Genomic DNA, 56153 nt, shown 5'->3' on the forward strand with positions numbered 1-56153 from the left:
AGATACAAACTCGCTACAAATCTCCCGCCAGCCCACTTGACCTGGCTACGGCCACGGCTACGCCAGCGCCCGCACCTGCTCCTGCTCCTGAAATGAAACAAGCCGGGCGAAGCCGGCTTGGGGGTGTCAGATATGGCAGAATAAAGCTAAATAAGGCCAAATAAGACCTGGCAAAATCGTCGCCTGCGCAGACGCTTTGCTCAGGCCTTATTTGCCGCCCAGGGGCACCTCGCACAGGCAATGCGTGAGGGCCATGAACGGCTTGTGCTCGCGCGTGATGCCCGACAGCCAGGAGAGGTCCTGCGCCATGCCCAGCGCCGCGTCGGCCGGCAAGCCGGTCGTGGCCAGGCCCAGCTTCACGTGCTCGCCCAGCCCCAGGGTGGCCATGGCTTTGGAGCCGAACATGCCGATCAGGCGGTCCACGTTCGACGTTTCCTGCTCCAGGTAGGTCACGCGGTAGTCGCTGCCCAGCTTGGCCCGCTTGGCCGCCGATGCCAGTGCATCGCCATAGCTGCCGATACGGTCGACCAGGTTGCGCTCTTTCGCCTGCAAGCCCGTCCAGACGCGGCCCTGCGCCACTTCATTGATCTTTTCCGGCGTGCTCTTGCGCGCCTTGGCGGCCAGGTTCAGGAAGTCGCCATACACGTGGTTGATCGAACCCTGGATCACTTGTGCAAAACGCGGATCGAGCGGACGCAAAGGGTTGCCTGCATCGGCCAGCCAGGTGGTAGGCGAACCGGCTGTGTGGATGCCCAGCTTTTCCACTACCTTGTCGGCCGTCGGCAAAATCGCGAACACGCCGATGGAACCGGTGATGGTGGCCGCGTCGGCGATCACTTCATCGGACGAGGTGCTGATCCAGTAGCCGCCCGAAGCGGCCACGTTACCCATCGAGACGACCACCGGTTTACCGGCGGCGCGCGTCAGTTCCAGTTCGCGACGGATCAGTTCCGAGCCGAAGGCGCTGCCACCCGGCGAATCGACGCGCAGCACGATGGCCTTGATCGATTTGTCTTCGCGTGCCTGGCGGATCAGGCGCGAGGTGGACAGGCCGCCGATGGCGCCCGGTGGCGCGATGCCGTCGCCGATTTCACCGGAAGCGATGACCACGCCGACAGCGTCGCCGATATGCACGGGGCGCAATCGCGCCAGGTAATCGGTGTAATTGATCTGGCGAAAGCTCGTGCCTTCGGTATTCTTCGCACCGCGCGCCATCATGAACTGGCGCAGTTCATCGCGCGTTTTCAGGCCGTCAACCAGCTTGGCGTTGAGCGACAGCTTGCCCAGGTCGCCGCCGGCCGCCGTCATCAAGGCAGGCAGATTGTCGATCGACTGCATGATGGCGCCGGCCGGCAGCTTGCGCGCCTTTTCCACGTCCGCCGTGTAGGTCGTCCACAAGCCATTGTTCAGGTAGCGGTCCGCTTCGGCGGCCGCTTCGGACGGGCCGTTGGCGATGAAAGGCTCGGCCGCACTCTTGTAGGTGCCCACTTTCAGCAGGTTGACCGTCACGCCAACCTTGTCGAGCGCATCGCGGTAGTAATTGCGATAGCGACCAAAGCCTTCCAGCAAGACGCCGCCCATCGGATGCAGATACACCTCGTCGGCCTTGGCCGCCACCAGGTACTGGCGCTGGTTGTAGCTCGAACCCCAGGCCGTGACTTTCTTGCCCGTGGCGCGGAAACGCTCCACGCCGGCCGCCACTTCGCGCAGCGACGCCAGGCCACCGCCCTGCAGCTCGTCGAGCAGGATCACCATGGAACCGATGTGCTTGTCCTTCGATGCTGTGTCAAGCACCGCCAGCACGTCGCGCAGCTGCACGCTTTTCTTGGCTTCGCCACTGACATTGGCCAGCACCGCTTCGCGCACACCGCCCGGCGTTTCTTCGACCAGCGGGCCTTGCAAGTCCAGCACCAGGGTGGTCTTTTCTGCCAGCGGCTTGGCGCCGCCGCCAAAGATGGCGATCAGGATGGCGATGACGATCAGCAGGAAAATCAGGTTGATGACCGTGCGGCGGGTGGCGTCGAGCGCGCGCCAGAATGCGCCAAAGCCGCGACGCAGCGGCGGGAAGGGATTGAGTGACATTGATACTCCGTGGGGTTAGGTACCGAAAGGAAATCAATATAGCTGAAAATAGCCGCGATCGTCTTGGGATTCGTCTTATTTTGACAAGTCTGCCGCACCCGGACCCGCTGGCGATGGCGGCGTGGAAATGAGGAACAGGGCGCACAGTACCAGGGCGCCATTCAGGATCAGCAATTCCAGGCCGATACGGTAATGTTCAAACAGGCGCGCCTGCCCCCCTTCGAGCAGCGCGCACAGCAACGGCCCCGCCAAGACCGCCAGCGGCACCCAGCGCTCACGCACGCCGCGTTTGCACAGCAGGCCGAAGGCGAACAAGCCCAGCAGCGGGCCATAGGTATAGCTGGCCAGCTTCAGGATGACGACGATCATGCTGGGGCTGTCGATCCACTTGAAGGCCATGATGAGGGTCAAGAACAGTGCGGAAAACCCCAGGTGAACGCGGCGGCGCCAGCGCATCTGCGCCGCCGCACTCAACTCCGGCCTGCGCTGCACGCCCAGGATATCGATGCAGAAGGTGGAGGTGAGCGCCGTCAGCGCCCCATCCACGCTGGGAAACAGGGCGGAAATGAGGGCGATAAAGAAAATCAGCTGCACCACGGCGGGGAAATGCCCGAGCACCACGGCCGGGAACAATTTATCGCCCGTGGCCGTCACGCCGGCCAGCGGCGCGTACAGATGTAAAAGCCCGCCGAGGAACAGGAATAGCAGCAGTACGCCAGTGAGCACCACGGTCAGGCTGAGCATATTTTTTTGCGAGTCGCGCAAGCTGCGCACGGAAATGTTCTTTTGCATCATTTCCTGGTCCATGCCCGTCATGGCGATGGTGATGAACATGCCGGCCACGATGTGCTTCCACACATAGGCGGGGCTGTCCGGGTCGACGTTGAAGATGCGCGTCAGGCCTTGCGCGCGCATCTGTTCGAGACTGTCGATGAGGGACAGGTGCATTTCACGCAGCAAAAACACGCTGCAAATCACCAGCCCTGCCAGCATGCAGGCCGTTTGCAGGGTATCGGTCCAGACGATGGTTTTGACACCGCCCTCAAGCGTATAGAGCACGATCAGCAGCAGCACGACGCACGCAGTCAGCCAGAACGGCACGCCGAAGCTGTCGAGGATGCTTACCTGCAAAATATTGACCACCAGATACAAGCGCGCCGTAGCACCCAGCAGACGCGAGAGGATGAAAAATGCCGCCCCGCTCTGGTAGGAACGGCGGCCCAGGCGCAATTCCAGGTAGCGGTAAATGGAAGTGAGCTGCAGCCGGTAGTACAGCGGCAGCAAAATGACAGTGATGGCCAGGTAGCCGAGCACATAGCCTATCATCAGCTGCACGTAGCCAAAACCGTTGCTCCCCACGGCGCCCGGCACGCTGATGAAGGTGACGCCCGTGAGCGTGGTGCCGACCATGCCAAAGGCAACCAGCATCCAGTGGCTATCCTTGTTGCCGATGAAAAAACTCTCGTTGGTGGCGTGGCGCGAAGTGCGCCATGCTACGCCCAGCAAGATCAGAAAATACGCGAGGACGACGGCAAACAGGATGACTGGGGACATGGGCGTTGCGCTGGCGGTAAAGATGAACAGGGGCAGAAATATACAGCAAAGCGCACAGCCATGCCCCCAGTCAATCCGGTATCAACAGCCGCCCGCTTTCACGCGCTCCACTTCCAGCCCGAACCACGGACGCAAGCGCGTGCCGACGACGTTGCCCAGAAAAGCGCACACCAGCCACAGCCAGCCGTGCAAGCTGCCCGAGACGATGCCGCTGAAATACGCGCCGATATTGCAGCCGTAGGCCAGGCGCGCGCCATAGCCGAGCAGCAAGCCGCCGACGACGGCAGCGACGATCGAGCGCAGCGCGATGCGCCACACGGGTGCATAGCGACCGGCCAGCGCCGCCGCCAGCATGGCGCCCAGCACGATGCCGATATCCATCACGGAAGTCTTGTCTTGCATCAAAGGCGCGGCCAGGGCGGCGGCGTTGGCCTTGGTGGACCAGTAGGCCCAACTGGCCGTGTCGATGCCGACCACGGCTGCCGCTTTCGCGCCCAACAGGGCAAACGCAGACGTCACGCCCCACGGCTTGCCCGACAGCGCCAGGGTGGCGAAGTTCAGCACCACGAGCGCGATGGCGCCCGCCACCAAAGGCCAGGGGCCATGCAGCCAGGGCGACGCTTGCGCAGGCCGCACGGGTGTCGCGACGAGCTTGCCATGGCGACGTTTTTCAACCAGCACCGTAATGCCGGCGATCAGCGCGAAAACGATCCAGTTCAGCGCCAGCGCGGGCAGCAGGCCCAGGGTCGTCACCAGGGAAATGGGCTTGAGCTGGGGCAGCGAGGTCCAAAATGGCATGTGCGCCGTACCGATCACGGAGCCGACGATGAAGGCGGCCAGCGTGATGAGCATGCGCGTGCTGCCACCACCGACCGTGTAGAGGGTGCCGGAGGCGCAACCACCGCCCAGTTGCATGCCGATGCCGAAGATGAAGGCGCCGACGATCACCGAAGTGCCGGCCGGCGCGACGAGGCCCGCGACGGGCGTGCCGAACAGGCTACCGGCCGACAGCGCAGGAAAAAACAACGCCACGCCCACGGCCAGCATCAGCATTTGCGCGCGCAAGCCATCGCCGCGGCCATCGGCAATAAAGACGCGCCAGGCCGAGGTAAAGCCGAAGGCCGCGTGATACAGCGTCATGCCGAGCAAGGCACCCACCACATACAGCGCGCATTGGGTGGCGCCTACCGTCTGCGCCAGATACCACGCGCCCAGCACGATGAGCAGCAGGGCAAGGCCCAGTGGTTTCGGATTGATATCGGCGCGCAGGCGCAGGGGGGAAGTTGCAGTATCGGACATGGGAGAATGAGGACGAGAGGAAGGTAAGCCCTATTTTCGCCCTTTTTGCTGCTTTCTGCCAGCCGGCACGCTGCGGCACGCGCGGGGCCTGAGATTGCCCGTTGGCACGCTGGACTTTTCAAGCTAGGCGATGTTGCTTAACCATTCCTCAATTGCCTCTCCAGTGATCGGCCGGCTATACAGATAGCCCTGGCCCTTGTCGCATCCCTGGGCGTACACCACGGCTGCTTGCTGTTGCGTCTCGATTCCTTCCGCGACGGTATTCATGCCCAGGCTACGCGCCACTTTCACCGTCGCTTCTATTAACACTTCATGATGGCGGCTGGTACCGGCCAAGGTAACAAATGAACGGTCAATCTTGACGGTATCGACGGGTAACAAGTGCAAGCTTGATAGCGAGGAATAACCGGTTCCAAAATCATCGAGGGCCAGCTTGACTCCCAGCGCTTTCAGGCGAAGCAACTGTTCTTGGATGTCTTTTCCCTGCGCCGCCAAACTCTCGGTAATTTCCAACTGCAATTTATCTGGCTCCATGCCGCTGGCCGCAAGAATGGCGCTCACCTTGTCGCACAAATCGTCTTGGCTCAGTTGCGCGCGCGATAAATTGACTGCCAGCAAGCGCGGCGCGCGCGCTCCCAAGCGCTGCTTCCAGCGTACAAAATCGCGGCATGCCCTTTCCAACACTTTTTCACCGATGGCGCCAATCAAGCCACAGTCCTCGGCGATACCGATGAATTCCACGGGACCGACTACTCCGCGCACCGGATGTTGCCACCTTACCAGGGCTTCGACGCCTGCTGTCGGGTCAACTTTACCGTCCGCCAAGAGTCGGACCACAGGCTGATACAAATTGTATAATTCACCGCGCTCTATGGCATACCGGAGATCGCTTTCCAAGCCGCCGCGCAACAGCGCATCCTCGCGCATCTGCTGGCGAAATATCGCAAAACGGTCGCCTCCTCCAGCCTTGGCGATGGCCATCGCTATCGCAGCGTCACGCAGCAGATCATCGGCATCATGCGCTTCTGAGTTCAGCACCACGATGCCGGCGCTGAAGGTGCATGTGATCTCATGACTGCCTATCATGTACGGTTTGCTCAGGCGCTCAAGCAAGCGTGCGGCAATGGCTGACACGACGCCACGCTCAGTGACGCCATCCAATAGCACAGCGAACTCGTCGCCGCCGACTCTGGCTATCAGCTCAGTCGAAGTGCGGCTTCCAGGTGGCCGGCTGCTCGATCTCAGATTAGTGCTCAGGCGTTCCGCCACAAGGACAATGACCTGATCTCCGACCTCGTTGCCCAAGGTGTCATTAATCTGCTTGAAGCGATCAAAGTTAATGAACAATACAGCGCAATAATCGCCGCTCGGCGCACGTGCGCGCTGCGTCATCGTGGATAACAATTCGAGCGCACCTGCGCGGTTCGGCAACTGTGTCAAGGTATCGAGCTTTGCGGCACTTGCCAGACGACTAGCCAGCAGTCGTTGCTCTCGCACCACCTCATGCGTAGCGTCCATCACTATGGCCATCAAGCGATTGCCATCGACTTTCAGCAAGCCCAGTGACAATACTGCAGGACTTTCCGGATGCTGTCGCTGATGCTCATTGACCGCGATCCTCATCCCCTCGCAGATCAATCCTTGCTCGGGCTTGAAGTTAGCGCACAGGCGCAGCAGGCCCGGCGCATACGGCTGTAGTACCTGAAATAAATTGACCAGATCGCCATCGGCAGACAGCGGCATTAACAATTGCGCGGCCATTGGGTTGAGCATCTCGATACTGCCATCTTTTTGCAGCTGTATGAGCGCAACAGGAGCACGATACAAAAACTGTACTAAAGACTCATAGGCACTATCCTGCTCACCACTCATGACCCACTCCTGTCTGCTGTGCGGGAAAATGCGCTGCCTCAGCGTCCAGGCATACGACGCGGTTTCGACCTGCGCGTTTCGCCGCATACAAGGCTTGATCGGCGCGTTTCATCAGTGCGTCGAATCCGCTCACACTATCGTCCATTACCGCAACGCCGATGCTGATAGTGTATGCGATGACATGCTGTTCATACATGGCGGGAATGAGTTGAACTTGCTTCCTTAAGCGCTCCGCTACCGCCATGACATCGGCCAAATTCACAGACGGTAAAATCACCGCAAATTCCTCGCCTCCGATGCGCGCCAGTATGTCAATCTGGCGGCATACGCTCTTCATCGTGGCCGCCAGATGGCACAGTACCGCATCGCCCGCCGGATGACCGTATTGGTCGTTGATCGCCTTAAAATGGTCGGCATCGAGCATGATCAGCGACAACGGCCGCAATGCGTTATTGCGGCGCAGCAACTCCAGATCGGCAGCCTCGAAAAAAGCCCGGCGATTTGACAGGCCGGTAAGATGGTCGCAATAAGCTGCCTTGCGCAGATTCTCGCTGACATCACGCTTATCTGAAATGTCCCGGATGATCATGCAATAAGCAGGTTCTTCATCGCTCAGCTCGCAAGGCTCTGCGTTCTCTTCGATACGGGCAGGCAATGGTGAAATCATCGAACTACCCCAGAATTCGTGGCCATCGGCACGTAGCCGCGCGCCTTCATGCAGCGTCCAGCCGTTCTCGTCTGCCTCCCGCAAACGCTCCATTTGCTGCTCTTGCGTGGTCGCTCCGGCGGGGTAAAAAATTGCATAGGGCTCCCCTTTGACGCCAGGCGCATGGCCAGTGACACGCGCAATGCTTTCATTCCAGGACTCGATGCGGCCTTGCTTGTCCAGGCTAACCAAGGCGTAGTCGGCAATATTGGTCATGATCGCGTTAAGCCAAGCGTCGGTCTTGCGCAGCTGTCGTTCGCGCCTGTCTTGCAAGGTGATGTCGTTGAGCACTGCCATCAACCGCTCCTCATCGAGCTTGAGCATACTCAGCGATAGCACCTGCGGCCCGTTGGCGGCATCGTCCGCGTGCAGGTATAGCCGAGTTGCGTCACAGATTTGGCCATAGCTTGCAGCAAACTGACTGCACTGCAACTGCAGGTCTGGCGCAACCGGTGCGAGCGCATCGAACAGGTTGGTCAACTCGCCATCCTGGCTCAGCGGCATCAACAGCTGGGCCGATAGCGGATTGAGCATGATGATGGTACCGTCTGAAGAAATTTGAACCAGGCCAACCGGCGCCATGTACAGAAACTGCAGCAGTGCCTCGTACTCCTCGGACTCCGTCGAATTGATGACGCTACTCATAAGCGATGCACCAGGACGTAGGATAGATCGGCCGCTGGATCCGACAGCAAGCGCAGCTTGACCCTCGTGGGCCGCATGCGCAGTGTCAGCACGTAGCTGATCGTATCGTCCAGCACTTGCCCGCTTTCATACGCGTCCGCAAAGCGCTGCGCGACCAGGAAATTGTTCATGCATGGCGCGACCACCATGAACAGATCCTGCTGCAGCACGCGCTCGACGCTGAGTCCCGCCGCCTTCGATTCGAAGGTGTTATAGCGCTGTACCCGGCCATCGCGCCCAAAGCCGATGACACCGAAGCCGAACGCATTGAGCGCCGCTTCCTCTGCCGTTTCCAGCAGCATGATGATGCCAGGCTGGTCAAACTGTATTTCTGTATGCATATTCATTGTTAGCAACTCCTGTACGGATCGCAAGAGGATCTCTGTTGTCGTGTTAATCAAGCTACTGCGGGTCTCCAAGCCTCACCCGGCAGCGCGTCCGTACAAGCATTGCGAGTCCATCACACTTGTCCATCACGCATATCCATCTCTCTACGGTTCGCCTACCCCAGGGCCATCGCTGATGATCCAGTCGATGAGCTTGCCCTGCCGGTTCATCGGCAGAGCGGCGCCGATGGTGAACGATACCGGACGCGCCGCAGGCGGCAAGCGCTGCCTGACCCAGGCCGCCAGCTGATCCGGCAGGCACTCGGCACCGCCGAGGTGCGCGGCCACCACGAAGGCCTTCAGCCGCTGCCCTTCGTCCGCGCGCATCAGCCGCACATGGGCCTCGCTGACGCCAGGATGACGCTTGAGCACCTGTGCCACCTGCGCCGGATAAACGTTCGTACCACCGACCTGCACTGCCTGGTCATGCCGGCCCGCTGGGACGAAACTATGCTCGCCGTGCCAGTCGATCTGGTCCTGGCAGTCGCAGCGCAGCTCGCTGCCGTTCGACGCCTGGCGCAGCAAAGTATCGCCAGCCTCGCCGCGACGCCAGTAGGGCAGCAAAACATAAGGCTGGCGCGCATCGCTGCGCCAGCCTACCCCTGCGCTTTCGCTGCTACCGTATATTTCGGCCAGCAACAAGCCGGACGCAGCCAGTTGCAGCGCCACGTCGCGCGGGCATGGCGCAGTCGACGTCACGCCCGTCACACCAGCAGGCCAGCTTGGGGCTTGTCGCGCAACGGCGGCCCACAGCTCAGGATAGCCGATAATCACGTCCCCGTCTGCGGCCTGCGCGATCAACTGCATCGGCAGCATGTTTCTGGCATCGACAAGCGCGGCGCGCGCGGGGGCCAATGCCAGTGGCAGCAGCACACTGAACAGGAAGCCGTAAATATGATGCGCAGGAACGGCATACACGATGCGCCGCGCATGGCCGAATTGCGCTGCAAAAAAGCACGCCTCTTGCCATAGCATGTCGAGTGTGTGGGGGCAGCTTTTGGGCACGCCGCTGCTGCCTGAGGTTTTAAAGCTCAACTCGGCGCTGTAATGGTCGAGGCCCTTGCGCGCGCAGGCGATCCACTGTTCCAGCGTCACGCACTCGAGCAACGCCTGGTCAGCATCACTCTGGTGCAGATGCAAGCAGGCGGACAGCGCCGTCGCCAGGGCATGACGCTCAAGTGAATCGACACCCAAATCAGCTTCCAGTTGCCAGCTTTGCGGCCACGGCAACGACGGCAAACCTGCGCGCCCACGGCGCATCATGCTCAATTCAGCATGCATGAAGTCCGACACAAAACGGCGCAGCAACGCGCCGTCGTGCCACCAGTTGACGCAGGGCGGGTATGGTGTTTGAGTCTGATTCACGCCAAGCCTTCAAGCGCTACTTTGAGCATATGGCGCACAATATCATCAGGCGCCATCTTGCTGTATTTCTGCAAGTACTCGACCGCAGGGTCACAGGTGCGAGCGTAATAGCTGAACAATATAACGTCGGTAGGTAGTTCCGGGTTCAATTGCCCCGCCTGCTGCGCCAGCTTGACCAAAGCCTCCAGCTGCCGGTTCAGTTTCATGACTCGCAGCATGTACTTCACATTGCGGATCAACATATCGCGCACATGCGGGCTGCTCGATGGCAAGAACGGCAAGCCGCCGCCCAGGCGCACCCGCAGCGCCCACTCGAGCAGGGACGACAATTTCTGCACGGCACTAAGTGAGCTATCTAGCGCGGCGACATAATCGAGGGCGCCATCGAGCAGGCGTATCAGCGCCTCACCGACCAGCTCTTCCTTGGACTTAAAGTGCTTGTAAAGGCTCGGTTTGGAGATGCCTACCGTGCCGGCGACGTCATCCATGGTCATCAAGTCATAGCCTTTTTGGCTCAGCACCGCCGTCGCGGCATCGAGGATTGCGTTCTCACGCAGCTTAAATGCTTGATTTTTAAAGCTTAGTCTTGGGAGGATACTCATTGATAAATTTAGATACTAATTAGTAGCTTTTGTTGTTTGATGGTAGTAATATTAGCATACCAGTACAAAACGGTCAGTATACCAAGCAAAACTACATGAATCCGCCACGCAAACGTATCGCCATCATCGGCTCCGGCATTTCAGGCCTGGCCAGCGCCTATTTTCTCAACCGCAAGCACGACGTCGTGCTGTTCGAAGCCGCCGACTATCTTGGCGGCCACACCAACACCGTGGACGTGACACTGGAAGGACGCTGCCATGGCGTCGACACGGGCTTCCTGGTCTTTAACGAGCATACCTATCCCAACCTTGTGTTGCTGTTTGAGGAACTCGGCGTCGACAGCATCGCCAGCGACATGTCGTTCGGCGTATCTGTCGACGGCGGAACGCTGGAATGGGCAGGCACCAGCCTCGACAGCGTGTTCGCACAGCGCACCAACGCGGGCTCGCCGAGCTTCCTGCGCATGCTATGGGACATCCTGCATTTCAACCGCAACGCGGAGCGCTTTTTACAAAGCGCAATCCAGACCGCGCTGACGCTGGGACAGCTTCTGCAGCAGGAGAGCTATGGCGCGCGCTTCCGCGATGCCTACTTGCTGCCGATGGCGGCGGCAATCTGGTCCAGTTCGCCACGCGATATCCTGCAATTTCCGGCAGCGACTTTTTTGCGTTTCTGTCTCAACCACGGCCTGTTGCAGGTCAACGGCCGCCCGCAGTGGCGCACGGTCGCAGGCGGAGCGCGCAACTATGTCGACAAGATCGCCGCCACGCTGCCTGACGTGCGCCTGAACACGCCCGTACTGGGCGTGCGGCGCAGCGCGGGCAGCATGCAGGTGTGCAGCAGCAGCGCGGACGCCGAGCCATTCGACGCTGTCGTGTTCGCCACCCACGCGCCGACCACGCTGGCCATGTTGCAAGACGCCAGCCAGACAGAGCGCGCCATCCTCGGCGGCGTGCGCTACCAGCCCAATACGGCCTACCTGCACACGGACGCAAATCTGATGCCACGGCGACGCAAGGTCTGGTCGGCCTGGAACTACCTGGCAGGCGCGCAGGCGGACGGACAGCGCCCCGTGTGCGTGAGCTACTGGCTGAACCAGCTGCAGGCACTGCCGTTCGAGACACCGGTGATCGTGACGCTCAATCCGCACACCTTGCCGGCCGAGAACACACTGCTGGCCAAGTTCAACTACGCCCACCCGGTGATGGACCTCGCTACTGTGCGCGCGCAGCAGCAGTTGGCGCAGATCCAGGGCAAGGACGGCGCCTGGTTCGCCGGTGCCTGGACCGGTTATGGCTTCCACGAAGACGGCTTGAAATCGGCACTGCGCATCGCTGCAGCCTTCGACACGGCACCGACATGGAATGTGCTGCCATGAAGCAGCCTGCCGCCCAGCTGTTGCACGGCCATGTGACGCATGCGCGCCTGCGTCCGGTGCCGCACCGCTTCGTCTATCCGCTGTTTTATGTACGTTTGAACCTGGCCCGGCTGGACGAATGCCAGTCGCGCTGGTTCGGCGTGGACCGCTGGCGGCCGCTGTCGATACGCCGGCGCGACCATGGCCCGCGCGATGGCTCCAGCCTGGAACAATGGATGCGCACACTGCTACGCGAGCACCACATCGATGCCGACGGTGAAATCTGGCTGCAAACCTTTCCCCGCGTTGCTGGCTATGTGTTCAATCCCGTCAGTTTCTGGCATTGCTACGACACGGCTGGCCGGCTGCGCGCGGTGCTGGCTGAGGTTAACAACACCTTCGGCGAAAGCCACCGCTACCTGCTGCGCATCGCCGATACGGCCGGTGGCCCGGCCACCGCCACTGCCGACAAGCAGATGCACGTGTCACCGTTCTGCGAGGTGAGCGGACACTACCGCTTTCGCTTCCGCCTGGGCGGTGCCAGCCATTGCACCGAGCTCGACTATCACGACGATGATGGCGTGCTGCTGCGCACCGCACTGAGCGGCCGTGCCATGCCGATGAGCGACAGCGCATTGGCTGGCGCCCTGCTGCGCTATCCACTATTGGGGCTGGGCATCATGTTGCGCATACACTGGCAAGCGTTGCGGCTCTGGCTCAAGCACGTGCCATTTTTCAGCAAGCCACCTGCCCCCATCCATCAAACCACCGTGCACCAGGAGACTGCCCGATGAATCGCACCTTATCCACCGTCAAGCTGTCCGCGCCGGCCGGCGCCCGGCTATTTCTTAGCCTACTGAACAATATCAGCCACGGACACCTGGAACTGATCACCCCCTGCAATACACGCGTGGTGTTCGGCGATGCCCATGCATCGCCGGGCGCGACGCTGCGACTGCACGACTGGCGTGCCTGCCAGCGCATCCTGCGCGCCGGCGACATCGGCTTTGCCGAAGCGTATGCTGCTGGCTGGGCCAGCACGCCCGACCTGACAGCGCTGCTGCGCCTGGCGCTGCGCAACGAAGCGGCGCTCGACCATTTGGTGTTCGGCGGTGCGCTGGCGCGCTGCTGGTACCGGCTGCGGCACTGGCTGCGCCCCAACACGCGCAAGGGCAGCGAGCGCAATATCCACGCGCATTACGACATCGGCAACGACTTCTACCAGCTCTGGCTCGATCCCAGCTGGACGTACTCGAGCGCGCTGTTCGACGGCGACTACCAGCTGACGCTGCAGGAAGCGCAGCGGCGCAAGTACCAGCGCATCATCGACGTACTCCAACTAAAGCCAGGCCAGAGCGTGCTGGAAATCGGCTGCGGCTGGGGCGGCTTTGCTGAGCATGCCGGGCAGCAAGGCATCGACGTGCATGGCGTGACGATTTCACCGTCGCAGCTCGAGGTGGCGCAGCGCCGCATACAAGCGCTGGGACTGAGCGAGCGGGTACAGCTTGAGCTGTGCGACTACCGCGACCTGCGTGGCGAGTACGACGCCGTGGTGTCGATTGAAATGTTCGAGGCCGTGGGCGAGCAGTACTGGCCGCAGTATTTCCACACCGTCACGGCACGGCTCAAGCCCGGCGCGCAGGCGTTGATACAGTCCATCACCATCGGCGAACAGCATTTTGCGCGCTACCGCAGCAGCACCGATTTCATTCAGCAGTACATTTTTCCTGGGGGAATGCTGCCCAGCGTGGAACGCTTTGAACGCCAGGCAGCACTTTGCGGCCTGCGCCCGGTCGAACGCCACGCCTTCGGCCGCGACTACGCCGAAACGCTGCGCCGCTGGGATGCCCGCTGCCGCTTGCACCATCCGCAAATCACAGGCCTGGGCTTCGATGAACACTTTCTGCGCATCTGGCATATGTACTTCGCCTATTGCGAAGCTGCCTTTGACGAGGGACGAACCGATGTTATCCAATTCCTGCTCCAGAAGACCTAGTCCCGCCCGGCCATGCTCGGTCGGCCCGGTTTTCGCGCGGCGGCCCATTGTGACCGTGCTGATATCGGGGAGGCGCACGTGCGTCCCTTGAACCGGCCCATCAGTACATGGGCGGGCCGGCGCGTCTGGCTCGTTGGCGCATCGAGCGGCATCGGCGCAGCGCTGGCAGAGCAATTGCTGCAGGCAGGCGCACGCGTGGCTGTGTCAGCACGCCGTGCCGAGCTGCTGCAAGAGGTGGCCAACGGACACCCGCAAGCCATCGTCGCGCCCTTCGATATCCTGGACCAGGATGCCTGGCGCGAACGCCACCAGGAACTGTGCGAACAGATGGGTGGCGTGGACTTGATCGTGTTCTGCGCCGCAGCCTATCAGCCGGAACGCAGCTGGGAAGTCAGGCCAGAGGGCGCCGCCCACACGCTGGCCGTGAACCTGGGCAGCGTCTACACGGGTCTGGCGGTGGTGCTGCCGGCGATGCTGATGCGCGGCAGCGGCGGCATCGCCATCATCGCCAGCGTCGCCGGTTACATCGGTCTGCCCAATGCCAGCGTGTACGGCCCCAGCAAGGCCGCGCTGATCAACCTGGCGGAACTGCTTTACCTTGACCTGCAGCCGCGCGGGCTCGACGTCTACCTGATTAATCCCGGCTTCGTGCAGACACCCCTGACAGCGCAGAACACCTTCGCCATGCCTGCGCTGCAAACACCGCAGGCGGCCGCCAAGGCGATCCGGCAAGGGCTGGCGGCCGGGCAGTTCGAGATTCATTTTCCGAAGCGCTTCACGCTGGTGCTCAAGCTGCTGCGCTGGCTGCCTTACCGTTGGCGCTTCGCCGTAATCTCCCGTATCTTGCCGGCGCAATGAATGCTACCGAACCGCCGCAGGCGTGGCATGCCACGCCTGCCCCATACACGGTGGGACAGGCAGCCAGCATGCTGCACGGCCGCCACGCTGCGGTGCTACTATAGGCCCACCTGAAGTGGGCAAGCTTTGCCGCAGTGCTGTGTTTCAGCGTCTGGCAGCACAAGCCCGCTCTACTCGAATAAACGATACCGCGCACACTACCGCGCATTACTAACAACAAGGACTTCTATCATGGATAATCAACAAATTAGCTACCGTGTCGCCGGTACGCCAGCGTCAGAACGCATACGCGCCCGCTTGATGAATAACGGTGTGCGCTTCCACGCCAACGACAATATCGCCGACTACATCGAAGCGGGCGAAATGGATGAACTGCTCGACGAAGTCAGTCTGCGCATGCAGGGCGTACTGGAAAGTCTGGTAATCGACACCGCCAACGACCATAACTCGCAAGATACGGCGCGCCGCGTCGCCAAGATGTATTTGCTCGAAGTGTTCGGCGGACGTTACATTGCACCGCCTGCCGTCACGGAATTCCCCAATGCCGCCAACCTGAACGAGCTGATGATTATCGGTCCGATCACCGTGCGCAGTGCCTGCTCGCACCATTTGTGCCCCGTCATGGGCAAGGTGTGGATCGGCGTGATGCCCAACCAGCACTCCAACCTGATCGGCCTGTCCAAATATGCACGGCTGGCGGGATGGATCATGAGCCGCCCGCAGATCCAGGAAGAAGCCGTGGTCCAGTTGGCAGAACTGCTGCAGGAAAAGGTCAAGCCGGACGGTTTGGCCATCATCATGGAAGCCGATCACTTTTGCATGCAGTGGCGTGGCGTGAAAGACAATGATGCGCGTATGATCAATAGTGTCATGCACGGTTCTTTTCTCAAGGACGCCGCACTGCGGCGCGAGTTCCTCTCACTGATCAAACGCTGATATACCATCCAAAGGAGTTACCATGCTCGTCCGCTTACTCTATGCCAGCCACGCCGCAGACACTATCGATGCTGCAACCATTGGCGCCATACTGCAGCAATCTCGTCGCCACAATACACCGAGCGGCATCACCGGCGTGCTATGCCACAGCGAACGGTTCTACCTGCAGCTGATCGAAGGCGGACGCGAACAGGTCAACGTCTTGTATGCCCGCATACTCAGCGATACGCGACACCGCGGCGTAACACTGCTGCGCTACGAAGAAATTAGCCAGCGCCGCTACGCTGGCTGGGCCATGGGCCAGACCAACCTCGACAAGCTCAACCCGGGCACGGTGCTGCGCTACTCGATGCTGCCCGAGTTCGATCCGTTCGCGCTAGGCGGGGAAAGTTCGCTCTCGCTGATCGACGAGCTGATGGCTGGCGCCGCCGTCCTGGGTCGGGCATAAGGACGACGCTGCAGCGGCGCCCCCGCAAGCAGCGCAGTTGCGTCACCGCCGGTCTGTGCAGTCCGGACCTGGTGCGCCTGCGTGCAGGGCATCAACGCAGCGCTCGCGCACTGGGGCCTGAGCATCAGATGCGTCTCGGTGTGACTTCTCAGGCCCAGACGCTACTCGTGCCGGGCTTGCACTAGCCCCTGGCGCAATCAGACGCGGTGGCGATTGCGTCGATGGTGCAGTGGTGGCAATGTGCCACCTGCCATACAAGGACTCTGGCGAGCAATCAGCCGCTTGCGGCGGCTGATTGCCCACTTCTGTTGCATTTGACACCACTGCATGTGAGTCTACCCCCACCTCGCTCGGCACTCGAACCGCGATGAACCGGATTTGTATCGCTTTCTTCGAGATGCCACCTCAATTAACAGCCAATTGCGCGATATAATTGGACATTATAGGTTCAGTATCGGTTCGTTTTATGGTGCAATCTTTACTCCCTCCTCCTGCCGGCAATAGCCCGCCTGTGCTATACCGCAGCGGGGTCGCTGCCAGACTTGCTGGCTTGCCCGTTGAAACCTTGCGCGTATGGGAGCGTCGTTACGGCATCTCCGACACCGGCCGCAGCGCGCATGGCCAGCGTTTATATTCCGAGGCTCAGGTTCGTCGGCTGCGGCTGATGAAGCAACTGGTCGACCAGGGCCATCCGATAGGCGCGCTTGCGAAGCTGCAGTTGGAACAGTTGGACCAGTTTGCATTGGCACCGGAGCCTGGCGCGCCGGTACAGCCACTGCGCGTGGCACTGATGGGCGCGGATTTGGCGCGACGCCTGGCCGTCGGCGGGCGAGAGTTACTTGCGCTCGATATCGTCGCCAGCTTTCAACATCTGGACGATGTGGCAGCAACATGGCCTGCCACCGGCGCGCAACTGCTGCTGATGGAAATGTCGGAACTCGATGAGCGCGTGGTGCCGACGATTTGCGCACTGCGTCAAGCACTGGGAATGGCGGTGGTGGTGTTGTACCGCTTCGGTGCCAGCGCGACCATACGACAGTTGCGCACCCAGGGCTGCCTGGTTGCGCGCGCACCCAGCGATGTTGCGGAAATAGTGTTGTTGTGCCAAGCGGCACTGCCGGCATTGCCCTTGGCGCAAGCTCAGCTTGCGCAGCGGTGCCCGGCAGCGCCTGCCCCGCGCCGCTTCGACGATCAGGCTTTGGCGCAACTGGCGGCGGCCAGCAGTACCGTCCACTGTGAATGCCCGCGCCATATGTCGGAAATCCTGTTGATGATCAACAGCTTCGAGCGCTACAGCGCGCAATGCGCGGTACGCAATGTGGACGACGCGCTATTGCATGAGCAGTTGGGGCAGGCCGCCGCCGCCGCCCGCATGGTCCTGGAAGACGCGCTATTGCAGCTTGCCCGGGCGGAGGGCCTGCCTTTGCCGGCGGGCCTATGAGCGAAAAATCGTCCACTATCAGGAGCGCAAGCAGAAGCACTATGCCGCACGACAGCAGCGTGAAAGCCCAGTGTGCACAGCTTCGGCTTGCGCTCGCCTTCACGTAATGGTGCCGCAAATCGCACTGAGCGGGCGCAGTTGGCGCTGACGCGAGCGCAATAACACCACTCCATGGCTGCAAGGCTGACGCTGAGCAGCATGATCAAACCACTACCAAAAATCCCATGACTAACGCTTCTCATATCGCCATCATTGGCGCCGGCATCGCCGGCCTGGCCTGTGCCACGACCTTGCGCCAGGCAGGCTTGCAGGTCAGTCTGTTTGAAAAAAGTCGCGGCGCAGGCGGTCGCATGAGCACACGACGCGGTGACGGTTGGCAATGCGACCATGGCGCGCAGTACTTCACCGCGCGCAACCCTGCGTTCCGCGCCGAAGTGACGCGCTGGGAACAGGCCGGCGTGGCTGGGCAATGGCAGCTGCAATTGCCCAGCACCGCTGCCGACGGCGCCAGCGGCAGCGACGACACTCCTGCGCAACGCTTTGTCGGCATGCCGCGCATGTCATCCATCGCCAGCTGGCTGGCTGCAGATCTGCCATTGCACACCGGGGTTGCGATCAGTGCCTTGCAACGTGAAGACAGCGCTTGGCGCTTGCAGGCGCAAGATGCACAGCCTCTGGCGGATCGCTATGACGCGGTAGTGCTTGCGGTGCCAGCGCCGCAAGCGGTGCCACTGCTGCGCCAGGTGGCCCCAGAGCAGGCCGCGCTGGCGGCCGGGACAACGATGGCAGGCTGCTGGGCAATGATGCTGGAGTATGCGCAGCCGTTAGCGCTGGGCTTCAATGCCGCTTTCATCAACGCCGGTCCACTGCGCTGGGTGGCACGCGACAGCACCAAGCCTGGCCGTAACGGTCACGAAAGCTGGTTGTTGCATGCCAGCGCGGAATGGAGCGAGGCGCACATGGAACTCGATGGCGACAGCATTGCCGCACAACTGCTTGCCTCTTTCATCAGTATGGGCGGGCAAGTACCGCAACGCTGGAGCGTGCACCGTTGGCGCTATGCCAGTACGCCGCAGGCGCGTAACGATGTCTGCGTGTGGGAGGCAGCGCAAAGGCTGGGGATGTGCGGCGATTGGCTCAATGGCGGCACAGTGGAGGCAGCCTGGCTTAGCGGCCAGGCACTGGCGCAACGCATCGTCGCCCGCCCCGCTTGAGCGGGGCGCGCGTGGCGGCGCGCTGTGTCCTACCAGGGCAGGCGCGTACCGTCGTATGCCAAGAATGTACCGCTGTCAGACGGGCTGAGGGAGTTTAGTACAGCGAGCATGTCGCTGGCGGCGGCCTGCGCCGGACGTCCGATAAGCTCACCGCGAAATGGCTGCGACAAGCGCGAGCTGACCGTGCCCGGATGCAGCGCCACGAGCACGCTGTGCTTCTGGCTGCGCGCCAGTTCGATGGCTGCCGTCTTGACCAACATGTTAAGCGCGGCCTTTGAAGCGCGGTAGCTATACCAGCCGCCGAGCTGGTTGTCGCCAATGCTGCCCACTTTCGCCGATAACATGGCCATGATGGCGCGCTCACCGTCGAGCAGCGGCAAGAAATGACGCATGAGCAATGCCGGCCCCATGGTGTTGGTTTGGAAAATTGTTTGCATCTGCTGATAATTGAGGTCAGCCAGGCGTTTCTCAGGCATGACAGTGCCATCGTGCAGCATGCCAGCGGCGTTGATGATCAGGTGAAAATTCCGCCTGGAAGAAAGCTCTCTTGCGGCCTCGGCAATACTATTTTCATCGGCAAAGTCGATGCGCGGTGTCGAATGACGATGCAGGCCGCACACAGATGCGCAGCGTGGCATGGCAGCGAGCAGGTCGACGAATGCGGCGCCGATGCCGCCCGAGGCTCCGATCACCAAGGCGTGAAACTGATCAGGAAGACTAGACATCATGGCAAGTTGCTCCATTCAAGGGTGGTGGGGGTGTTGCTGTCTGGCTTGTGCCACACCGTCGCGCCTTAGCTTAGCGGCCGGCGCCAGGGGTGTCCAGCGCGTTTTGCGCCCTCCTCGCACAAAAAGCGGTTCATTATCGGTTCTAAATATCGGCATGTTGAACTACCAGCATGACCTTCTGCCATGCTGATGACCATCCCACCCAAGCTGCGCCGCGCCCAATATGAGCAACCGTGCTGACACTAGCGCGCCTTGTCATTGGCGAATTTCCTGACTAGCCACTGGATGCCGGGACGCAGGCGCAAGAAGCCGCGATACAGCAACTCCAGCACCACTGGCATACCGGGCAATGAGCCCAATTTTCCCAACCAGCGCCAGCTCGGGTATAACAACCATAGCGCAACGAAGGCCGCCGCGCCGCTGAGCATCACGCCCTCTTTCGTCCGCACATGAAAGCGGGCCATCAACTCGCTGCAACTACACCCCGCCATTGCGGCTTGCTTGTTATTGCTGACATCGACAAAGTCGATGGCACTGACCGGCACAGCAGCTTGATAGTGGCTGATTTCCCATCGACACAGAGGGCAGGAGCCATCAAAAAAAACCGTCGTCGCGACACCGTTTTCAGCAGGTTTGGGCATGACATGACCTCTTAAAATATATAGCACTTGTTGCGATGAACCTACATTGAACCATTTTACATTAGACTATGCGGTTCATTATAGCTACAATCTGACCATGGTTGCTCGCGCAACGAAACATGCCGCATGGCATTAACAAGCAAAGAGGGCTGCATGAACAAGCGAGAATTGAAAGCCGGTGTGAGCGGTGCGCCAATGTCGGCATGTGCGCGCGTTGCCGGCGCCAGCTCAAGGCGGGAAAAGGTCAGCCGCATGATCTGCCGCGAGGGTGCCAGCGGCGGCACCGCTAACGACATGGTACGCGCAAAATGAGCCCGGCCCGCACGCCGCGCATCGTTGCCTGCCTCGCTTACGCCGGCCTGATACCGTTCCTTGCCTTATTGGCGGCGACCTGGCTCGATACGCCACGCAGCGGCATCTGGCAGCATTTATCACTGCAATACGGCGCTGTGATCCTCAGTTTTGTCGGTGCGCTACATTGGGGTTTCGCCATGAGCACACAGTTCATCAGTGATCGCAAGCGCAACGTCTGCTATGCCTGGAGCGTGATTCCCGCCTTGCTCGCTTGGCTGGCCTTGGCGCTTGATCCGCTTGCTGGCAGTGCCTTGCTGGCCACCGGCTTTGGCGTCCATTACTTGCAGGACTGGCGACTCTTCAGGCACGCCGGGCTGCCCGCCTGGTATCTGCCGATGCGACTGCAGTTGTCTATCGTCGCTGCAGCGAGCTTGCTGGGCACCAGCTTCGCCGGGCATCTACGCAGCATGCTGTGACGCACCATCAGAGCACTGGCGAGCCAGCTTTCATCCTCGACAAGCAGTCACGCCCCACGGCCAACGCTTAGCCCCCCAGGCAAGTCGCTTAGCGACTGAAGCAATCAACAATTTTTAGAATATCCGGTCTTTGCGCGCTGCGCCTGCATGACAAGAAGTTCGATATAGCTCAATCTTAGTTCGCCGCCCTGCCTGCTCGCTACAGGCGTCGCAGCAAAGAATCACCATTTATCGGACAATAGCTGCCTTATCGCCCCATCCGGCAACCTACATGGACACTTGCATGAACAATTCCACTCAAAGCGTCGGCACCCGGCTGGCAATCGGCTTCGGCATCACTTTTGCGCTGACCATCACACTCACCGGCCTGGCCATGAATCGGGTCGGCAGTATCGACCAGACGCTCAGCCGCGTCAACGATGTCAATAACGTTAAACAACGCCACGCGATCAACTTTCGCGGTAGCGTCCACGACCGCGCGATTGCCGTGCGCGACGTGGTGCTGGCCACTGACGACACGGCCGTGCAGGCGCAGGTAAAGAAAATCAAGGCGCTTGACGAAAAATACCAGCAATCTGCCGCTCCCCTCGATGCCTTGTTTGCCGGTGATGTGACTGCCGATGAAAAAGCGGCCTTGGCTACCATCAAGGAAACCGAGCGCCGCGTGCAACCGTTGATCGCCAAGGTGATTGAGTTGCGTAACGCCGAGCAGTTGCCGCAGGCTTCCAGCCTGCTGGCACAGCAGGTCAGTCCGGCCTTCGTCGACTGGTTGGCGTCGGTGAACACGCTGATCGACTTGGAAGAAAAAATGAGCCAGGAGGCTACCGCTGGCGCGCGGGAGCTGAGCAGCAGCTTTTTCACCTGGATGCTGGTGCTGTGTTCAATTGCCATTGCCGCTGGCGTAAGCAGTGCCTGGTATATCGGTCGCGGACTGCTGCTGCAACTCGGCGGACAACCCGATTACGCCGTCAGTATCGTCACCCGCATCGCTGCTGGCGACTTGTCCGTCGATATACACACCGCGAAAGACGACCACAGCAGCCTGTTGTTCGCGATGAAAAAAATGCGCGACAATCTGGTCGACATTGTTGCCCAGGTGCGCACCGGCACCGAAACGATTTTCAACGCCTCGACCGAGATCGCGGCGGGCAACTTCGATCTCTCATCGCGCACCGAGCGCCAGGCAGGAACGCTTGAAGAGACCGCCTCGTCGATGCAGGAATTAACCGGCACCGTGCGCCAGAATACCGAGCATGCGCAGCAGGCCAATGTACTGGCCGAGTCGGCATCCGCAGTGGCGGTACGTGGCGGGATCGTGGTCGCGCAAGTGGTCGAAACGATGGCGGCAATCAATGAATCATCGAAAAAAATTGTCGACATCATCGGCGTGATCGACTCGATTGCATTCCAGACCAATATCCTGGCGCTCAATGCCGCCGTGGAAGCGGCGCGCGCCGGCGAGCAGGGCCGTGGCTTTGCTGTCGTGGCAACCGAGGTGCGTAACCTGGCTCAGCGGTCGGCTTCAGCCGCCAGCGAAATCAAGACCCTGATTGGCAGCTCGGTGCAGCGCGTTGAAATCGGCGCGCGCCTGGTTGACGATGCCGGCGCGACGATGGAAGAGATTGTGAGCAGCGTAAAACGCGTCACTGCCATCATGGCGGAGATCAGCCTGGCCAGCCAGGAACAAAACACCGGCATCGAATCGGTCAACCAGGCCGTGGGCGAGATGGATGAAGCGACGCAACAAAATGCCGCCATGGTCGAACAAGCCAGCAGCGCAGCGGCAGCGTTGCAGAAAGAAGCGCAGATGCTAGCCGAAGTGGTCGGCGTATTCCAGCTTACCGCCAATGCGGCAGATAGCGCCAGCATCACGCATGCCGGCCTCAAGACGCATGCCTTGCTGACTGCCGGCCGCGTGACCATACCGCGATAGACGCGTGCATGAGCGCATGTTTCAATGTTGGCATCGGGGTCTGCCGCACCAGCGACAGACCCCGTGACACTGGCATTTTTCGTGCTGACTGGGCGTTTTTTGTACAGTAGCAGCTACGCCGTGCATGCAGCCGCCGCAGCACCTGGAACTAGGCAGCGCCCTTGCACTAAAATCCGTCATCTGGGCATCTGCTACACTGGTCCGATCACATCCGGGGCCCTTGCATGAATTCAGAAAAACTGGCGCTGCTAGTCGCGCGCGAAATGCCATATGGGAAATATCAGGGACGGCTGCTGGCCGACTTGCCGGGGCACTACCTGGGCTGGTTCGCGCGCGAGGGATTTCCCTCGGGCGAACTGGGCAGTTTAATCGCGCTGATGTACGAGCTCGACCACAACGATTTGCGCAGCCTGCTCGATCCCTTGCGCACGCGCAAGTCGCCGTGGCGGCCGGGTGAGTAAGGAGCGTAAGACCAGCCTTAAAACTAGCGCATTTTCTTCGCCAGCATGGCGCTGAACGCGCCATTTTCCACCAGCTTTTGCAGCTCGCTGGCGCCACCGATGAGAATGCCGTTGACAAAAATCATGGGGAACGTGGGCCAGCCCGTCCACATTTTTAAAGCATTGCGCCGGTGCCACTGATTCAAATAGCTGCCGTATTGCAGGTATTGATAAGGTGTGCCCAACACGTCGAGCATCTTGCGCGCTTTGCGCGGAAACGGATTGAACGCCATGCCGACCACCACCACCTGGTGTGTGGCGATGGCAGCCTGCACCTCGCGCACGATGTCCGTGTGCTTGCTGCCGATCAAAGCGCGGGCGGCGGGATGGATCTGGTCTTCGTCAAGGATGGCGCGGGTCATGAAAGTCCTGGGGTTGGTGGCACGTAGCGTGCGAATGACGTATTGTGCCATGCGCACAGGCTGGCGTGGGCATGCGGGAACACAGGCACGCCATCTTCGCGAGGGCGGGCCTGCGAATGCCGGCCCACCGGTGCTTGCAAGCGCGTGATGCACGATGACCTGCTGGCAAAAGTGCAGCTCGGCATCGCTTAAGCGCTCACCGTTTCCAGGCGCAGTTGCCGCCCCTCGCGCAGCATCGCCTCGAATTGCGCCGCCGGCACGGCCGGACTGAATAGATAGCCTTGCAGCTGATCGCAGCCCAGTTCGCGCAAGAAGCGCATTTGCTCCGCCGTTTCCACCCCTTCCGCGACGATTTCCTGGCGCAACTGTTGCGCCATGGTCACGATGGCGCGGGCGATGGCGCAATCGTTTTCCTCGAAGGGCAAGCCGATCACAAACGAGCGGTCAATTTTTAATGTGCTGATGGGGAATTTTTTCAAATACGCCAGGCTGGAATAACCGGTACCAAAATCGTCCAGCGCCAGCGCCAGGCCCATGGCCACCAGCTGGTTCATGATGTCGATCACCTTGTCGGCACCGCGCATCAGCAGGCTTTCCGTGATTTCCAGCATGATTTGGTCGGGCCGCACCTGGTAGCGCTCCAGCACGGCAGCTATGCGCGCCGGCAACTGCTCATCGAACTGGCGCGCCGACAGGTTGACGGCGATAGCCGGCATATGCAAGCCACGGTCTTCCCAGCTGCGGATCTGGCGGCAGGCCTCGTCCAGCACCCAGGTGCCCAGCTCCAGAATCAAACTGGTTTCCTCGGCAACAGGAATGAAGAGGCCGGGCGAGACCATGCCGCGCATCGGATGCTTCCAGCGCAGCAAGGCTTCCGCGCCCACGATGCGGCCGCTGGCCAGGCTCACTTTCGGCTGGTAATGTAATTCCAGCTCCTTGTCGCCCAGCGCCAATCGCATTTCGCTTTCCAGACGCAAATGCTCCTTGGCCCGCCTGTTCATGTCTTCACGATAAAACAGGAAGGTCGATTCGATGGCCTGCCCCGCCTTGGCCACGGCCACGTCGGCAAAGCGGAACAGGGCGGGCGCTTCCAGGCCGTCTTCCGGATACACGGTAATGCCGATGCTCGCGCCCACGTGCAGGGCGTGCGCATCAATATTGATCGGTGCTTCAAGCAAGCTGAGCAGTTTTTGCGCCACATTCGCCGCGTGTTCGCGCTTTTCGATGTGCAACAACGCCACGACAAATTTGCTGTTATCGACGCGCGCCAGAATGTCGGCATCGCGCAGCGCGCCCAGGAACAGCCGGCCGATGGCGATCACCAGCTGGTCGCCCACTTCATGGCCCAAGGTATCGCTGATGGAACCGATACGACTGATGTCGACAACCATCAGCGCGCCATGCGTGCCCTGCCGTTTCGCTTCGGCCAGGCCCTGATCCACCAGCTGGTTCAGCAGGCAGCGGTTAGGCAAGCCCGTCAGGCTGTCGTAGTTGGCCATGCGCTGCATGCGCGCCTCGGCATCCTTGTGCACTGAGATATCGGAAAACAGGGAAAACACATGGCTGATTTCGCCAAATTCATCGCGCACGACGCTGATCGTGACATCTTGCGGGAATAGCTGGCCATTCTTGCGCTTACCGATGATTTCGCCGCGCCAGGAACCGTGGCCCCGCATGGCGGCGCGCACCTTGGCGCGGAAGTCGGGGTCGTGCACGCCCGAGCGCAGCAAATCGGGGGTGCGGCCGATAGCCTCGGCCGGCGAATAGCCGGTGATGCGGCTAAAGGAACTGTTGATGGAGACGATGCGCTCCTCCGCATCCGTGATCAGCACGGCTTGCTCGCTATCTTCGATGATGCGTGCGTGCAACTTCACCTTATCCACGTCGGACAGCGGTTCGCTCATGGCCGACAGGCGCACGGCCATGCCGCAAGCCTTGCCCGACTGATCGTAGATCAGGTGGCGGTGCATGCGCAGCCACGTCACCATGCCCGACTTCTTGCGCCGGCGCACATCGGTCGCCACGTCGCCCTGCATGAAATGCAGTTCCAGCACGCTCGCTTCCGCATCGTCTTCGGGATACAAAAACAGGATGTGCTGGCCCAGCGCCTCGAGTTCGGAATAGCCGAACATCTGTTCGGCACCATGGTTCCAGCCGATCAGGAAGCCATCGGGGTCGATTTCCAGCAAGGCATCGGCCGGCGCCACGCGCACCACGGGCCGGCCGGCGACGCGCAGCCGCTGCAGCTCTTGCTCCAGCCGCAACAGGGTGGCCCCCTGCTGCGGCCCGGCCTGTTCACGGGCATCCTGCGCCAGGCGCAGGCACAGCGCGACCTTCGCTTCAAGCATGGCAACCTCGCGCGTGTGCCAAGTCAGGGAAACATATCAGAGGCGCTGCGGTGTGTGTAATCATCAAAATCCCACTCAGGGGCATGGAGGTCAGGACAGAAAGACGGTGGAAATACTATGAATATGGTAACTTAAAAATGTTGACGTATGTCAACATTTTAAGACCTCAGCAGAAGCATATCGCACCGCGTCACGGTCTTGGCTCAGGCGCGGCCCGGCAGATGCTGTGCCAGGCGGGCAAATACATCGGGTTCGCGCATGCGCGCCATCCACCAGCGCAGCGCGGCGCCATCCTCGCCCACGCGCCACGCCAGGTAAAACGTTTCCGACGGTTTTGGCTCTTCCACGGCCTTTTCCACCAACAAGCCGCTGGCGATAGCGGCGCGCGCACACGGCCCCGGCAAGAAGCCAAAGCCCAGCCCCAACACCTGATAATCGAACTTGACCTGCATGTTCGGCACGCTCAAGACATCTTGCCCCAACAGCACACCCACGGTGCGCGGCGCCAAATGGCGCGCCGAATCAGCCACCACCACTGCCCGGTACTGCTGCAAGTGAGCGCGCGACAAGGGTTGCGCCACCTGTGCCAGCGGGTGCGTGGGGGCGACGGCAAACACAAAGTCAAGCATGCCGATCGGCTGCGCAATGTAGCCGCCACCGGCCGGCCCGTCGCCGGGCGCGCCCAGCAGCAGGTCGACCCGCCGCTCCAGCAGCGATTCCCAGGTGCCCGACAGGGTGTCTTGCGACAGGCGCAAGCGCGTCTGCTCGGCTACCGCATAAAAAGCGCGCACGTCGTCGGCCAGCGCCACGGCGGAAAACATGGAATCGATGCCGATGGACAATTCCGTCTCCCAGCCGCAAGCCACCCGGCGCACGCGATGCTCGAGGTCCTGCGCTGCCTTCAGCAGGTAGCGGCCCTCTTTCAGCAATTCCTGGCCAGCCGTCGTCAGCATGACTTTCGGACCGTTGCGCTGGAATACCTGTACACCCAAGTCGTCTTCCAGCTTCGCCACCGTGTAGGAAATGGTGGACGGCACTTTATGCAACTCCTTGCCGGCCGCTGAAAACGATCCACGGCGGTCGATGGCGTCGACGATTTGCAAAGCTTCCAGGCTCAGTCTTAACATTCGATTTTTTCGATCATAGCATGATAGATTTTCCGTTTTTCTTTCCAGCCTGGCCGGCCTATACTTGCTACATCGCGCAGAAAAGGCGAGAAAAGACGCCAAAGCAACTGCCAGGCAACGGTCCTTCGAAATTATCGCACATTCACTTATAGAAACGGAGTCCAGCATGTTACAGATTCGTCATAGCGAGCAACGCGGTGCCGCCAACCACGGCTGGCTCAATTCCCATCACAGCTTTTCTTTTGGCAGCTACCACGATCCGCTGCACATGGGTTTTGGCCCCCTGCTGGTCATCAATGAAGACCGCGTCACGCCAGGCCAGGGTTTCGGCACGCACGGCCACCGCGATATGGAAATCATTTCGTATGTGCTCGACGGCGCGCTTGAACACAAGGACAGCATGGGCACCGGTTCGGTCCTGCATTACGGCGATGTGCAGCGCATGAGCGCCGGCAGCGGCGTGCGTCACAGCGAGTTCAACCATTCCGCCACGGATGGCTTGCACTTCCTGCAGATCTGGATCCAGCCGAACGTGACAGGCATTGCGCCCAGCTATGAAGAAAAACATTTCACGCCGCAAAGCAAACGCGGCAAGCTGCGCCTGATCGCCTCCAGCGATGGACGCCAGGGTTCCGTACTGATCCACCAGGATGCGGCCATCTACGCCAGCATCCTGCACGAAGGCGAGCAAGCCGAACATGCGCTGGACGAAGGCCGCAACGCTTATGTGCACCTGATCCGCGGTAGCCTGGTCGTCAATGGCACAGCGCTCAAAGCGGGCGATGCGCTAAAATTGACGCAGGAAGCGGCCGTGACGTTGACCCAGGCGCACGAGGCGGAAGTGCTGGTCTTCGATTTGCCCGGGTAGAGAGCCGTCTTGCAAAAGCCGGATCCGGCCGCAAATAAAGGAACAACACCAGACATTCCAGCATTCAAATCTCAGCCAGGGGAAATGGTTTCCCCTGCTTTTTGGTATGATGGCAGGGCGCGTCGGCACCGCAGTGGTACGGCGCGCCTTTATTTTTGACAATTACCTATATGAGCACAACCATGCAAAGCGGCGCAGACCTCCTGGCGACAGGCGAATTGGATTACACGACTTCCTGCGCACTGCCGACGCCGTGGGCCCAGTTCACGCTGCACGCCTTTGTCGAACACGCCACGGGCAAGGAACACCTGGCCATGGTGCTGGGCGATGTCGGCAACGGCGAACCGGTACTGGCGCGCGTGCATTCCGAGTGCCTGACAGGCGACGTGCTGTTTTCCCAGCGCTGCGACTGCGGCGCCCAGCTCGAAGGCGCCTTGAAACGCATCGCCGAGGAAGGCCGCGGTATTTTGCTGTACCTGCGCCAGGAAGGCCGCGGCATTGGCCTGATCAACAAGATCCGCGCCTATCGCCTGCAGGAAGCGGGCGCCGACACGGTACAGGCGAATGAACAGCTGGGCTTCAAGGCCGACGCGCGCAATTACACCTTGTGCAAGCCCATGTTTGCGCAATTCGGCATCCACAGCCTGCGCTTGATGACGAACAACCCGCGCAAGATCGCCGCCATGGAAGCGCTGGGCATCACGGTGACCGAACGGGTGCCGCTGCTGGTCAACCGCAACGCCTTCAACCAGCACTACCTCAATACCAAGCAAAACAAACTGGGTCACATGATGACGCCGGAAACGGCGCCGGCGCTGGAAGACGGCGCCCTGTAATGGCCGGCGGGCGCAGCCTGGGCGCCGGCCCGCGCCAGCGTCGCTGCGGCTTACGCACAAAGGATGCATGAAATTATCTCACTACGCCTTCTTGCTGGCCGGCCTGTGCGCTGCCGCAGGCCTGCACGCGGCCTCCGCTGCCGCAGGCACCGCCACCGCAGCGGCGACCAGTACGTCGACTCCAAGCGCCAAGCCGCCAGCGGCCACCACTACGTCCGTCGCCACCGAACATGCGGCCTTGCCACCGCCCTCGTCGGCCGCGCAAAAGCTGTACACGGCCGCGCGTGCCGACATCCTGCAAGTGCGCGTGCTGCTGAAGAACGGCCGCACGCAATCGTCGGTCGGTTCAGGCTTTTTGATCGGCACGGGCAACTTGGTGGTGAGTAACTATCATGTCGTGTCGCAATTCGCGCTCGACCCCGATACCTATGTCGGCGAATGGGTCGACACCAGCGGCCAGCGCGGCAATGTGGAATTGCTGGCCGTCGATGTGCTGCACGACCTGGCCGTCTTGCGCGTGAACCGCCACGGCACCGGTTTTTTCAAGATGCCGGAACCACTGGCACCCTTGATTCAGGGCCAATATCTTTATTCGATGGGCAATCCGCTGGACCTGGGCTTCGCCATCTCGGAAGGCGCGTACAACGGCATCGTCACGCGCAGCTTCTACGACCAGCTGATGTTTACGGGACCGATCAATGCCGGCATGAGCGGCGGCCCCAGCGTCACCGCGACGGGCGACGTGGCCGGCGTGAATGTATCGAAACGCCTCGATGGCGAACTCGTCAGTTTTCTGGTGCCAGCCCGCTATGCCCAGCAATTGCTGGCCAAGGTGGCCCTGCAAGGCAAACCGCCGAAAGACTTCAAGCCGCTAGTGACGGCGCAGCTGCTCGCGCACCAGGATGCCATGCTGGCGCGCCTGCTCGACACGCCCTTGAGCCTGAAAGCCATGGGCCCATATCGCGTGCCCGTGCGCGAGTCGGACCAGATGCGCTGCTGGGGCCGCTCCAACGTCAAAGCCGACAAGCCCTACATGCTCGACAACACCAGCTGCGCCATGGAATCGGCGATTTTCATTTCTGGCGCCCTGCAGACGGGGCAAGTGTCGATGCGCCACGAATTCTTGCGCAGCAGCGAACTGGGCGCGCTGCGCTTTTCCGAGCTGGCCAGCACCTCGTTCAAGAATGAAAGTTTCGGCAGCTACAAGAGCGCGCACCTGACGGGTCCCCATTGCACCGAACAGTTCGTTAAGAACAGCACCCTGCCGCTGCGCGCCGTGCTGTGCGTGCGCGCCTACCGCAAGTTTACCGGCCTGTACGATTTTGCCCTGCTGGCCGCCAGCACCGATGCGCCACTCATGAGCTTGCAAAGCCGCATCGATGCGCGCGGCGTGTCCTACGCCAACGGTATGCGCGTCACGCGCACCTTCCTCGAAGCACTATCGCGGGCACCGGCCACCGGCGGGACAGGCCAGCCATGAAAGCACCGTACTTCATCGAAATACTCGCCGACAATGGCGAGGTGCGGCAACGCCAGCAAATGGTATCGCTGCCGATTCGCATCGGCCGTGGCTACGACAATGACGTCATCCTCGATGACGCGCACACGGCAGCCGAGCACGCCATCGTCGAAGATGATGGCACCGGCGGCCTGCTGTTGCGCGATCTGGGCAGCCAGAATGGCGTGATCCACCGGGGACAGCGGCAACTGCGCGTGGCCTTGAACGGCAACAGCATCGTGCGCCTGGGCCACACGCTCCTGCGCGTGCGCGCCAGCGACCACCCTGTTGCGCCCGAACTGAGCGACACCAGCAGGCACGAATGGGAAGGCTTGCGCCCCGCCATCGCCGGCCTGGCCATGATAGGCGCTTCGGCCGCCTTCAGTAACTGGCTCGGTGACGCGGAAGCCTTTGACCCGATTGCCAGCCTGATGATCATCGCTTACGCGCTCGCCGGCGGCCTCGTATGGGCGTCGATCTGGACCGCGGCAAATCGCCTGTTTGGGCATGTGGCGCGCTTCGGCCGCCACCTGTTAATCATCGGCTGCGGCTTGTTGTGCATGGAGGTGTGGGAACTGGGCAGCAGCGTCGCGGCGTATGCGCTGTCGCTGGAAGTGCTGACGCGCTACGGGCGGCATCTATTCATTGTCATTGCCTGCGCCATGATCTACTACCACTTGTGCACGATCAAACCGCGACACCGGCGCCGCTTCGGCCTCGTTGCCGTGGTGCTGGCCATCATCGGCTCGACCCTGATCCTGCTGAGCAACCTGCAAATCAACGGCCGCCTGGCCGACGAGGCCTACATGTCGGCGATTTATCCGCCTGCATTGCGCCTGAGTCCGGATCACACGACCGCGGCTTTTTGGCGCGATGCGGCCGCCTTGCAGCGCACCGTGGACGCCGAGCGCGGCAAAGCGGCCAAGGGTAGCGATGGCGACGATGACAGCGCAGAATAAGCTTCCATCAGACAAAAAGCCCGCCAGGTCTTGACAGACCGGCGGGCTTTTTTACATGCGCCGCGAAGCGCGCAGGCTAGTTGCTTAGAACTTGATGTTCTGCTTGCGGCGTGCGGTAAAACCCAACAAGCCCAGGCCGATCAACAGCATGGCGTAGGTGCTTGGTTCCGGCACGGCCGAGACCAGGCCGTCGGTGCTGGAAAAGCTGGTGAAATTGCCTTTGCCAGCCTTGAACTGGACTTGCTGGCCGCCATCGCAGCAGCCTTCCAGGCCGAAGATGCTCAAGGTATGGTTACCTGCCGACAAGGTGCTCGAACCGGCGAGGAACTGATTGGCATTGTTGTAATTACCAGCCCACCACAGGTCGTTGCTCTTCATATTCAGCGCCACGCCGTCGAGGAACAGGGCGCCGCCCTTGCCGAAGTCGACGCCACTACGGAAACTCCAGGCGCCCGCATCGGCTGCGCTGACACCGAAATTGATCACCGCCTTGAAGGCGATGTTCGAACCGCTGCCGAACAGGCCGCGATTCGTGACGTTGTTGTAGCTGGCAATCGTCGTCGTACCATAGCCGGCGCCCGGCGTGGCTACGGCAGCATTGACCACGGACTGGTAAGCGCCAGCGGAAGTTTGCGCACCGGCAGTCGAGTAGCCAGTGGAGAGTGTGATGGTGCTAGCGTTCGCTTGGGCAAACGCAGCAACAGCGATCAGGGACAGGGCGATTTTAGGCAAGTTTTTCATATAAGTATCCAGTCAGTAAAATTTAACGGGCACAGCAGGTTTGAAGGCGCTTGCGCTAAATACACGCTGCATTGAGGCGTGTGCGCGTCGCACGGAAATTGCAGGCTGATCAGTCAGGAGCGCAGCCTCCACACAAAACACGGTCTTGTGGCAGCGCCATGGCAACACTGAGCGCATCCTGGAAAGGGTTCGGGTTCCCGGGATAAAGCCTGCCAATTGACGGTTCAGGTAATACGATGAATCTATTCTAACTTAAATTTCATGGAAGAAAAGTATTTTTCTTTTTGCCATGTAAGATAATTTTATGACAACATCACTTTTGGCAGAAAAAACGGCCAGAAACCACAGGATGCGCGCCTGTCGCAGTCCTGTGCTGTCTTCTGACATGTCGCGCAGACACCACAAAGTCACCGGCCAGTGTCGCATCGTGCGCATTTCTTTTCGCATGCGGCTGCACCACGCGGCGAAACAGCGTGGCAAAATACATGCATGCCGCTATCTGTTCGTTGAGGGAGTAAGAGGAAATGGTCGACCTGGAAGAACTACGCTATCTGGCACTGTCGTTTCCCGACACCACCGAGGAAGAACACCACGAGCGTCCAGCCTTTCGCGTGGGCGGGAAGATCTTTGCCACCCTGCCCGACGACGAGCATATCAACGTGCTGCTCGATGCGGAAGCGGCGCATATTGCCACCGTCATCTCGCCGTCCGGCTGCGAAAAACTATGGTGGGGCGAACGGCTGACCGGCATCACGGTGCGCCTGGCCGATGCTGAGCTGGACATGCTGGCCGCCGCCCTGACTGCCGCCTGGCGGCGCAAGGCGCCTAGCGAGCTGGCCAAGACCATCTCGCCGGCAGGGTAGTTACAGCGGCCAATTGCGCAGCAGCAATCCCACCATCTGCTGCAATTGCTCGCGCGAGACACCCGCCGCCGCCTGGATCGCCATGCCCTGCGACAGGGTCACGACAAAGCGCGCCTGCTGCTCAGGACAGGAATTGGGCGGCAAATCGCCCTCCTCCTTGGCGCGCCGCAAGCGTTCGCGCAATTTGATTTCACTGCGCAACCGGCGCGCAAACAATTCATCGCGGATCGGCAAGGCATCGTCGCTGCAGGCGAGCGCCGCATTCACGCCCATGCAGCCGTGCGGGCCATCGGGCATGGTTTGCGCGTCGACATACTGCGTCAGCAAGGCTTCCACCACCTGGCGCGCGCTCGGCTGCTCGAGCGCCGCATCGAAAAACTGCATGCGCGTGTCGCTATAGCGCTCCAGCGCCTTGTGGAATAGTTGTTCCTTATTGCCGAAGACGGCATACAGGCTGGGCCGGTTCATGCCCATGGCTTTCGTCAATTCCGGCAAAGAACTGCCTTCATAGCCTTTTTCCCAGAACACCTTCATGGCGCAATCGAGCGCCTCATCCGCGTCGAAGGTGCGCGGACGGCCCATTTTCGCCTTGGGGGCTTGCACTTCTTTGTCTTGTTTCATGCCGTTCGGTAAAAAATATTGACTACCATGTCTGCCCGGACTGATGCTATGCCGATCAGTTAAAAACCGCTCGGCGTGTCAGCACTTGTGCATACAAACACCACCGGCGCGGCCTGCATGGCATAGCAAGAAAGCCGCCTCAGATACGCCCGCGGCGAAACTCGCCTAGGAATTTGCTCACTTCGGCCGGCGTCATCACGACGTCTGCGTCGCCATGATAGGCATACAGGAAGGGCGTGCCGCCCAGGCGGTCCGTCAGCTTGGCCAATAATAAGAACCGGCTACCCAGCGGGTAGCGCAGCAGATCGACCAGACGACGCGAGCACTGCACGGCTAGTTCCGGCGAAAAAGCCTGGCCCGGTACGGGGCGAATTTCCACGTGGCCATTGATCGCGCGCGATTCGACGGCAACGTGCCGGTATGCATAGGTATCTCGGGCCATCAGCGCCACCTTCACTGGAAGAAAGGCGCCATCTTAAGCGAAGATGGCGCCTGGCGTGCGACTGCGCCACGACGCCCGGCGGCGAAGCTGTCGATATCCGCGCCAGGAAGTCGCAAGCACGATCTCTGTCCTGCCGGCGGACAATGCGAAGGCGCTGGCTCAGGCGCGCAGCAGCAAGGCCACGGCTTCGGCCGCGATGCCTTCTTCACGTCCGAGGTAGCCCAGCTTTTCATTCGTCTTGGCCTTGATGTTGACCTGCCCCACCGCGACGCCCAGGTCTTCGGCCACGTTGGCGCACATGGCGGCGATATGCGGCGCCATCTTCGGGCGCTGGGCGATGATGGTGGCGTCGATATTGCCAATGCTATAACCGCTCGCTTGCACGCGGCGCGCGGCTTCGCGCAGCAGCGTGCGCGAATCGGCGCCCTTGAATTGCGCGTCCGTATCGGGGAAATGGCGGCCGATGTCGCCCAGCGCGGCGGCGCCGAAGATGGCATCCGTGATGGCGTGCAGCAACACGTCGGCGTCGGAGTGTCCAAGCAAGCCCAAGTGGTGCGGGATGTTCACGCCGCCAATGATGAGGTCGCGGTTTTCCACCAGCGCGTGGCAGTCATAGCCCTGGCCGATACGGAAAGGCAGTACGGGAGTCGTTGTGTGCATGCAAGTCTCTTTAGAATTCAGGAATGGGCAAAGAATGGGCCAAATACAGCTCGGCCGTGTGTATGTCGCGCGGCAAGGTCACCTTCAGGTTGCGCGGGTGGCCCTCGACGAGCATGGGTGCCAGGCCCAGCGCTTCGACGGCGCTGGCGTCGTCCGTGATGGCGTGCGGATCGGGCGCTTGCGACAGCGCTTGGTGCAGCAAGGCATAGGAAAACATTTGCGGCGTCTGCGCCAGCCACAGACCGTCGCGCGGCACCGTCTGGGCCGACGTGCTGGCGCCACCGTTGGCCACCGCCCCCCCCACCCCCGCCCGCTTGACGGTATCGACCACGGACAAGGCCAGCAAGCCGCCTGCCGGATGCGCGCCCACCTCGTTGATGAGCTTTGCGATCAGCGCCGGCGTCAGGCCGGGCCGCGCTGCGTCGTGCACCAGCACCTGGTCGTGGGCATCGATGCAGGCGTGCAGTGCCTGCAAGGCATTCAAGATCGTGTCCATGCGCGTGGCACCGCCACAGCGCAACACGGTGACGCCGTGCTCCGCGCCTTGATCTGGCACTAGGGCATCGATCTGCCCATCGTCCGCGCTGACGACAATATACGTGTGCGCAATCAGCGCGCTGGCGAGAAAGGCGTCCACGGCGTGGCGCAGCATGGGCTTGCCCGCGATAGGCAGGTATTGCTTGGGACTGCCCGCTTGCATGCGCGCGCCCACGCCAGCGGCGGGGATCAGCGCAAAATAACGGGGGCGATTCGGTACTGCTGTCATGCGTTTCCTTGTCGTGTCAGTGCTGGGCGGCTTGTGTCTTGCCGGCCAATATAGTCTGGATTTCGCCATTGCACGCCTTGCTCAGGCGCGCATATTCTTGCGGTGTATCGATGGCCGCCTGCAAGACTTCCACCTTGCGCATCTCGGCCTTGACGTACGGCAACCAGCCCGTGTCGATCTCGCGCGCCAACGCCGCCTTGGCCGTGCCGCTGGGCGCGTACAAGGGCCGGGCCTCGAAGCGCTTGGCCAGTGCCGCGCGCACGGTCTTTTCCACGCGCGGCAAATGTTCCATATAGGTTTTCATGTGCCGCAGCTCGTGCGTGAGTATTTCATCATACGCGCAAGTGCCGGGGGCGAACTCGCGGCCGATGTAAATGACCACGGGAGCATAATTGAGCTTGACGGAAATCTGTGGCGCCACACATTCGTAGCCGCTGGCAGGGTCTTGCAACATCGGTCCGGCCAGGCCAATCTGCACTTGCGACTCGGTCTTCGTCAAGCCCAGCACCCAGGTATTGGCGCGTGCCATGCCCTTCATCACCGTCAAGGCCTTGTACGGCAGATGCGTGTCGATGCTGTAGCCGTTCTGCTGCGCCGTCAGTACCGACACCGTCTTGCTGATCGTGTCTTCGCAGCGCACCTGGAACGGCGTGCGCGCCTGCGCCTGGGCACCGAAGGTGACACCGGCAAGCAGCAGGAAAATCGCCTTACGCATGCGCAGGATCAAGCCGTTTGCCAGGCGCCGCTGGTGATCTTGTCGAGCCAGAAGATGCCGATGACGGTTTTGACATCCGTAATCGTGCCATCCTTGACCCAGTCGAGCAGCTGCGGCACGGTGGCCGTAAACGTTTCAAGGAATTCGCCGTCGTCGAGCTGGCGCTCACCGGCCACCAGGCCACGCGCCAAAAACAGTTCCAGGTGTTCGTCGGAATAGGCGATGGCGTTATGAATGGTGGACACGAATTGCCAGTCGCTGGCCGTATAACCAGTCTCTTCCAGCAACTCGCGCTGGGCGCACGCCAGGTGCGACTCTCCCGCATCGATCTTGCCGGCCGGGAATTCGATAAACACGCGGTCCAGCGGATAGCGGTACTGGCGTTCCATCAGTACGCTGCCATCGTCGAGCAGCGGCAGGATGACGACGGCGCCCGGATGCAGGATGAATTCGCGCGCCGTGATCTTGCCGTCAGGCAGGGCGACACGGTCGCGCTGCACGCGCAGGAAGCCGCCTTGGTAGACGAGCTCGCCGTCCACTTTGGTTTCAATCAATTGCGTATCGGTGGATTGGGTATCCATGCATTTCCTTATGTTCAATAAAAAACGGCGCCAGAGGCGCCGCTTTCGGTAGATGCTGCTAACGGCGTTTACGCAAGTAGCGTCCGACAAAGCCTGGGAACGCCAGCACCATGAACAGACAGCCGGTAATGGCATAGAACTCCCACGTCTGCGGGAATGCGTTACCGATGCGCGCTTCGAGACCGAACGCCACGGCGCCGACGATGAAGTACAGAATTACCATCTCCAGCAAGCGCAGTGCCAGCGGCTTGCGCCAGCTTTTGCCGCCCTCTGCCAGCTGCGCCCTTTTCAAGGGCACGGCGGCAAACAGTTTCTCGTTCAAGAATGGCAGGTTGGCGCCCAGGATACCCAGGGCGATCACCAGCGAGCTTGAGGCGGTGACATCCATCGATCAGGACGCCAGGGTCTTGGTGATGGCAGTGGCGCAGGCAGCAAGGATGCTGTTAGGCATCACGCCGAGCGCCAGGACGAACACGCCATTCAGGGCCAGCACGACGCGCATGTCGCCATGCACGACCAATGCGTTGCTGTCGGTCGGTTCGTCGAACCACATCATTTTCACGACGCGCAGATAGTAGAAGGCACCGATCAGCGAGAACAGCACGGCAGCGATGGTCAGCCACAACTGGCCCGTGGCCAGCACGGAAGCGAGCACCGAGTACTTGGCCATGAAGCCCATCAGCGGCGGCACGCCGGCCAGCGAGAACATGAACAGCGTCATCACCAGCGCGAAGATCGGGCTGCGTTTGCCCAGGCCCTTGAAGTCAGCCAGTTCTTCCGCTTCAAAACCGTTACGTGCCAGCAACATAATCACGCCAAAGGTACCCAGGGTGGTAAACACATAGGTAATGACGTAATACATCGCGGCGCCGTAGGCGGTCGCTGCGCCAGCCGCGTTCAGGGTGTTGTTGGCTGCGTCCACGGTACCGGACAGCAGACCCAGCAGCACGAAGCCCATTTGCGCGATGGTCGAATACGCGAGCATGCGCTTCAAATTGGTTTGCGCGATGGCGGTGAAGTTACCGATCGCCAGCGACATCACGGCCAGCACCAGCAGCATTTGCTGCCAGTCATGCGCCATCGGCAGCAAACCCTCGCCCAGCAGACGCAGGGTGATGGCAAACGCAGCCAGTTTCGGTGCCGCGCCCAGCAGCAACGTCACGGCCGTCGGCGAACCTTGATACACGTCAGGCACCCACATGTGGAATGGCACGACGCCCAGTTTGAAGGCCAGGCCGGCGACCAGGAAGACCAGGCCGAAGACCATGATGGTACCGTTGGTCTTGCCGTTTTCCAGCGCCACGCGCAGTTCGCCCAGGTCCAGCGTGCCGGAGGCACCGTACAGCATCGAGATACCGTACAACATGAAACCGGAAGCCAGTGCGCCCAGGATGAAGTATTTCATGGCCGCTTCCGTGGCCTTGGCATTGTCACGGCGCAAGGCGATCAGCGCGTACAGCGACAGCGACATCAGTTCCAGACCCAGGTAGATGATCAGGAAGTTGTTGGCCGAGATCATGATCATCTGGCCCAGCAGTGCAAACAGGGCCAGCACGTAGAACTCGCCGCCCAGGTTGCCCGACAGCATGCTGCGGTCGGTGGCATAGGCACGCGAGTAGATCAGGGTCAGCGCCACGGCGGCGTACGAGAACAGTTTGAGCAACTGCGACATCGGGTCCGACACGAACATATTGTGGAACGTGTAGACGGTGGTGCCCGCGTTGAAGTCGCCCACGGTCAGCAAGGCGCAGCCGGCCAAGGTCAGCAGCGACAGCGCATAGGTGATCGAACGCTTCGCCGCAGGCAAGAACATATCGATCAGCAAGATCGCCGAGGTGGCGATCAGCAGAAAGATTTCCGCGTACAGCGGTACCAGATTAGGTGCATTAGTCATGTTATCGGTCTTCTATTTAAGGCAACTTGCTGATGGCGACATGCTGCAGCAGGTCGGCAACCGAAGTTTGCATCGTGTCGGTGAACGGGGCTGGGTACAGACCCATCACGAGCACGGCGATGGCCAGCACAGCAAGCATGAAGAATTCACGTTTGTTGATGTCGGTCAGTTCAGCCACATGCTTGTTCTTGATCTTGCCGAACACCACGCGCTTGGCCATCCACAGCGAGTACGCCGCGCCCCAGATCAGTGCCGTTGCAGCCAGCAAGCCGATCCAGAAGTTGAATTGCACCGCGCCCAGGATCACCATGAACTCGCCGACAAAGCCGGACGTGGCTGGCAAACCGCAGTTAGCCATCGAGAACAGCACGAAGAAGGCAGCAAATTTCGGCATGCGGTTCACGACGCCGCCGTAGTCGGCGATGTTGCGGGTATGCATGCGGTCATACAGCACGCCGATGCACAGGAACATCGCGCCGGAGATGAAGCCGTGCGAGACCATCTGCACAATACCGCCCTGCACCGAAATGTCGTTGAACATGAAAAAGCCCAGGGTAACGAAACCCATGTGCGCGATCGACGAATAGGCGACCAGTTTTTTCATGTCGGTTTGCACCAAGGCAACCAGACCGATGTAGATCACGGCGATCAGCGACAAGGCGATCATGAAGCCGGACAGGTAGTGGCTGGCGTCTGGCGTGATCGGCAGCGAAAAACGCAGGAAACCGTAGGCGCCCAGTTTCAGCATGATGGCGGCCAGTACGGCCGAACCGCCGGTAGGCGCTTCCACGTGGACGTCCGGCAGCCACGTGTGGACCGGGAACATCGGCACTTTGACGGCAAACGCCATCAGGAAGGCCAAGAAGATGAAGATCTGTTCGTGCATCGTCAACTTGAACGCGTGCCAGGCCAGGATGTCGAAAGTGCCCGACACATTGCGCAGGTAGATGATGGCAACCAAGGTCAGCAAGGACCCAAAGAAGGTGTACAGGAAGAACTTGAACGACGCGTACACGCGGTTTGAACCGCCCCAGATACCGATGATGATGAACATCGGGATCAGGGTTGCTTCAAAGAAGAAGTAGAACAGCAAGCCGTCGAGCGCGCAGAACACGCCGATCATCAAGCCCGACAGGATCAGGAAGGCACCCATGTACTGGGCGACGCGCTTCTCGATCACTTGCCAAGCGGAAATGACGACGATGACCGTGATGAAGGCCGTCAGTGGCACGAACCACAGCGACAGACCGTCGATACCCAGCGAGTACCAGATATTGAAGGTCGCTATCCACGGTGCTTTTTCGACGAATTGCATGCCGTGCGCGGCGTTATCGAAATGCTGGATCAGCGGCAAGGTGCACAGCATGCTGAGCACGGCGCCAGCGAGCGACAGCCAGCGGGTAAAGCCCGCTTTGCTGTCACGGCCGAGAGCCAGGACCAGGACGCCGCAAATGATCGGCACCCAGATCGACAGACTCAGGTAAGGAGGTAATGTAGAAATCGTAGACTGCATCATGGTTCTCAGTATTCTTTTATCAGGTCAGCTTACTTAGCGGGCCAGAATGGCAGGAAATAGATCAGGAAGCCCAGCACGCCCAGGATCATCACGAATGCATAGTGATAGATGTAGCCAGTCTGCAACACTCGCGACAGCGAGGACAGCCAGGCGACGGCCTTGGCGCTGCCATTGACGACGAAACCGTCGATCAGCTTCTTGTCACCGAAGTTCCACAGGCCATTGCCCAACAAACGGGCACCGCCGGCGAACACGACTTCATTGAACTTATCCAGGTAGTACTTGTTGTCGAGCAAGGTGTGGATCGCGTGGAACTTGGCAAAGAACCAGGCCGGTACACGCGGGTTGACCATATAGCAGTAGTAAGCTGCCACCACGCCAGACAATGCCAGCCAGAACGGTGCCGTCGACAGGCCGTGGATCGCCATCGCCATCGCGCCGTGGAATTCATGCGACAACTCTTGCATTGCTGGATGGTTTTCGCCAACGAAGATCACGCCCTTGAAGAAATCGCCATGCAGCATCGGGCCGATGGTCAGGTAACCGATCAGCAGCGACGGGATCGCCAGCATCACCAGCGGGAACCACACGACGAACGGCGATTCATGCGGCTTCTGGCCAGGTTCCAGACCGTGGTGCGCGTGCTCGTCTTCCTCTTCTTCATGACCATGATCGTCATGCGCATCGCCGTGCGCGCCATGGGCCGCTTTCGGTGCGTGATGGTCGTCGTGACCGTGCGCGTGCGCTTGGCCGAAACGTTCCTTGCCATGGAAGACCAGGAAATACATGCGGAACGAATAGAAGGCGGTCACGAAGACGCCAGCGAGCACGGCGAACTGGGCAAAGCCAGCACCCCAGATGTGCGTCGCTTCGACGGCTTCGATGATGCTGTCTTTCGAGTAGAAACCGGAGAACAGCGGCGTGCCGATCAGGGCCAGCGAACCGACCAGGGACGTGATCCAGGTGATCGGCATGTATTTGCGCAGGCCACCCATGTTGCGGATGTCCTGGTCATGGTGCATGCCGATGATGACGGAACCGGCGCCCAGGAACAGCAGTGCCTTGAAGAAGGCGTGCGTCATCAGGTGGAACACGGCCACGGAGTACGCGGACGAGCCCAGCGCGACGGTCATATAGCCAAGCTGCGACAGGGTCGAGTAAGCGACGACGCGCTTGATGTCGTTCTGGATGATGCCCAGGAAACCCATGAACAGCGCCGTGATGGAGCCGATCACCAGGATGAACGATAGTGCCGTGTCGGACAGTTCGAACAGCGGCGACATGCGCGAGACCATGAATATACCGGCCGTCACCATCGTCGCGGCGTGTATCAGTGCCGAGATCGGGGTAGGACCTTCCATCGAGTCAGGCAGCCACACGTGCAGCGGGAACTGCGCCGATTTACCCATCGCGCCGATGAACAGGCAGATGCAGGCAACGGTCAGCAAGGCCCAGTCGGTGCCCGGCAAGCTCAACAGCGCCAGTTCCTCTTTCTTGGCGAACACTTCCTGGTAGTTCATGCTGCCGGCGTAGGCCAGCAGCAGGCCGATGCCCAGGATGAAGCCGAAGTCGCCCACGCGGTTGACCAGGAAAGCCTTCATGTTGGCAACGATGGCCGTCGGACGCTGGTACCAGAAGCCGATCAGCAGGTAAGAGACCAGGCCCACGGCTTCCCAACCGAAGAACAGTTGCAGGAAGTTGTTGGCCATGACCAGCATCAGCATCGAGAACGTGAACAGCGAGATGTAGGCGAAGAAGCGGTTATAGCCTTCGTCGTCTTTCATGTAGCCGATCGTGTAGATGTGCACCATCAGGGAGACAAAGGTGACCACGCACATCATCATCGCCGACAGCGAATCGATCTGGAAGCCCACTTCCATCTTCAGGGTGCCGATCGTCATCCAGTTATAGATCGTGCCATTGAATGTCGCGCCATCCATCACTGCCAGCAGTGTCTGCACCGACAGGATGAACGCAATCAGTACGCCCAGGATCGTCGCGGTATGCGACGTCTTGCGTCCGACCAAATTACCCAGAAACTGGGTGCCAAGCAAGCCTGCAATCGCAGCACCGGCCAGCGGCGCCAGCGGTACGGCAAGAAGGAGGTTAGGGTTGAGGAGTTGCCCCGCCATGATGAACCTTAATCGTTATTATTCGAGAGATCGAGTCTGAAAAACATCAGCCTTTGAGGCTGTCCAGGTCTTCGACGTTGATGGTATCCAGATTACGGAACATCACCACCAGAATAGCCAGACCGATAGCCGACTCAGCGGCGGCAACCGTCAGGATGAAGAAAACGAAGATCTGACCGGCCGCGTCGCCCATGAAATGGGAAAACGCGATGAAATTCATATTCACCGCCAACAACATCAATTCGATTGCCATCAGCAATACGATGATGTTCTTGCGGTTCAGGAAAATACCGACGATCGAGATTGCGAACAGGATCGCGCCCAGGACCAGGAAATGTGTGAGCGATAATGTCATGGTGCCTCCTTAACTTCCGGCTCAGCGGCAGGACGCTCGACAACCGCGTCCATCTTGATGATCTTCAGACGATCGTTGCGCTTGACGCGCACGGCATCGCCCGGAGCAAAATGCTTGGTGTCCTTGCGTTTGCGCAAAGTCAATGCGACTGCGGCAACGATGGCGACCAGCAGCACGACGGCCGCGATTTCGAAGGCGAACACGTATTTCGTGTAGATCAGCATGCCCAGTTCCTTGGTGCCGCCCAGGTTGACATTCACCGGCGCGATGCTAGGCGTAAAGTTGCGGAAACCGTGCCACAAGACAGCGGCCATTTCCAGCACGATGATCACACCCACCGTCACCGACAAAGGCAGATAGCCCCAGAAGCCTTCGCGCATGCGATCGATATTGATATCGAGCATCATGACCACGAAGAGGAACAGCACCATCACGGCGCCGACATACACCAATACCAGCACGATGGCCAGGAATTCAGCTTGCAGCAGCATCCAGATGCCTGCTGCGGAAAAGAAGGACAGCACCAGGAACAGTACTGCGTGGACCGGATTGCGTGCCGTGATAACGCGCGTCGCTGCCAGAATCAAGATCAGCGCGAAGGCGTAAAACAAAATTGTTTTAAAGTCCATAAAAAACCCAATAGACGTACAGATGAACGAGGGGCGCGCCGCAGCTTATCAGCTACGGCGCATCCATCAGCGATAAGGTGCGTCGGCGGCGCGCGCAGCAGCGATGTCATTTTCATAACGATCACCGACGGCCAGCAACATCTCTTTCGTGTAATACAAATCCCCGCGTTTTTCGCCGTGGTATTCCAGGATTTGCGTCTCGACGATCGAATCGACCGGGCAGGACTCTTCGCAGAAACCGCAGAAGATGCACTTGGTCAAGTCGATATCGTAACGCGTAGTGCGGCGCGAACCGTCGTCACGCTGTTCCGATTCGATCGTGATGGCCATCGCCGGGCAAACTGCTTCGCACAGTTTGCAGGCGATGCAGCGTTCCTCGCCGTTCGGGTAGCGGCGCAACGCGTGCAAGCCTCGGAAACGCGGCGAGATCGGTGTCTTCTCTTCCGGGAATTGCACCGTGATCTTGCGCGAAAACATGTACTTGCCTGTCAACGCCATGCCCTTGATCAGCTCACCTAACAAGAGGCTGCTGAAGAAATCTTTTACCTTATCCATTCGTATGCACTCTCTTACTTCCAAATATTCCAGGATGTCTGCATCCAGGCAGCGATGAAGACCAGGTAGACCAGCGTCAACGGGATAAACACTTTCCAGCCGAGGCGCATGATCTGGTCATAACGATAGCGTGGGAAAGTACCGCGCACCCAGATAAACACCGAGACGATGAAGAAGGTCTTGGCGAACAACCAGAAGAAACCGCCGAAACCACCCCAGAACTCAAGGAAAGCAAATGGTGCGGACCAACCACCGAGGAACATGATCGAAGCCAGTGCAGCGATCAGTATCATGTTGGCGTATTCGGCCAGCATGAACATGGCGTAGGCCATACCCGAGTACTCGACCATGTGGCCGGCGACGATTTCCGACTCGCCTTCGACGACGTCGAACGGGTGACGGTTGGCTTCAGCCAGGCCCGACACCAAGTAAATAACGAACATCGGCAGCAGCGGCAGCCAGTTCCACGACAGGAAGTTGACGCCCTTGTCGGCGAAGAAGCCGATTTGCTGGCCGCCAACGATATCGATGAAGTTCAGGCTGCCTGAAACCATCAACACGATGACCATCACGAAGCCCATCGGAATTTCATACGAAATCATCTGTGCCGAAGCACGCATGGCGCCCATGAACGAGTACTTCGAGTTCGAAGCCCAGCCGGCGATGATGATGCCATAGACTTCCATCGAGGTAATCGCCAGCAGCATCAGCAAGCCTGCGTTGACGTTGGCCAGTACGGCTTGCGGGCCGAACGGCACGACCGACCAGGCGGCCAGCGCCGGCATGATGGTCATGATCGGACCGATCACGAACAAGCCCTTGGCAGCCTTGCTTGGGATGATGATCTCTTTGAACAAGAGTTTCAGCGCATCGGCGATCGGTTGCAGCAAGCCCAATGGACCCACGCGGTTCGGGCCGACGCGGATCTGGATCCAGCCGATCAGCTTGCGTTCCCACAAGGTCAGGTAGGCAACCAGGCCCATCAGCGGCAACAGCACGCACAAGATCTTGATCAGAGTCCAGAAGAACGGCCAGGAGCCGCCCAGCAGATCCTGGCCGCTGCTGTTGATGACGTTTACAAATTCAGGCAGAGCCATCAGATTTTCCCCTCTGCTGTTTCAACTGTGATGTCACCGAACATGCCGCCCAGGCTGGCCGTCGAGGCATGCGCCGCCGACACTTTGACCACATTGGCTGGCAGGCCGGCATGGATTGCCGCCACCAGGATGGCGCTGCCGGAGCCTTGCGCCACTTTGACCTTATCGCCCGCCTTGATGCCCAGCTTGCCAGCCAGTTCGGCCGATAAATGGGCTTGTGGCGCAGCGCCATCGACCGTGCGTTGCAACGGTTCGGAGCGGCGTACCAGCGCATCGGCGAAGTAAATCGGCACGTCGGCGATGCGTTGCAGCTTTGGTGAAGCCGGTGCGTACGTCGCCGCTTCTGGCGCGTTCTTGGCCACATTGTTCAGCTGTGCCGACAAATCGGTCACGCCGGCACCAAACGCTTCGTCGCGGATCGCTTCGGAGGTGTCGTAGTCGAAACCGGCCAGGCCCAGGATGTTGCCCAGGACGCGCAGTACTTTCCAGGCTGGACGCGTTTCGGCCAGCGGTTTGACGCTGCCATTGAAACTTTGTGCACGGCCTTCGCAGTTCACAAACGTGCCCGAGGTTTCGGCGAACGGCGCGATCGGCAGCAAGACATCGGCGTAATCCATGCCGTGCTTGAAGGCCGACATCGCCACGACCATCTCGGCGCTATCGAGAGCGGCGCGGGCCGCTTGTGGATTGGCGCTATCCAATTCCGGCTCGGCGTGCAGCAGCACGTAAGCTTTCTTCGGCACGGCAAAGGCAGCTTGTGCCTTGGCTTGCGCCTTGGCGACCAGGTGCGCACCTACCGTGTTGGCAGCTTCCGTCAGGTAACCGAGCTTGGCGCCCGTCTGTTCGGCGATCCATTGCGCGGCAGCATGCAGTTGCGACGCTTGCGGGTGTTGCGTTGCCGCATTACCCAGCAGCACGGCGCCATGGTCGCCAGCCATCAGGCTGGCGGCGATGGCGACCGCCACGTCCGAGGCGATGACCGCTTCAAAACCGTTAGGCGCGGCGATATCTTTCGCTTTGGCAACAGCGACGACGACTTCCGACAAGGCCGCCAGCCAATCGCTAGGCGCGACAATCATCTTGTTGGCGATGGTGATCAGCTGATCATCGTCGCAAGCGTGCAGGATCGACAGCTTGCCGCCGCCCTTGACCGAGGCGCGCAAACGCGTGGCCAGCAAGGGATGATCCTTGCGCAGGAACGAACCGATGACGAAGGCGCGCTTGATCTGGCCAAATTCGCTGATCGGCATGCCCAACCATGGTTTCACACTGGCGTCGAGCGCGAAATCGGTCTGGCGCAGGCGGAAGTCGACGTTCTCGCTACCGAGGCCGTGCGCGACTTTTTGCAGCAGGACCAGCTCTTCTACCGTCGAATGCGCAGTGGCCAGCGCGGCGATGGCGTCAGCGCCATGCTCGTGCTTGATATTTTTCAAACCGTGCGCCACGTATTCCAGCGCCGTTTGCCAATCGACTTCTTTCCACTCATTGCCTTGTTTCAGCATCGGCGAAGTCAGGCGTTCGGCACTGTCGAGCGCATCGTACGAGAAACGGTCCTTGTCCGAGATCCAGCACTCGTTGACGGCTTCGTTTTCGAGTGGCAATACGCGCTTGACCTTGCCAGCTTTCACTTGCACGATCAGGTTGCTGCCCAGGCCGTCGTGCGGGCTGACCGATTTGCGGCGCGACAGTTCCCATGTACGGGCGCTGTAGCGGAACGGCTTCGAAGTCAGTGCGCCTACCGGGCACAGGTCGATCATATTGCCCGACAGTTCGGAGTCGACCGTCTGGCCGACAAACGAGACGATTTCCGAGTGTTCGCCGCGACCGATCATGCCCAACTCCATCACGCCGGCCACTTCTTGGCCAAAGCGTACGCAGCGGGTGCACTGGATGCAGCGCGACATTTCCTGCATGGACACCAGCGGACCGGCTTCCTTGGGCTGCACCACGCGCTTGTCTTCCTTGTAGCGCGATTCGCTCTTGCCGTAGCCCACAGCCAAGTCTTGCAACTGGCATTCGCCGCCCTGATCGCAGATAGGACAATCGAGCGGGTGGTTAATGAGCAAGAATTCCATGACCGACTTTTGCGCCTGCACAGCTTTATCGCTGGCGGAGCGCACGATCATGCCGGCACTGACCGGGGTCGCACAAGCGGGCAAAGGCTTGGGCGCCTTTTCCACTTCGACCAGGCACATGCGGCAGTTCGCTGCAATCGACAATTTCTTGTGATAGCAGAAGTGCGGAATGTAGGTTCCCAATTTGTTGGCGGCGTCCATCACCATGCTACCAGCAGGGACTTCGACTTTTTTGCCGTCTATTTCGATTTCAACCATGGTGATCGTTACCTGACGCAGCTTAGATATATGCGGGCACTAAGCAATGCTTGTGCTCGATATGATATTCAAATTCTTCACGGAAATTCTTAATGAAGGCCCGTACCGGCATGGCAGCCGCATCGCCCAGCGCGCAAATGGTGCGGCCCTGGATGTTGTCGGCGATCGAGTTGAGCATATCGAGGTCGTCTGGACGACCCTGCCCTTGCTCGATGCGATGCACCATGCGGTACATCCAGCCTGTGCCTTCACGGCAAGGCGTACACTGGCCGCACGATTCTTCAAAGTAGAAGTAGGACAGGCGTTCCAGCGCCTTCACCATGCAGCGTGTTTCATCCATCACGATGACGGCACCCGAACCCAACATCGAGCCGGCTTTGGCGATCGAGTCGTAGTCCAGGTCGGTCTGCATCATGATGTCGCCGCGAATCACCGGCGCGGACGAGCCGCCAGGGATCACGGCCTTGATCTTTTTGCCACCGCGCATGCCACCTGCCAGTTCCAGCAGTGTGGCGAACGGGGTGCCGAGCGGAACTTCGTAGTTGCCCGGCTTTTCCACGTCGCCCGAGATCGAGAAGATCTTTGAACCACCGTTATTGGGCTTGCCCATCGCCAGATATTTCTCTGGGCCGATGTTCAGCACGAATGGCACGGCGGCGAAGGTTTCCGTGTTGTTGATCGTCGTCGGCTTGCCGTACAAACCAAACGAGGCAGGGAAAGGCGGCTTGAAGCGCGGCTGGCCTTTCTTGCCTTCCAGGGACTCCAGCAAGGCCGTTTCTTCGCCGCAGATGTAGGCGCCATAACCATGGTGCGCATGCAACTGGAACGAGAACTCGCTACCCATGATCTTGTCGCCCAGGAAACCGGCGGCACGCGCCTCTTCCAGCGCTTCTTCGAAACGCAGGTATTCCTGGAAGATTTCACCGTGAATATAGTTGTAGCCGACGGTGATGCCCATCGCATAAGCGCCAATGGCCATGCCTTCGATCAGCGCATGGGGATTGTAACGAATGATGTCGCGGTCCTTGAAAGTACCGGGTTCGCCTTCATCTGTATTGCAGACGAGGTATTTTTGGCCCGGGAACTGGCGCGGCATGAAGCTCCACTTCAAGCCGGTAGGAAAACCTGCGCCGCCACGGCCGCGCAAGGACGAAGCCTTGAGGTCGGCGATGATCTGTTCCGGCGTGATTTTCTCTTCCAGGATACGCCGCAGGGCCGAATAACCGCCGCGGTTCACATAATCTTGCAAATGCCAGTTTTTACCATCCAGATCCTTGAGGATCAATGGATCGATATGGCGATTGTGGAGTGACGTCATTTCTTGAGTTCCTCCAGCATGGCGTCGATTTTTTCGTTCGACATCCAGCTGCACATGGTTTTATTACTGACCAGCAAGACAGGCGCATCGCCGCAAGCGCCCATGCACTCGCCCTCAACCAGGGTGAACTGGCCATCAGCGGTGGTTTCGCGGAAATCAATACCCAATTTCTGCTTCAGGTACTCTGCAGCGCGCACGCCGCCCGACAGGGCGCATGGCAGGTTGGTGCACACGGTGATCTTGTGCTTGCCCACGGGTTTCACGTTATACATATTGTAGAACGTGGCCACTTCCTGCACGGCAATGGCTGGCATGCGGATGTATTCGGCCAGTTCCTTCATGGTTTCCGGCGCCAACCAGCCCAGTTCATCCTGGGCATGGGCCAGCGCGGCCATGACAGCCGACTGACGCTGGTCAGCCGGGTACTTGGCCAACTCGCGGTCAATTTTTTTATAGCATTGCTCTGATAACAACATACTTTTTGCCTCTTAGCGGTCAATACTGCCGAACACGATATCTTGCGTCCCGATGATGGTCACGGCGTCGGCAAGCATGTGCCCACGCGCCATCTCGTCGAGCGACTGCAAGTGAGCGTAGTCTGGCGCGCGCAGTTTCATGCGGTACGGCTTGTTGGCGCCATCGGACACCAGGTAGACACCGAACTCGCCCTTCGGGTGTTCCACGGCGCTGTAAGCCTCGCCTGGCGGCACGTGGAAACCTTCGGTAAACAGCTTGAAGTGGTGAATCAATGACTCCATGTTGGTCTTCATGTCGACGCGGCCCGGAGGCGCCACCTTGCGGTTGCTGGTCATGACAGGACCTTCATTGTTGCGCAGCCACTCCACGCATTGCTTGATGATACGGTTCGACTGGCGCAACTCTTCCACGCGGACCAGGTAGCGGTCGTAGCAATCGCCGTTGGTACCGATAGGAATGTCGAAATCCATCAAGTCGTACACTTCGTACGGCTGTTTCTTGCGCAAATCCCACTGCACGCCAGAGCCGCGCAGCATGGCGCCCGTGAAGCCCATGGCCAGCGCATCTTCGGGCGAGACCACGCCGATGCCGACGGTACGCTGCTTCCAGATACGATTGTCGGTCAACAAGGTTTCGTACTCGTCCACGGAATTGGGGAAACGGCGCGCGAAATCTTCAATGAAGTCCAGCAGGGAACCCTGGCGGTTTTCGTTGAGCTTGGAAATGGCCTTGGCGTTGCGGATGATCGAGGCCTTGTGCTGCGGCATCGCGTCCGGCAAGTCGCGGTACACGCCACCAGGACGGTAGTAAGCGGCGTGCATGCGCGCGCCCGACACTGCCTCGTAGGCGTCGAACAAGTCTTCGCGGTCGCGGAAGCAATACAGGAACGGCCCCATGGCGCCAACGTCCAGCGCGTGGGTACCGAGCCACATCAGGTGATTCAGGATGCGCGTCATCTCGTCGAACATGACGCGGATGTATTGCGCGCGCAGCGGCACTTCCAGGCCCAGCATCTTTTCGATGGCCATCACGTACGCGTGCTCATTGCACATCATCGACACATAGTCGAGACGGTCCATGTAAGGCACGGATTGCAGATAGGTCTTTTGCTCGGCCAGCTTTTCGGTGGCGCGGTGCAGCAGGCCGATATGCGGGTCGGCGCGCTGGATGACTTCGCCATCCATCTCCAGCACCAGGCGCAGCACGCCGTGCGCGGCCGGATGCTGTGGCCCAAAGTTCAGGGTGTAGTTCTTAATCTCAGCCATTATTTCATCCCGTAATGTTCTTCGCGGATCACGCGCGGCACGTTTTCCCGCGGCTCGATCGTCACGGGCTGGTAAATCACGCGCTTTTGTTCCGGATCGTAGCGCATCTCGACATAGCCGGAGACGGGGAAATCCTTGCGGAACGGGTGGCCGATGAAACCATAATCGGTCAGCAGGCGGCGCAAGTCGTTGTGGCCTTCGAAGAGGATACCCAACAGGTCGAACGCTTCGCGCTCATACCAGTTGACGGCACGCCAAATATTCACCACGGACGGCAGCAGCGGCATGTCGTCGTCGGGCGCGAACACGCGCACGCGCACGCGCCAGTTGTGCTTGACCGACAGCAAGTGCGAAACGGCCGCAAAACGCAGGCCGTCCCAGCTACCATCGCCATAGGTCGAGTAGTCGACGCCGCACAAATCGAGCAATTGCTCGAAATGCAGGCTCGGATCGTCGCGCAAGGTCTGCATCACGCCCAAGTAGTCTTCGGCCTTGACGACCAAGGTGACTTCGCCCAGCGCAACAGTTGTGCTAACGCGATCGCCCAGGGCAGTGCCGAGGGCGATTTGCAATACTTCTAAATGTGTTGTCATAATCTGGAGCGCCCCGGTTAGCGTGCGATCGTGCTGGTACGCTTGATCTTGTTCTGCAACTGCATGATACCGTACAGCAAGGCTTCAGCGGTCGGAGGACAGCCAGGCACATACACGTCGACGGGCACGATGCGGTCGCAACCACGCACCACAGAGTAGGAGTAATGGTAGTACCCGCCGCCATTGGCGCAGGAACCCATCGAGATGACCCAGCGTGGCTCTGCCATCTGGTCGTAGACCTTGCGCAAGGCCGGCGCCATCTTGTTGCACAGGGTGCCGGCAACGATCATGACGTCAGACTGACGCGGCGACGGACGAAACACGACGCCGAAACGGTCCATATCGTAGCGGGCTGCGCCCACATGCATCATTTCGACCGCACAGCAGGCCAAACCAAACGTCATCGGGAACATAGACCCGGTGCGCGCCCAGTTGATCAGCTTGTCTGCCGAGGTGGTGATGAAACCTTCGCTTAATACGCCTTCAATAGCCATGGCTTATTCCCAATCAAGGGCACCTTTCTTCCAAATGTACCAAAATCCGACCACGAATTCAGCGATGAACACCATCATCGTGACGAAACCGGCCCAGCCCAGGTCGCGCATTGCAACGCCCCATGGGAAAAAGAATGCTGTTTCCAGATCGAACAAAATAAACAGGATTGCGACCAGGTAGTAGCGCACATCGAATTTCATGCGCGCGTCTTCGAATGCTTCAAAGCCACATTCGTACGGGGAGAGTTTTGCTGCGTCAGGTTTGTTAGGACCTAACAGGCGTCCCAGGAGCTGGGGCGCGATACCGACACCGAGGCCGATAATAATGAACAGCAGGACGGGGAAATAGTTTTCGAGGTTCACGATTGATAAGCTTATATTGAACGATCGGTTAAATGAGGACACTGCGATCACTGCAGCGTATTCTAACGCACGACCCCAATCAAAGCTAAGACCAGGATCGAACGACACATCCTCGTAAAAAAAGCCAGCAACTTTGTACGAGCCATGGCTCGTGCGCCGTTGCTGGCTTCTGATTTCTGGTGCCGACGACGAGACTCGAACTCGTACAGCTTGCGCCACTACCCCCTCAAGATAGCGTGTCTACCAATTTCACCACGTCGGCGGTAAGGCCCGTATTCTACTCTGCTTTGCCGCTAAAGTTAATGCACAAATGCATTAAAACACAGATAAAAACGATAAATTTTTACATCTTCCAGCGCGTCACGACTTTTTCCTGCCGCACTGCTAAAACATTGAGCAATTATCTGCCCGTAATGAGAATTACTCTCGACGAGGTATCGAGATACTACGTAGCTGTTTAGATATGGGTGATCATATTCCAACTCGCAGCCTGCCATTTTTCAGGGCCAGGTTGCTTTTGAGTACACTGTTGAATCCTGTCACCTAACTACCAGCGCCATGAGCCAAGCCCTTCACAGCCAAGCCCGCACTACTCATCTGATCCGTGACGAAATCCGCAAATCGACGCTCTCTCAACGGGAACTGGCTGAGCGCTACAACGTTAGTCGTCTGACGATCCGCAAATGGCAGAACCGCGACAGCGCCGAGGATCTTTCGCACCGGCCACGTATCATGCACACCACGCTCACGCCTGCGCAGGAATTGATCGTCGTGGAGCTGCGCACCACGCTGCTGCTGCCCACCGACGACCTGCTGGCGGTGGCCCGCGAGTTCGTCAATCCAGCGCTTTCGCGCGCCGCCCTGGGGCGCTGCCTGCGTCGCCATGGTGTCTCCAGCCTGCTTGAACTGGCCGCCCGGGAAACCGATAAGCCCGTCACCAAAAAGTCGTTCAAGGACTACGAGCCCGGCTTTTTACATATGGATATCAAGTACTTGCCGCAGATGCCTGACGAAACCGAACGCCGTTACCTGTTCGTCGCCATCGACCGCGCCACGCGTTGGGTCTTCATGGAGATCTATGCCGACCAGTCCGACAGTAGTAGCACCGACTTCCTGATCAAGCTCAACAAAGCCTGTCCGATCGCCATCGTCAAGCTGCTCACCGACAATGGCAGCCAGTTCACCGACCGCTTTAGCAGCAAGAAAAAAGACCCGGAAACGGGCGACCGGATTCCCAGCGGCAAGCACGCGTTTGACGTGCTATGCAGACAACTGGCGATCGAACATCGCCTGATCCCGCCACGTCATCCGCAGACCAACGGCATGGTGGAACGCTTCAACGGCCGCATCAGCGAGGTCGTCAATCAGACCCGTTTCGCATCCAGGGCCGAGCTCGAATCAACACTACGCAATTACCTGAAAATCTATAACCACAACATCCCACAGCGTGCTCTCAACAACGAAACGCCGATTCAGGCAATGAAGAAATGGCAGGCAAAAAAGCCACAATTATTCGTTAAACGTGTTTATAACCAGGCGGGTCTTGACACGTAGCAACTACGCAGTTACTACGCAGTTACTATCCAATTACTTCGGAATCGCGCCTGCCGGCGTGCTGGCAACCGGGGCTGCCGCTGCTGGAGCGCTGGCCGCCGGCGCTGCAGGCAGCGTCGTCGGGATGGCACCGGCGCCGGTGACTGGCACTGGCTTGACGACTTTATCCATCACGCCGCCACCGACCGTGGTGGCGCGCTGATTGGCCATCAGCGACAGGGCCAGCGTGGCGCCGAAGAAGATCGCGGCAGCGACACCGGTCGATTTCGACATAAAGTTCGATGAACCCGTCGCACCGAACAGGCTGCCCGAGGCGCCCGAACCGAAGGCAGCACCCATGTCGGCGCCCTTGCCGTGCTGCAGCAACACCAGCGCGATAATCGACAATGCGGAAATAACCTGTACTACCACTACCAGATTGAACATCATGTTCATTGCAATTCCATTCTTAGTTTAAATTAATTCAATCAACGGCGTGAATAATTGCCAGGAAATCCGCCGCCTTCAATGCTGCCCCACCGATCAGACCGCCATCAATATCCGGCATTGCCATCAATTCTTTCGCGTTCTCCGGCTTCATGCTGCCGCCGTACAAGATCTGCACGCCGGCCGCCGCTACCGCATTCTTTACCGCCAACTGGCCGCGCAACACCTGATGCACGTCCTGCGCCATTTGCGGCGTGGCCGTCTTGCCAGTACCAATGGCCCACACCGGCTCATACGCCAGCACCAGTTTCGCCACGTCGGCGACGGAAATGGCCGCCAGCACGGCGCCCAATTGCTGCGCCACGACGGCGTCGGTCTGGCCCGCTTCGCGCTGCGCCAGGGTCTCGCCTATGCAAACGATAGGCGTGATGCCTGCCGCCAGCGCGGCTAGCGTCTTGGCCGCCACCTGCGCATCGCTCTCGCCATGGTAGGCACGACGCTCGGAATGCCCGATCACCACATAACCGCAAGCAAAATCTTGCAGCATGGCGGCCGAGATTTCTCCCGTGTATGCACCACTGGCATGCGCAGATACATCCTGCGCGCCCCAGCCAAGCGCCGAGCCTGCCAATTGCGCCTGGCACTGCGCCAGATACGGCGCAGGCACGCAGACGGCGCTGGCGGCGCCAGAGGCAGCCAGACCAGCAACTATTTCAGACAATAACACCGCGTTCGAGGTGCGACTGCCGTTCATTTTCCAATTTCCGACGACGAGTTTGCGACGCATAGTAGCCTAAATTCTAATAACCCGTCATTCTAACTCCGGCACCGAGGCCGGTCAAACAGGCAGTGCCACGTTTCAGGCAACTTGCAGCATGATCTTGCCCACGTGCGTGCTCGATTCCATCAAGGCATGCGCTTCGCCGGCTTTTTCGATTGGGAAAGTTTGATAGATCACCGGTTTGATCTTGCCCGCCTCGATCAGCGGCCAGACAGTCGTGCGCAGGTGCTTCGCGATGGCAGCCTTGAAGGCCACGGAACGGGGGCGCAAGGTCGAACCGCTGATACTGAGGCGGCGGCGCAGCACTTGCCCCAGGTCGACGGTAGCCTTGCTGCCGCCCTGCACGGCGATCAGGCCGATGCGACCATCGTCGGCAAGACAATCGATTTCGCGCGGCAAGTAATCGCCTCCCACCATGTCGAGGATGACATCCACACCACGGCCTGCCGTCAACTCCTTGACGACGGCAACGAAATCTTCCGTGCGGTAATTGATGCCCCGTTCGGCGCCCAGTGCTTCGCAGGCGCGCGCCTTCTCGTCGCTACCGGCCGTGGCGAATACGCGGTGGCCGAGCGCGGCCGCCAATTGAATCGCCGCCACGCCGATGCCGGACGTGCCGCCCTGCACCAGCAAGGTTTCACCCTCGGCCAGCGCACAGCGGTCGAAGACATTGCTCCAGACGGTAAAGAAGTTTTCCGGCAGGGACGCGCCTTCGAGCGCCGTCAAGCCGTGCGGCAAGGGCAAGCATTGCCCGCTTGGGGCGGCACAGTATTCGGCATAGCCGCCACCCTGCACCAGGGCGCAGACCAGGTCGCCCTTCTGCCATCCGGTATTGGCAAAATCGCCATCGACGACTTCACCGGCCACTTCCAGGCCCGGCAAGTCGGATGCACCGGCCGGCGGCGCATATTTCCCCAGGCGCTGCAACACGTCGGGACGGTTAATGCCGGCCGCGTGCACCTTAATGAGCAGCTCGCCCGCTTTAAATTGCGGCATGGGACGTTGCGTGATCTGCAAAACGTCGGCGGGACCTGGCTGGCTGATGGCAACTGCGCGCATGGGGCGACTCTCTCAAGGAAAAACGCCGATTGTACGCCAAGCCACCGACCGTTGCAGCCACCTCTTGCGGCCACCACTTGCGGCAGGCTGCGCGTCAGCCGGCACCCGTCTTCGACTGGCGCGGCAAGGGCGTGCCCGGCTTCCACTGCGCCGACAGGGCCTGACCTTCCTCTACTTGCTCATGCGTCATCTTGCGCAACACGGCGGCGCGCTGGTCGGCCGCATTGGCGTTGCCATTTGCCGCTGCCAGGTTCCACAACATGTAGGCGATGACGTTGTCCTGCTGCACGCCACCGATGTGGTAGCGATACATCAGTCCCAGCACCTGCTGCGCCTGCGCATGATTCTGTTCGGCCGCCTTGCGGAACCAGCTGACGGCCTGATTATGGTCTTGCAGTACGGCGTTACCCGTGTAATACATGGCGCCCACCACATACTGGGCATCGGCCTTGCCCTGCTCGGCCGCCTTGCGGTGCCAAAACATGGCTTGCCTGTAATCCTGCGGCAAGCCGCGCCCCATGTAATACATCAAACCCAGCAAATGCTGCGCGT

General features: G+C 60.0%; 58 protein-coding genes and 1 tRNA gene (1 of these 59 running past the window's edge). 18 read left to right on the plus strand and 41 right to left on the minus strand.

The annotated features are described in order from the left end of the window. Positions 1-207: 207 nt before the first annotated feature. The 8 genes from sppA to H4V96_RS14415 all read right to left on the minus strand — a co-directional run bounded on the left by sppA (position 208) and on the right by H4V96_RS14415 (position 10550). Positions 208-2082, minus strand: coding sequence for a signal peptide peptidase SppA (gene sppA, locus H4V96_RS14380; RefSeq protein ID WP_070346829.1), 1875 nt, complete (start codon positions 2080-2082; stop codon positions 208-210). Positions 2083-2157: 75 nt separating this feature from the next. Beyond that, positions 2158-3636, minus strand: coding sequence for a sodium:solute symporter (locus tag H4V96_RS14385; RefSeq protein ID WP_196856336.1), 1479 nt, complete (start codon positions 3634-3636; stop codon positions 2158-2160). Between the two features lie 81 nt (positions 3637-3717). Next, positions 3718-4935 (minus strand): YeeE/YedE family protein, encoded by a 1218-nt coding sequence (locus H4V96_RS14390; protein ID WP_196856335.1) that lies wholly within the window; start codon positions 4933-4935, stop codon positions 3718-3720. A 123-nt stretch (positions 4936-5058) separates the two neighbouring features. Then, positions 5059-6807 (minus strand): bifunctional diguanylate cyclase/phosphodiesterase, encoded by a 1749-nt coding sequence (locus H4V96_RS14395; protein ID WP_010399671.1) that lies wholly within the window; start codon positions 6805-6807, stop codon positions 5059-5061. Continuing rightward, positions 6797-8158, minus strand: coding sequence for a sensor domain-containing diguanylate cyclase (locus tag H4V96_RS14400; RefSeq protein ID WP_196856333.1), 1362 nt, complete (start codon positions 8156-8158; stop codon positions 6797-6799). Before H4V96_RS14400 ends, H4V96_RS14395 begins: the two co-directional genes overlap by 11 nt. Further along, positions 8155-8538, minus strand: a complete 384-nt coding sequence (locus tag H4V96_RS14405; protein WP_280721022.1) for a phosphonate transporter — start codon at positions 8536-8538, stop codon at positions 8155-8157. The genes H4V96_RS14400 and H4V96_RS14405 overlap by 4 nt, the downstream gene beginning before the upstream one ends. A 150-nt stretch (positions 8539-8688) precedes the next feature. Beyond that, positions 8689-9948: an AMP-binding protein gene (locus tag H4V96_RS14410; RefSeq protein WP_196856332.1), complete on the minus strand. Its 1260-nt coding sequence runs from the start codon at positions 9946-9948 to the stop codon at positions 8689-8691. Continuing rightward, a complete protein-coding gene (locus H4V96_RS14415) occupies positions 9945-10550 on the minus strand; it encodes a helix-turn-helix domain-containing protein (RefSeq protein ID WP_029496535.1) in 606 nt (201 codons plus the stop codon). The genes H4V96_RS14410 and H4V96_RS14415 overlap by 4 nt, the downstream gene beginning before the upstream one ends. Before the next feature lie 95 nt (positions 10551-10645). Between H4V96_RS14415 and H4V96_RS14420 the strand changes: the two genes are divergently transcribed. The 8 genes from H4V96_RS14420 (at position 10646) to H4V96_RS14455 (ending at position 18801) form a co-directional block, all read left to right on the plus strand. After that, a complete protein-coding gene (locus tag H4V96_RS14420; protein WP_196856331.1) occupies positions 10646-11929 on the plus strand; it encodes an FAD-dependent oxidoreductase in 1284 nt (427 codons plus the stop codon). Next, positions 11926-12702 (plus strand): DUF1365 domain-containing protein, encoded by a 777-nt coding sequence (locus tag H4V96_RS14425; protein ID WP_196856330.1) that lies wholly within the window; start codon positions 11926-11928, stop codon positions 12700-12702. Before H4V96_RS14420 ends, H4V96_RS14425 begins: the two co-directional genes overlap by 4 nt. Continuing rightward, positions 12699-13904, plus strand: coding sequence for a cyclopropane-fatty-acyl-phospholipid synthase family protein (locus H4V96_RS14430; RefSeq protein WP_196856329.1), 1206 nt, complete (start codon positions 12699-12701; stop codon positions 13902-13904). The genes H4V96_RS14425 and H4V96_RS14430 overlap by 4 nt, the downstream gene beginning before the upstream one ends. 78 nt (positions 13905-13982) lie before the next feature. Beyond that, a complete protein-coding gene (locus H4V96_RS14435) occupies positions 13983-14762 on the plus strand; it encodes an SDR family NAD(P)-dependent oxidoreductase (protein ID WP_196856328.1) in 780 nt (259 codons plus the stop codon). Between the two features lie 231 nt (positions 14763-14993). Then, entirely contained in the window at positions 14994-15698 is a 705-nt protein-coding gene (locus H4V96_RS14440; protein WP_196856327.1) for a GTP cyclohydrolase I, read from the plus strand. Between the two features lie 22 nt (positions 15699-15720). Beyond that, positions 15721-16146 (plus strand): BLUF domain-containing protein, encoded by a 426-nt coding sequence (locus H4V96_RS14445; protein ID WP_196856326.1) that lies wholly within the window; start codon positions 15721-15723, stop codon positions 16144-16146. 466 nt (positions 16147-16612) lie between these two features. After that, positions 16613-17587, plus strand: a complete 975-nt coding sequence (locus H4V96_RS14450; protein WP_280721023.1) for a MerR family transcriptional regulator — start codon at positions 16613-16615, stop codon at positions 17585-17587. Positions 17588-17811: 224 nt separating this feature from the next. Beyond that, complete coding sequence (locus tag H4V96_RS14455; RefSeq protein WP_196856324.1) at positions 17812-18801, plus strand: FAD-dependent oxidoreductase; 990 nt, start codon at positions 17812-17814, stop codon at positions 18799-18801. A 29-nt stretch (positions 18802-18830) separates the two neighbouring features. On the opposite strand, the gene H4V96_RS14460 is transcribed toward H4V96_RS14455, so the two are convergent. Both H4V96_RS14460 and H4V96_RS14465 read right to left on the minus strand, forming a co-directional pair. Beyond that, positions 18831-19544, minus strand: a complete 714-nt coding sequence (locus H4V96_RS14460; RefSeq protein WP_280721024.1) for an SDR family NAD(P)-dependent oxidoreductase — start codon at positions 19542-19544, stop codon at positions 18831-18833. 227 nt (positions 19545-19771) lie between these two features. Beyond that, positions 19772-20170 carry a DUF393 domain-containing protein gene (locus H4V96_RS14465; RefSeq protein WP_043462348.1) on the minus strand — a complete coding sequence of 133 codons (399 nt, stop codon included), beginning with the start codon at positions 20168-20170 and terminating at the stop codon, positions 19772-19774. 153 nt (positions 20171-20323) lie between these two features. Between H4V96_RS14465 and H4V96_RS14470 the strand changes: the two genes are divergently transcribed. The 4 genes from H4V96_RS14470 (at position 20324) to H4V96_RS14485 (ending at position 23334) form a co-directional block, all read left to right on the plus strand. After that, positions 20324-20482 (plus strand): hypothetical protein, encoded by a 159-nt coding sequence (locus tag H4V96_RS14470; RefSeq protein ID WP_157998749.1) that lies wholly within the window; start codon positions 20324-20326, stop codon positions 20480-20482. After that, on the plus strand, positions 20479-20940 hold the full coding sequence (locus tag H4V96_RS14475; protein WP_196856323.1) for a DUF3429 domain-containing protein: 462 nt from the start codon (positions 20479-20481) through the stop codon (positions 20938-20940). Before H4V96_RS14470 ends, H4V96_RS14475 begins: the two co-directional genes overlap by 4 nt. 283 nt (positions 20941-21223) lie before the next feature. Then, the gene (locus H4V96_RS14480) at positions 21224-22873 is read left to right on the plus strand and encodes a methyl-accepting chemotaxis protein (RefSeq protein ID WP_280721025.1); all 1650 of its coding nucleotides are present in this window, start codon (positions 21224-21226) and stop codon (positions 22871-22873) included. A gap of 224 nt (positions 22874-23097) precedes the next feature. Continuing rightward, positions 23098-23334 carry a DUF3820 family protein gene (locus H4V96_RS14485; protein WP_196856321.1) on the plus strand — a complete coding sequence of 79 codons (237 nt, stop codon included), beginning with the start codon at positions 23098-23100 and terminating at the stop codon, positions 23332-23334. 23 nt (positions 23335-23357) lie between these two features. On the opposite strand, the gene H4V96_RS14490 is transcribed toward H4V96_RS14485, so the two are convergent. The 3 genes from H4V96_RS14490 to H4V96_RS14500 all read right to left on the minus strand — a co-directional run bounded on the left by H4V96_RS14490 (position 23358) and on the right by H4V96_RS14500 (position 27210). Next, positions 23358-23735 carry a glutaredoxin gene (locus H4V96_RS14490; RefSeq protein ID WP_010399705.1) on the minus strand — a complete coding sequence of 126 codons (378 nt, stop codon included), beginning with the start codon at positions 23733-23735 and terminating at the stop codon, positions 23358-23360. Positions 23736-23923: 188 nt separating this feature from the next. Continuing rightward, on the minus strand, positions 23924-26083 hold the full coding sequence (locus tag H4V96_RS14495; protein WP_196856320.1) for an EAL domain-containing protein: 2160 nt from the start codon (positions 26081-26083) through the stop codon (positions 23924-23926). Between the two features lie 203 nt (positions 26084-26286). Then, positions 26287-27210 carry a LysR family transcriptional regulator gene (locus H4V96_RS14500; RefSeq protein ID WP_010399707.1) on the minus strand — a complete coding sequence of 308 codons (924 nt, stop codon included), beginning with the start codon at positions 27208-27210 and terminating at the stop codon, positions 26287-26289. Positions 27211-27376: 166 nt separating this feature from the next. On the opposite strand from H4V96_RS14500, the gene H4V96_RS14505 reads away from it, so the two are divergent. From H4V96_RS14505 to H4V96_RS14520, 4 genes are all read left to right on the plus strand, one after another. After that, positions 27377-28078, plus strand: coding sequence for a pirin family protein (locus tag H4V96_RS14505; RefSeq protein ID WP_196856319.1), 702 nt, complete (start codon positions 27377-27379; stop codon positions 28076-28078). 182 nt (positions 28079-28260) lie between these two features. Next, a complete protein-coding gene (gene ribA / locus H4V96_RS14510) occupies positions 28261-28914 on the plus strand; it encodes a GTP cyclohydrolase II (protein WP_196856318.1) in 654 nt (217 codons plus the stop codon). Positions 28915-28981: 67 nt separating this feature from the next. Beyond that, entirely contained in the window at positions 28982-30394 is a 1413-nt protein-coding gene (locus tag H4V96_RS14515; RefSeq protein ID WP_196856317.1) for a serine protease, read from the plus strand. Beyond that, complete coding sequence (locus H4V96_RS14520) at positions 30391-31371, plus strand: FHA domain-containing protein (RefSeq protein ID WP_196856316.1); 981 nt, start codon at positions 30391-30393, stop codon at positions 31369-31371. The genes H4V96_RS14515 and H4V96_RS14520 overlap by 4 nt, the downstream gene beginning before the upstream one ends. Positions 31372-31455: 84 nt before the next feature. On the opposite strand, the gene H4V96_RS14525 is transcribed toward H4V96_RS14520, so the two are convergent. Both H4V96_RS14525 and H4V96_RS14530 read right to left on the minus strand, forming a co-directional pair. Further along, a complete protein-coding gene (locus tag H4V96_RS14525; RefSeq protein WP_070346836.1) occupies positions 31456-32112 on the minus strand; it encodes a CCXG family PEP-CTERM protein in 657 nt (218 codons plus the stop codon). 252 nt (positions 32113-32364) lie between these two features. Next, positions 32365-32559 carry a hypothetical protein gene (locus H4V96_RS14530; RefSeq protein ID WP_128089285.1) on the minus strand — a complete coding sequence of 65 codons (195 nt, stop codon included), beginning with the start codon at positions 32557-32559 and terminating at the stop codon, positions 32365-32367. Between the two features lie 77 nt (positions 32560-32636). On the opposite strand from H4V96_RS14530, the gene H4V96_RS14535 reads away from it, so the two are divergent. Continuing rightward, positions 32637-32975 carry an MmcQ/YjbR family DNA-binding protein gene (locus H4V96_RS14535; protein WP_070346837.1) on the plus strand — a complete coding sequence of 113 codons (339 nt, stop codon included), beginning with the start codon at positions 32637-32639 and terminating at the stop codon, positions 32973-32975. Here the strand turns inward: H4V96_RS14535 and H4V96_RS14540 are convergent, their stop codons facing one another. The 22 genes from H4V96_RS14540 to H4V96_RS14645 form a co-directional block, all read right to left on the minus strand. After that, a complete protein-coding gene (locus H4V96_RS14540; protein ID WP_196856315.1) occupies positions 32976-33596 on the minus strand; it encodes a TetR/AcrR family transcriptional regulator in 621 nt (206 codons plus the stop codon). It abuts the gene before it with no gap. Between the two features lie 139 nt (positions 33597-33735). Then, complete coding sequence (locus tag H4V96_RS14545) at positions 33736-34038, minus strand: hypothetical protein (protein ID WP_043462458.1); 303 nt, start codon at positions 34036-34038, stop codon at positions 33736-33738. A gap of 159 nt (positions 34039-34197) precedes the next feature. Then, complete coding sequence (gene ispF / locus H4V96_RS14550; RefSeq protein ID WP_010399716.1) at positions 34198-34698, minus strand: 2-C-methyl-D-erythritol 2,4-cyclodiphosphate synthase; 501 nt, start codon at positions 34696-34698, stop codon at positions 34198-34200. A 10-nt stretch (positions 34699-34708) separates the two neighbouring features. Then, positions 34709-35464 (minus strand): 2-C-methyl-D-erythritol 4-phosphate cytidylyltransferase, encoded by a 756-nt coding sequence (ispD, locus tag H4V96_RS14555; RefSeq protein WP_196856314.1) that lies wholly within the window; start codon positions 35462-35464, stop codon positions 34709-34711. Positions 35465-35480: 16 nt separating this feature from the next. Then, a complete protein-coding gene (locus H4V96_RS14560; protein WP_196856313.1) occupies positions 35481-36179 on the minus strand; it encodes a hypothetical protein in 699 nt (232 codons plus the stop codon). A gap of 8 nt (positions 36180-36187) precedes the next feature. Further along, entirely contained in the window at positions 36188-36760 is a 573-nt protein-coding gene (locus H4V96_RS14565; protein ID WP_196856312.1) for an NUDIX hydrolase, read from the minus strand. Positions 36761-36818: 58 nt separating this feature from the next. Next, positions 36819-37148, minus strand: coding sequence for a DUF2818 family protein (locus H4V96_RS14570; protein WP_196856311.1), 330 nt, complete (start codon positions 37146-37148; stop codon positions 36819-36821). A gap of 3 nt (positions 37149-37151) precedes the next feature. Then, positions 37152-38654, minus strand: a complete 1503-nt coding sequence (gene nuoN, locus H4V96_RS14575; protein ID WP_196856310.1) for an NADH-quinone oxidoreductase subunit NuoN — start codon at positions 38652-38654, stop codon at positions 37152-37154. Positions 38655-38670: 16 nt separating this feature from the next. After that, positions 38671-40170 (minus strand): NADH-quinone oxidoreductase subunit M, encoded by a 1500-nt coding sequence (locus tag H4V96_RS14580; RefSeq protein ID WP_010399722.1) that lies wholly within the window; start codon positions 40168-40170, stop codon positions 38671-38673. Positions 40171-40199: 29 nt separating this feature from the next. Next, positions 40200-42302, minus strand: coding sequence for an NADH-quinone oxidoreductase subunit L (gene nuoL, locus H4V96_RS14585; protein ID WP_196856309.1), 2103 nt, complete (start codon positions 42300-42302; stop codon positions 40200-40202). Positions 42303-42348: 46 nt separating this feature from the next. Continuing rightward, on the minus strand, positions 42349-42657 hold the full coding sequence (gene nuoK, locus H4V96_RS14590) for an NADH-quinone oxidoreductase subunit NuoK (RefSeq protein ID WP_010399724.1): 309 nt from the start codon (positions 42655-42657) through the stop codon (positions 42349-42351). Then, positions 42654-43286, minus strand: a complete 633-nt coding sequence (locus H4V96_RS14595) for an NADH-quinone oxidoreductase subunit J (RefSeq protein WP_196856308.1) — start codon at positions 43284-43286, stop codon at positions 42654-42656. The genes nuoK and H4V96_RS14595 overlap by 4 nt, the downstream gene beginning before the upstream one ends. A gap of 66 nt (positions 43287-43352) precedes the next feature. Then, the gene (nuoI, locus tag H4V96_RS14600) at positions 43353-43841 is read right to left on the minus strand and encodes an NADH-quinone oxidoreductase subunit NuoI (protein WP_010399726.1); all 489 of its coding nucleotides are present in this window, start codon (positions 43839-43841) and stop codon (positions 43353-43355) included. 14 nt (positions 43842-43855) lie between these two features. Continuing rightward, on the minus strand, positions 43856-44938 hold the full coding sequence (gene nuoH, locus H4V96_RS14605; protein WP_010399727.1) for an NADH-quinone oxidoreductase subunit NuoH: 1083 nt from the start codon (positions 44936-44938) through the stop codon (positions 43856-43858). Beyond that, positions 44938-47271 (minus strand): NADH-quinone oxidoreductase subunit NuoG, encoded by a 2334-nt coding sequence (gene nuoG, locus H4V96_RS14610; protein ID WP_196856307.1) that lies wholly within the window; start codon positions 47269-47271, stop codon positions 44938-44940. The genes nuoH and nuoG overlap by 1 nt, the downstream gene beginning before the upstream one ends. Before the next feature lie 22 nt (positions 47272-47293). Next, complete coding sequence (nuoF, locus tag H4V96_RS14615) at positions 47294-48589, minus strand: NADH-quinone oxidoreductase subunit NuoF (protein ID WP_010399729.1); 1296 nt, start codon at positions 48587-48589, stop codon at positions 47294-47296. Next, complete coding sequence (nuoE, locus tag H4V96_RS14620; RefSeq protein WP_029496541.1) at positions 48586-49065, minus strand: NADH-quinone oxidoreductase subunit NuoE; 480 nt, start codon at positions 49063-49065, stop codon at positions 48586-48588. The genes nuoF and nuoE overlap by 4 nt, the downstream gene beginning before the upstream one ends. 12 nt (positions 49066-49077) lie before the next feature. Then, positions 49078-50331, minus strand: a complete 1254-nt coding sequence (locus H4V96_RS14625) for an NADH-quinone oxidoreductase subunit D (protein ID WP_010399731.1) — start codon at positions 50329-50331, stop codon at positions 49078-49080. Continuing rightward, the gene (locus H4V96_RS14630; protein ID WP_196856306.1) at positions 50331-50924 is read right to left on the minus strand and encodes an NADH-quinone oxidoreductase subunit C; all 594 of its coding nucleotides are present in this window, start codon (positions 50922-50924) and stop codon (positions 50331-50333) included. Before H4V96_RS14630 ends, H4V96_RS14625 begins: the two co-directional genes overlap by 1 nt. Positions 50925-50941: 17 nt before the next feature. Continuing rightward, the gene (locus H4V96_RS14635) at positions 50942-51418 is read right to left on the minus strand and encodes an NADH-quinone oxidoreductase subunit B (RefSeq protein WP_010399733.1); all 477 of its coding nucleotides are present in this window, start codon (positions 51416-51418) and stop codon (positions 50942-50944) included. 3 nt (positions 51419-51421) lie between these two features. After that, a complete protein-coding gene (locus H4V96_RS14640; protein ID WP_010399734.1) occupies positions 51422-51781 on the minus strand; it encodes an NADH-quinone oxidoreductase subunit A in 360 nt (119 codons plus the stop codon). 177 nt (positions 51782-51958) lie between these two features. Continuing rightward, a tRNA-Leu gene (locus H4V96_RS14645) sits at positions 51959-52043 on the minus strand. Positions 52044-52339: 296 nt separating this feature from the next. Here H4V96_RS14645 and H4V96_RS14650 point away from each other — a divergent pair. Next, the gene (locus H4V96_RS14650) at positions 52340-53335 is read left to right on the plus strand and encodes an IS481 family transposase (protein ID WP_280720636.1); all 996 of its coding nucleotides are present in this window, start codon (positions 52340-52342) and stop codon (positions 53333-53335) included. Between the two features lie 33 nt (positions 53336-53368). On the opposite strand, the gene secG is transcribed toward H4V96_RS14650, so the two are convergent. The 4 genes from secG to H4V96_RS14670 all read right to left on the minus strand — a co-directional run. Further along, the gene (secG, locus tag H4V96_RS14655) at positions 53369-53770 is read right to left on the minus strand and encodes a preprotein translocase subunit SecG (RefSeq protein ID WP_010399735.1); all 402 of its coding nucleotides are present in this window, start codon (positions 53768-53770) and stop codon (positions 53369-53371) included. A 28-nt stretch (positions 53771-53798) separates the two neighbouring features. Then, complete coding sequence (tpiA, locus tag H4V96_RS14660; protein WP_082261078.1) at positions 53799-54548, minus strand: triose-phosphate isomerase; 750 nt, start codon at positions 54546-54548, stop codon at positions 53799-53801. A gap of 72 nt (positions 54549-54620) precedes the next feature. Further along, positions 54621-55601, minus strand: a complete 981-nt coding sequence (locus H4V96_RS14665) for an NAD(P)H-quinone oxidoreductase (RefSeq protein ID WP_196855833.1) — start codon at positions 55599-55601, stop codon at positions 54621-54623. A 94-nt stretch (positions 55602-55695) separates the two neighbouring features. Continuing rightward, on the minus strand, positions 55696-56153 hold the 3' portion of the coding sequence (locus H4V96_RS14670; RefSeq protein ID WP_010399738.1) for a tetratricopeptide repeat protein. 151 nt of this gene lie beyond the right edge of the window; the window shows 458 of its 609 coding nt (coding positions 152-609); its start codon lies beyond the right edge, outside the window — the gene reads right to left on this strand; the stop codon is at positions 55696-55698.

Origin of the sequence: Janthinobacterium sp. CG_23.4 (genome assembly GCF_029892305.1) — a bacterium.
Taxonomy (GTDB): Bacteria; Pseudomonadota; Gammaproteobacteria; order Burkholderiales; family Burkholderiaceae_D; genus Janthinobacterium; species Janthinobacterium lividum_D.

Coding starts and splice junctions, on each gene's coding strand:
- nuoH (WP_010399727.1), bottom strand. CDS start 44,938: ATGGCTCTGCCTGAATTTGTAAACGTCATCAACAGCAGCGGCCAGGAT.
- H4V96_RS14390 (WP_196856335.1), bottom strand. CDS start 4,935: ATGTCCGATACTGCAACTTCCCCCCTGCGCCTGCGCGCCGATATCAAT.
- H4V96_RS14400 (WP_196856333.1), bottom strand. CDS start 8,158: ATGAGTAGCGTCATCAATTCGACGGAGTCCGAGGAGTACGAGGCACTG.
- H4V96_RS14395 (WP_010399671.1), bottom strand. CDS start 6,807: ATGAGTGGTGAGCAGGATAGTGCCTATGAGTCTTTAGTACAGTTTTTG.
- nuoF (WP_010399729.1), bottom strand. CDS start 48,589: ATGACGTCACTCCACAATCGCCATATCGATCCATTGATCCTCAAGGAT.
- tpiA (WP_082261078.1), bottom strand. CDS start 54,548: ATGCGTCGCAAACTCGTCGTCGGAAATTGGAAAATGAACGGCAGTCGC.
- H4V96_RS14515 (WP_196856317.1), top strand. CDS start 28,982: ATGAAATTATCTCACTACGCCTTCTTGCTGGCCGGCCTGTGCGCTGCC.
- sppA (WP_070346829.1), bottom strand. CDS start 2,082: ATGTCACTCAATCCCTTCCCGCCGCTGCGTCGCGGCTTTGGCGCATTC.
- H4V96_RS14420 (WP_196856331.1), top strand. CDS start 10,646: ATGAATCCGCCACGCAAACGTATCGCCATCATCGGCTCCGGCATTTCA.
- H4V96_RS14445 (WP_196856326.1), top strand. CDS start 15,721: ATGCTCGTCCGCTTACTCTATGCCAGCCACGCCGCAGACACTATCGAT.
- H4V96_RS14595 (WP_196856308.1), bottom strand. CDS start 43,286: ATGGACTTTAAAACAATTTTGTTTTACGCCTTCGCGCTGATCTTGATT.
- H4V96_RS14560 (WP_196856313.1), bottom strand. CDS start 36,179: ATGCGTAAGGCGATTTTCCTGCTGCTTGCCGGTGTCACCTTCGGTGCC.
- H4V96_RS14520 (WP_196856316.1), top strand. CDS start 30,391: ATGAAAGCACCGTACTTCATCGAAATACTCGCCGACAATGGCGAGGTG.
- H4V96_RS14450 (WP_280721023.1), top strand. CDS start 16,613: ATGGTGCAATCTTTACTCCCTCCTCCTGCCGGCAATAGCCCGCCTGTG.
- H4V96_RS14545 (WP_043462458.1), bottom strand. CDS start 34,038: ATGGCCCGAGATACCTATGCATACCGGCACGTTGCCGTCGAATCGCGC.
- H4V96_RS14460 (WP_280721024.1), bottom strand. CDS start 19,544: ATGGAGCAACTTGCCATGATGTCTAGTCTTCCTGATCAGTTTCACGCC.
- H4V96_RS14490 (WP_010399705.1), bottom strand. CDS start 23,735: ATGACCCGCGCCATCCTTGACGAAGACCAGATCCATCCCGCCGCCCGC.
- H4V96_RS14455 (WP_196856324.1), top strand. CDS start 17,812: ATGACTAACGCTTCTCATATCGCCATCATTGGCGCCGGCATCGCCGGC.
- H4V96_RS14475 (WP_196856323.1), top strand. CDS start 20,479: ATGAGCCCGGCCCGCACGCCGCGCATCGTTGCCTGCCTCGCTTACGCC.
- secG (WP_010399735.1), bottom strand. CDS start 53,770: ATGAACATGATGTTCAATCTGGTAGTGGTAGTACAGGTTATTTCCGCA.
- H4V96_RS14500 (WP_010399707.1), bottom strand. CDS start 27,210: ATGTTAAGACTGAGCCTGGAAGCTTTGCAAATCGTCGACGCCATCGAC.
- nuoE (WP_029496541.1), bottom strand. CDS start 49,065: ATGTTGTTATCAGAGCAATGCTATAAAAAAATTGACCGCGAGTTGGCC.
- nuoL (WP_196856309.1), bottom strand. CDS start 42,302: ATGGCGGGGCAACTCCTCAACCCTAACCTCCTTCTTGCCGTACCGCTG.
- H4V96_RS14535 (WP_070346837.1), top strand. CDS start 32,637: ATGGTCGACCTGGAAGAACTACGCTATCTGGCACTGTCGTTTCCCGAC.
- H4V96_RS14530 (WP_128089285.1), bottom strand. CDS start 32,559: ATGCGAAAAGAAATGCGCACGATGCGACACTGGCCGGTGACTTTGTGG.
- nuoG (WP_196856307.1), bottom strand. CDS start 47,271: ATGGTTGAAATCGAAATAGACGGCAAAAAAGTCGAAGTCCCTGCTGGT.
- H4V96_RS14425 (WP_196856330.1), top strand. CDS start 11,926: ATGAAGCAGCCTGCCGCCCAGCTGTTGCACGGCCATGTGACGCATGCG.
- H4V96_RS14630 (WP_196856306.1), bottom strand. CDS start 50,924: ATGACAACACATTTAGAAGTATTGCAAATCGCCCTCGGCACTGCCCTG.
- H4V96_RS14440 (WP_196856327.1), top strand. CDS start 14,994: ATGGATAATCAACAAATTAGCTACCGTGTCGCCGGTACGCCAGCGTCA.
- H4V96_RS14495 (WP_196856320.1), bottom strand. CDS start 26,083: ATGCTTGAAGCGAAGGTCGCGCTGTGCCTGCGCCTGGCGCAGGATGCC.
- H4V96_RS14505 (WP_196856319.1), top strand. CDS start 27,377: ATGTTACAGATTCGTCATAGCGAGCAACGCGGTGCCGCCAACCACGGC.
- H4V96_RS14565 (WP_196856312.1), bottom strand. CDS start 36,760: ATGGATACCCAATCCACCGATACGCAATTGATTGAAACCAAAGTGGAC.
- H4V96_RS14480 (WP_280721025.1), top strand. CDS start 21,224: ATGAACAATTCCACTCAAAGCGTCGGCACCCGGCTGGCAATCGGCTTC.
- ispD (WP_196856314.1), bottom strand. CDS start 35,464: ATGACAGCAGTACCGAATCGCCCCCGTTATTTTGCGCTGATCCCCGCC.
- H4V96_RS14635 (WP_010399733.1), bottom strand. CDS start 51,418: ATGGCTATTGAAGGCGTATTAAGCGAAGGTTTCATCACCACCTCGGCA.
- H4V96_RS14540 (WP_196856315.1), bottom strand. CDS start 33,596: ATGAAACAAGACAAAGAAGTGCAAGCCCCCAAGGCGAAAATGGGCCGT.
- H4V96_RS14415 (WP_029496535.1), bottom strand. CDS start 10,550: ATGAGTATCCTCCCAAGACTAAGCTTTAAAAATCAAGCATTTAAGCTG.
- H4V96_RS14580 (WP_010399722.1), bottom strand. CDS start 40,170: ATGATGCAGTCTACGATTTCTACATTACCTCCTTACCTGAGTCTGTCG.
- H4V96_RS14650 (WP_280720636.1), top strand. CDS start 52,340: ATGAGCCAAGCCCTTCACAGCCAAGCCCGCACTACTCATCTGATCCGT.
- nuoN (WP_196856310.1), bottom strand. CDS start 38,654: ATGACTAATGCACCTAATCTGGTACCGCTGTACGCGGAAATCTTTCTG.
- H4V96_RS14570 (WP_196856311.1), bottom strand. CDS start 37,148: ATGGATGTCACCGCCTCAAGCTCGCTGGTGATCGCCCTGGGTATCCTG.
- ribA (WP_196856318.1), top strand. CDS start 28,261: ATGCAAAGCGGCGCAGACCTCCTGGCGACAGGCGAATTGGATTACACG.
- H4V96_RS14470 (WP_157998749.1), top strand. CDS start 20,324: ATGAACAAGCGAGAATTGAAAGCCGGTGTGAGCGGTGCGCCAATGTCG.
- H4V96_RS14385 (WP_196856336.1), bottom strand. CDS start 3,636: ATGTCCCCAGTCATCCTGTTTGCCGTCGTCCTCGCGTATTTTCTGATC.
- H4V96_RS14485 (WP_196856321.1), top strand. CDS start 23,098: ATGAATTCAGAAAAACTGGCGCTGCTAGTCGCGCGCGAAATGCCATAT.
- H4V96_RS14625 (WP_010399731.1), bottom strand. CDS start 50,331: ATGGCTGAGATTAAGAACTACACCCTGAACTTTGGGCCACAGCATCCG.
- nuoK (WP_010399724.1), bottom strand. CDS start 42,657: ATGACATTATCGCTCACACATTTCCTGGTCCTGGGCGCGATCCTGTTC.
- H4V96_RS14405 (WP_280721022.1), bottom strand. CDS start 8,538: ATGCATACAGAAATACAGTTTGACCAGCCTGGCATCATCATGCTGCTG.
- H4V96_RS14525 (WP_070346836.1), bottom strand. CDS start 32,112: ATGAAAAACTTGCCTAAAATCGCCCTGTCCCTGATCGCTGTTGCTGCG.
- H4V96_RS14465 (WP_043462348.1), bottom strand. CDS start 20,170: ATGCCCAAACCTGCTGAAAACGGTGTCGCGACGACGGTTTTTTTTGAT.
- H4V96_RS14665 (WP_196855833.1), bottom strand. CDS start 55,601: ATGCGCGCAGTTGCCATCAGCCAGCCAGGTCCCGCCGACGTTTTGCAG.
- H4V96_RS14430 (WP_196856329.1), top strand. CDS start 12,699: ATGAATCGCACCTTATCCACCGTCAAGCTGTCCGCGCCGGCCGGCGCC.
- nuoI (WP_010399726.1), bottom strand. CDS start 43,841: ATGGATAAGGTAAAAGATTTCTTCAGCAGCCTCTTGTTAGGTGAGCTG.
- ispF (WP_010399716.1), bottom strand. CDS start 34,698: ATGCACACAACGACTCCCGTACTGCCTTTCCGTATCGGCCAGGGCTAT.